Consider the following 57,671-nt stretch of genomic DNA (forward strand, 5'->3'; position numbering starts at 1 on the left):
CGCTGCTCCGGTTGTAATACTTTCAAGCACCCGAGAAGGATCTAAGCCAGCCTTTTTTGCGTAAACAATTGCTTCACAAACACCAATCATGTTTGAAGCAATTGTAATTTGATTGCAAAGCTTTGTATGCTGTCCAGCCCCAGCAGGTCCCTGATAAATGATGTTTTCTCCCATGATTTGGAAGATGGGCAGCAGCGCCTGAAAGGCTTTTTCTTCTCCACCGACCATGATAGCAAGGGTTCCGTTTTTAGCTCCAATATCTCCACCTGATACAGGTGCATCCAACGCATGAATGGCGTTATTTTGTGCTTTGGTAAAGATGGATTGCGCTAAAGCTGGTTTAGAAGTCGTCATATCAATAACAATTGATTCTGGTTTTGCATTTTCTAAGATTCCTGTTTCACCAAAGTAAACCTCTTCCACATCTTCTGGGTAGCCAACCATCGTAATAATAATAGTAGATGCTTTCGCTAGCTCTGCTACAGTAGGCATCCAAATGGCTCCATCGTTAATGAGATCTGTTGCTTTTTCCTTTGTGCGGGTGTATATATGTAACGGATAGCCCGCCTTTTGCAAATTAGTCGCCATACTTTTACCCATGACACCTGTACCAATAAAACCAATGGTTTGTTTGTTTAAGTCCATTTACGTATCTCACTTCCATTTCTTCCGGTATACTATTACTTATTCATTAATTTTTGTAGGCAAAACTGTCTATTTACGTTAGTTGTTCTTTAAATGTACCATAAAAACTTAATGAGAAAGTAATTTTTAGGAGTGATTTCATGAAATGGCATATAAAATCGTTTGCGGATTTAACAAACAATGAACTATACCATATTTTAAAAGCACGGGTTGATATTTTTGTTGTTGAGCAAGCGTGTCCTTATCCAGAATTAGATAACTATGATCAGCAATCGATCCATTATTATTTAACGGATGGCGAACAGTTAGTCGCATATGTGCGGATTTTACCAGCCGGATATAAGTATAAAGAAGCCTCCATAGGAAGAGTAATCGTCAATAAAAGCTATCGCGGCAAGGGAATTGGCAAGAAATTAATGCAAAATGCAGTTAACTATACTACTAATAACATGGGAGAAAAAACAATAAAAATTCAAGCACAATCTCACTTAGAGGCATTTTATAGCTCGCTCGGGTTTAGAAAAATTTCCGCAGTCTATTTAGATGATGGGATACCACATATTGACATGCGCTACGAGAAAAAATAAAGCATCATCTTTAAGCAACTACACATAGTATAAGTAGCACCTTTTTTATGGGAGGAGTGAAGTTGGATGATTACGATGGCGGAACAGGAGCAGTTGAAAGCAGGTTTGAAAGCGCGGCAATCGGAATTAATCGCTTCTATTCAAGATCATTTTGGTACGAAAATGGAGCTGAACAAAGAATCAATGAGTGAATTATCGAATTATGATAATCACCCAGGTGATCATGGCTCTGAGCTGTTTGAACGGGAAAAGGATATTGCCCTTAATGAGCATGCAGAGAAGGAACTGGAAGAAATAAATGCAGCACTTCATGCGATGGATGAAGGATCGTATGGAATATGCACAGCGTGTGGAGAGGATATTCCTTTTGAAAGGCTAGAAGCCATCCCAACTACAGATCGGTGCATTAACCATGCAGCAAATGATACATTTGAGCATAATCGTCCAATTGAAGAAAAAGTATTTAGTCCGAACATCAATCCAGACGAAGTGACAGATGAAAATCAGGTTGAATATGATGCAGAGGATGCTTGGCAAGAAGTGAGCCGGTATGGAACAAGTGAAACACCATCCGATTTTTATGGGGATCGCGATAATTATGATGAAATGTTTCCAAACAGTGATGGTTATGAGCAAATAGGAAGTGTAGAAGAGCTTGAAGGATTTTTAGCAGCAGACCGGGAAGGGAAATTTACTGGTGTCACCCCAAATCATAATAAGTACGAAGAAAAATTAGATGATGAAATTGATTAAGGAAGAGGCTATCTCGTGCGCGAGACAGCCTCTTTTTTCACCCTTGAAGATCTCGTTTTCGATAAAAAAGAAATCCCGCGATCATCATGATAATCGCGATAACAAATAAAGATAAGACCGGTGTTACACGCATATCTTCAACAGGCATTTGCGGAACATATCCAAATGGGGAAGCTTTCTTCATCCAAGTTGGAAACTGAAATAAATCCCCCATATATACGACAATAAAAGAATATGTGAGGTATAACCATATAAACCCTGTTTGCTTAGGGGTGGTACCAAGCAACACTATGGCAACGCCAACCATAACCCAGATTGCTGGTAGATAAACGATGTCTGACTTGATTAGTGTCATTAGCGAAAGTCCATTATCCAATACAGTATTACCGACAGACCAGAGGCCAAGCACTGCCAAAAGATTCATGAAGATACTTAGGAGCATGGCAATCATGAAATAACTTCCAAGCAGCTGATAGCGAGAAATCGGTAGTGCTAGCATACTTTCTAAACGATGCTTTGATTCTTCTCCTTTTAGCTTTAATAAGCTTAAAAGAACAGGGATGGTTCCTATCATTGCCATGATCGTGAGCAGCAAGGAGATGAACTGATCGGTTAGGGAAACACCTGGTATGGGGGCTAGAAAGTCCTGCATTACTTCATTGTCTGCGAAAAAAGTATCAAGATCTCCTAAGACAGATCCATAAGAAGCGCCAAGCACATACATGCCAATTGCCCAGGCGATAATTCCGGTACGTTGTAGCCTAATTGCTAAACCAGAGGGACTTTGCAGCCATCTCGATGCATGCACTCTTCCTGGCTTCGTTGGAAAAAAACCTGCTCCTAAATCGCGAATAGCGTGTAAATAAACGGCGCAAAGAGCGATTAAAACCGTAAGCATGCCAAGGATAGCTAATGGCCACCAATCATTCAGAACGAATACGTGTGTATCAAGTATAATACCCAATGGTGAGAAGGCTGAGAGGGTGTCATTGCTTACATCGCCAATCGCTCGGATTAGGTACGAAACAATTAAAAGCGTAAAGGAAAATCCGATGGTGCCTTTTGCATTATCTGAAAGCTGTGCGAATAATGTCGTGATCGCTGCAAAAAAGAATCCAGTTGCTCCTAATACTGCCCCATACAGGATTGAGCCATTCCAATCGATACTATCAATCTGAAGTAGAGGTAATCCAGCTCCAATGATAACCATGATTAGAGCATTCGAGATCAGTGCTACGGTTAAGACAGCAGTTAAATTAGAGAGACGTCCTGTTGGCAAGGAGCGAATCATTTCAATATTGCCTTCTTCCTCATCGGCACGAGTATGTCGTGTGATAAATAAAATATTCATAATTGCTACGGTAATCGCCGTAAATAGAAGCATTTGATGTGCAAGCATTGCTCCGAAAGTATAATTGTCTAAGCCTGTGCTAGGACCGACCATAGCAATCATTGCAGGATTGATCATTGTTTCTGCTAATAGCTGTCGTTCGTTTTCATTCACATATAGCCCAGAAAATGAACTAGCCGTACCCAGAGTAGTAGCCGTAATAGCAGCAATCCAAATGAAGAGTCGAATTCGATCACGACGCCAAATAAAATGAATTAACGTCCCTAATTTCTTGAACATTTGATTTGACATTAGGATAACTCTCCTCCCGGGCTAGATTGCTCGTAATGTCGCATAAATAAATCTTCTAACGTTGGAGGTGAACTTTTCAATTTAATGACCCCAAATGAGCTTGCAAGTTTGATTACCTCATCTAATTGATTTGTATCTACTTCGATGGAGAGACGATTCCCATTGGTTTCTACGATGTGGACACCACCTACATGTTCGAATGAAGGAATTGGTTGCTTTGTTTCAATGAACAAATGTGTTCTTGTTAAATGACGTAGATCATGTAATGTACCAGTTTCAATCATTTTTCCTTGGCGGATGATTCCAACGCGGTCACATAAACGTTCTACCTCCGAAAGAATATGACTAGAAAGCAATACACTTTTCCCTTCATTTTTTGCAGCTAGCACACATTCTTGAAAAACACGTTCCATTAATGGATCAAGCCCAGAGGTTGGCTCATCTAAAATAAATAAGTCAGCATCAGATGCGAATGCAGCAACAAGGGCAACCTTTTGCCTATTTCCTTTTGAATAAGCTCTACATTTTTTGCTCGGATCAAGGGAGAACTGTTCTAATAATTGATTTCGCTTTGTCATATTCGAATTACCCCGAAGCTTCATAAAAAGATCTATTACCTCGCCGCCGGTTAAATTTGGCCACAAATTCACATCACCAGGAACATAGGAAATACGTTTATGAATCGCAACAGCATCCTTCCAAACGTCCAATCCAAAAATGGATGCACTTCCTTCCGTCGCCTTGAGTATACCGAGTAGGATGCGAATGGTTGTTGATTTTCCTGCTCCGTTTGGACCAATAAAACCATAGATTTCTCCTGCATTAACCGTTAAGTCAATCCCGTCAAGCGCATTGAAATTACCAAATCGTTTTACAAGCTGCTCTATTTTTAAAATGCTCATCTAAATTCCTCCTCTATTTTAAAAGCCATGGAAGCCAATAATTTAATTATGAAATATTTAACCTTATATAGTTCATAATATAGAAAAACGAATTGTATATCAATATATTTATGAAATATATTTATTGTTTTAATACATAAATTTTATTAAACTAAATAAAAGAAGAAACAATAAATGGGAAGTGACATGAAATGAATGGCTTTGAACGAAGAAAGCATCGAAAAAAACAAGCAATATTAGAAGCGGCATTAGCTTTATTTAAGGAATCAGGCTTTCAAAGCGTTCCTGTTTCAACAGTTGCAAAGAAGGCTAATGTTTCGCAGGTGACGATATATAACTATTTTGGAAATAAAGATGAACTTATTGATGAAGTAATGAAGTACTATATTAATAATATGTGGCTTGAATATGATGCACTTTTTAAAAGTGATCTTACTTTTCCTGAAAAAGTAAAGCAAATCATTTTTGAAAAAAAAGAAACCGCAAATCAAATGAGTGCACGATTTTTTGAGGATTTCATGAAGCATTATGCGGGAAATGAAAGCTATTGGGAAAAGTTATATAAGGAAAAAGTTTTGCCACAAATGATGCAATTATTTGATGACGGAAAAGCACAGGGGTATGTAAACAGGCAAATATCTAATGAGGCAATTCTTGTTTATATGCAATTATTTAAAGAAGCTCTACAACGAGAAGAGCTTTCCGCTTCGCTTCTTCCGATTACAGAGGATTTAACAACCTTATTTTTTTATGGGATATCTGGCGGAAAATGATATGATGAATAAAGAGTGAAAATGAAATGAAGCGGGGGATAAAATGGATCATGAAAAAGGTTGTATAAAATGTGGGAGTACAGATGCCGAGCAAAAGGAAGTTGCCATGACAGGAACAGGATTATCTAAAATGTTTGATGTACAGCATAATCACTTTATTGTAGTCTATTGTAAGCAATGTGGATATTCAGAGTTTTATAATAAGCAGAGTTCATCAGGAAGCAATATTCTTGACCTGTTTTTCGGATAAACAAAAACGACGCTTTCGTTGACCACGGAAGAGTCGTTTTCATTAACAATGGCAAGGCGAAGGTTTAAAAGCCAAAGCCACCCATAAAGCCTCCTAAAAGTGCATCCATGATTGATCCTAAGAAAGAGCGGAGTAACAAAGAAAACACGAGAATGGAGACAAGATAAACACCAATTAAGATGAATATCCGATCAATTCCAACTGCATTCTTTTCAAAAAGAATCATCGTCGGAACCGCAATAATCGGACCTAATATACTAACCATAATTGCCAATATCCCGAAGGAGGTTAGGTTTACTAGTGCTAATAAAAATCCAATGATGAAAAGAAGCATGAATGGTACAAGATAGGCACCATATTTTGCAATTACGTCTTTGACTGTTACGGCTTGTGCGCAAAGCTTACTACCTGCGAAGGTAAGTAGTGCGACAGCTCCAAATAAGATAGCAAATTCCAAGAAAGGAAGTAAAAAGCTTTCTGCAAATGAAGGACCATAAGAACCAAAAGCGGAACGAATTAGGAGAAAGAATCCTAAAGAAATAACCAAAGAATAAAGAACTATGGCAATGATTCCTGAAATCATGGCATTCCCATCAACGCTTTGTGCCGTGCTTGGTCGCTTTACTAATTTGACGAAAAATTGACCAAATGCTGATCCGGCAGCTTTAACATTCTCAACCGATTGATTTGGATTAGACGCTTCCTCGTTAACGGAATTTTCCTGTAAGGGTGTTTCAGTCGGTACAGTGCCACCTATCGTAGGATCAGCAGCTGCAGCAAATTCTTCATTCGCTAATTTTGCACCACACTTCGTACAAAATTTTCCTTGTTCGGTCTCTTGACCGCAATTTGGACAAAACATGTTATGTTTTCCTCCTTATGTAATTTTTGATAACTATCATACATACATTCGACAAAAAAGCTAAAATTCCTTGTTTTACTGCAATTTTTTTCAAACTTTGTGAAAAGACTACTATAAAGTATATGGAACAAGCATCAAAAAAAGAAGAGGGAATTTCCTCTTCTTTTATACGTTACTATTCCGATCTGTTAGTTTTAACTTGATGATTTCTTTTTTGCCACCACGATATATTTCTATGTTAATTAGATCACCAACTGTAGTCTCAGCGTATAAATACTTGCGCAGCTCTAAAATGGTTGTAACGTTTTCACCGTTTATTTTCGTAATGACATCAAATTGTTGTAAGCCAGCTTCATCTGCTGGTGAACCAGGCTCTACATTTGCAATTACCATTCCACCTTCCACATTTTCTGGTACTTGGACATTTTGACGGTATTGAGGTGGAACCTGATTTAATGGCGCGGTACCAATTCCAATAAACGGTCGGATAACTTTACCGTCTGATTCAAGCTGCTCCATGATTGGTAGTGCTGCATCAACCGGGATAGCAAAGCCGATACCTTCCACTTCCTGACGTGCGATTTTCATTGAATTAATACCAATGACGTTTCCATTGCCATCAACTAATGCACCACCACTGTTTCCGGGATTAATGGCTGCATCTGTTTGAATAACCTCTGTAATCCAATCAGGCTGTCGATCTCCATTCGTATCAATGCTCACTGAGCGATTCATTCCGCTGACAATTCCTTTCGTAAGTGAATTAGCGAATTCCAACCCAAGTGGATTTCCGATGGCAAGCACAGTGTCTCCCACTTTAACATCCTTTGTGGAACCTAGACTCGCGACGGTATCAATCTTTTCTCCATCCGTTTGTAAAACGGCTAAATCAGACAGTTTATCAGAGCCAAGTACTTTTGCCTTTATCCGTTCGTCATTATGAAGGACAATTTCTACTTCCTGTGCGCCTTCTACGACGTGATGGTTCGTTACAATATAAGCTTTCCCATCTTTCTTTTTATAAATAATTCCAGAGCCTGATCCTGCCTCTTCACTAGGCGTCCAAATATCTTGCTGTTGTAGATTGATAACCCCAACAACTGCATGAGAGGCTTCTTCAATATTTGCCGCTGTTTCAGCGCCATCTGATGCCATTGTTTTAACGATCTCAGGAGAATCAGAAGATGTTGCACCGTTTCCACTATCTTTATTACCGTCCGCTCCAATCGGAATGATTTGGAAAGAAAATAACATGGCAACAATAATAGCAGAGCTAATCCCGCCTACAATTCCACCGATTAAACCAGATTTTCCTCCTCGTGTTTTGTTTGTTGGTGTGTAAGTCTCTGAAGCAGGCGCTGGTTCCTTTTTGTTTTCATCCTCGTTTACAGGAGGATGCTCCGTATGTTCTTCTGTTATCGCATTTTGCTCAGTTGGTTGTTGTTCATTTTGATCCATTTGTTTATCACCCTTTATTCTAAAGAATTTGTCATATGTATAATTTACCCATTGTCATTGGGAATGATTTGGGATATATGTGGCATAAATGTGTAAATCTTTTAAATCCCATACGATTGTGCAAAAATAGAGTAAAATGGACGATTATAGGGAGGGATGGCATGTGAACCATCATATTGCTGTTGTTGAAGATGATTCTAATATTCGAAATATCGTTTCAGCTTTCTTAAAAAAAGAGGGTTTTACAGTGACATTATTAGAAACAGCAGAAGAAGGACTTGCCTTATGGAATGCCAATCCACCAGATATGTGGATATTAGATATAATGCTTCCTGGAATGGATGGATATGAGTTTTGTAAAACGATACGTAATCAAAGCGAAGTCCCGATTATTATTATTTCTGCCAAGGATGAAGAGATAGATAAAATTCTTGGCATCGAGCTTGGAGGAGATGATTATTTAACGAAGCCGTTTAGTCCGCGCGAATTAGTTGCACGAGTGAAACGTCTTTTTAAACGATTGGATTCCCCTGCTCTCAATCGAGAAAAGGATCGACTGAAAATCGATGAATTAATGATTGATAAAAATGATCGGCGTGTATTTTGGAAGGAAGAAGAGCAAGAAGTAACGACGAAAGAGTTTGATATGCTTCTTTTGTTTGCGGAAAATGTGAATCGTGCCTTTTCTCGTGAAGAGCTATTAATAAAGGTGTGGGGCGACGATTATTATGGAAGTGATCGAGCGGTTGATGATTTAGTAAAGCGGATAAGAAAGAAATTTGCAGAGATGCCATTAGAAACGGTGTGGGGCTACGGGTATCGTTTGCGACGTAAAGAGGGGTAATCCATGAAACTTCAAGATCAGTTAAACCTTGCATTTACAACATTACTTCTCGTAATTATGACGGTAACAGGGTATGTTATTTATTCCCTAATTCTTGGCCTCTTGATTCAAGATGAGCAACGACAATTAGAGCAAAAAGGTGAGATCTTAGTCAATGTATTGAATGAGCAATTTGGGACTGAAGCCAACAGTCAGCAATTTAATGCATTTTTACAAGAACAGGATCTACAGCTGTTTTTATATAATCGTAAGCAGGATTATATTTTATACTCGACATTGCCAACAGACGTTGCGCGGGGTTTTTTTGTGAATAATAATTTTTCGGATACCGATAAAAATCTATGGGAGCTAGGGAAGGATAAGTACGTAACATCGAGAATAGTCGTTTATCCAGAAACGGTAGGCTTAGAGCTAATTTTATTAACGCCGATGAAAGATCTTCAGGCAGTTCAGCATAATTTTATTGTTCGTTTACTTATTGTGTTTTTAATTGGTGCGATGCTTGCTGTACTGTTAAGCTTTTTATTCACAAGAAAGCTTGTCACACCACTATCCCACTTGAAAGCACAACTGAAAAAAATTGAGCAGCGAAAATTTAATGAAGTCCAACCAATTAAGGCAACTGGGGAAATAAACGATGTAGCAAAGGGTGTATATGAAATGGCAGACGAGCTTCAGCGGTATATTAATACCCAGCAAACGTTCTTTCAAAATGCCAGTCATGAATTAAAGACACCGCTTATGACGATACAAGGTTATGCAGAGGGAATTAAAGAACGAGTCTTCGATGAAGCAGAGCAGGAAAAGGGCTTAGAAGTGATGATAACAGAAGTAGGTAGGCTAAAGAAAATTATTAATGAAATGATTTTACTAGCAAAGCTAGAAAGTGAGCAGACAGAATACCAACCAGAAGAAGTGACTGTTCGTAATCTGATGGAGCTTGTGCAGGATCGGGTATTACCTCTTGTTAATGAAAATCATATCTATCTCCAGCTAGAGATAAAGGATGACTTTCAATTACATGCAGATGAAGAAAAACTTCTCCGTGCACTATCGAATCTCGTTGTGAACGGAATTAGACATGCAGAACAGGTTGTTCGAATAACAGCTTTTCGGGATAAACAAACGATGTCTATTGTTGTAGAAGATGATGGAGAAGGGGTGCCAAAGGATTTAGTTCCTCATATTTTCCATCGTTTTGTAAAAGGTAAAGATGGGGAAACAGGTTTAGGCTTACCAATCGCCCGTGCCATTATTGAACAGTCTGGTGGAAGAATCACGCTTACTGCTTCAGAGCTAGGTGGAGCGAATTTTCATGTTTCTTTTCCCGCATCAATTACTAATTAGTAGAAATACCAATATTTATTCATGAAAAGTCCGAAGTTTCACTTTATCTACAAAGTGAATTGTGATATACTATTCTAGTTTGATTCATTCGTATGGAAAGAGGTGCATCACCTTTATGAAACATAGAGAAGATTTACGTAATATTGCTATTATCGCACACGTTGACCACGGGAAAACAACACTTGTTGATCAGTTGCTGAAATATTCGGGAACGTTTCGTGAGAATGAACAGGTGGACGAGCGTGCTATGGATTCCGGCGATATTGAAAGAGAGCGTGGAATTACGATTCTAGCTAAAAATACCGCAATTAAATATAACGATGCAACCATTAACATTCTGGATACACCAGGACATGCCGATTTTGGTGGAGAAGTAGAACGAATTATGAAAATGGTGGATGGGGTTATTTTAGTAGTAGATGCTTATGAAGGAACAATGCCGCAAACGCGTTTTGTATTAAAAAAGGCACTTGAGCAGAAGTTAACTCCGATCGTTGTTTTAAATAAAATTGACCGTCCAAATGCAAGACCAACTGAAGTTATCGATGAAGTACTCGATTTGTTTATCGATCTTGGCGCAGATGATGAACAATTAGAGTTTCCTGTCGTTTATGCTTCTGCATTAAATGGTACGTCTGGCTTGGAGCCTGATGAACAATTAGAAACAATGGATCCAATCTTTACAACGATTTTAAATCATCTTCCAGCACCAGTTGATTCCAGAGAAGAGCCACTGCAATTTCAAGTAACTTTGCTGGACTATAATGACTATGTTGGTAGAATTGGAGTTGGCCGTGTGTTTAGAGGGAAAATCCGAGTTGGCCAACAGGTAGTGCTGATGAGAAAAGACGGGTCATCTAAATCATTCCGCATTTCAAAACTGTTTGGTTTCTTAGGGTTAAAACGAATTGAGATTGAGGAAGCGTATGCTGGGGATATTGTTGCCGTTTCAGGAATGGATGATATTAATGTTGGGGAAACAATTTGCCCACAGGAGCATCCGGAGGCATTGCCTTTCTTACGAATCGATGAACCAACATTACAAATGACCTTTGTTGTCAATAATAGTCCATTTGCTGGAAAAGAAGGTAAATTCATCACATCTAGAAAGATTGAAGAACGTCTAATGAAACAGCTTGAAACAGACGTTAGTCTGCGTGTTGAACAAACGGATTCACCAGATGCGTGGGTTGTTTCTGGTCGTGGAGAGCTTCATTTATCAATTCTTGTTGAAAATATGCGACGAGAAGGCTATGAATTACAGCTTTCTAAGCCACAGGTTATTATTAAAGAGATTGATGGTGTGAAGTGTGAACCGGTTGAACGTGTACAGATTGATATTCCGGAAGAATATACGGGCCCTGTCATGGAATCATTAGGATCACGTAAAGGTGAAATGCTAGATATGGTGAACCAGGGAAATGGCCAAGTACGTATTGAGTTTAAAGTTCCGTCTCGAGGATTGCTAGGATATTCAACAGAATTCATGACACAAACACATGGCTATGGTATTTTAAACCATACATTTGAAGCCTATGAACCACTTATTAAAGGACAAGTAGGTGGACGTCGTGAAGGTGTGCTTGTTGCATTGGAAAATGGAAAAGCATCCACCTATGGGATTATGCAGCTTGAAGATCGTGGCGTGATTTTCGTAGAACCAGGTACGGAAGTATATGCCGGAATGATTGTCGGAGAGCACAATCGTGAAAACGATCTAACGGTTAATATTACAAAAGAAAAACATTTAACGAATGTTCGTTCTGCGACAAAAGATCAAACGGCAACAATTCGTAAAACAAGATCCATGTCTTTAGAGGAAGCAATTGAATATTTGGATGATGATGAGTACTGTGAAGTTACACCAGAATCCATTCGCTTACGTAAGAAGATATTAAATAAGGGTGAGCGTGAAAAAGCAGCAAAACGAAATAAATTAGGATAATACTTTTTTCATATCCCTTTATAACAGCGAGAAAAACATCGATTGTTTATCTTTCCGTTATAAAGGGATATTTTTTTATATTATTTACTAACATCACCTATGCTACTTATCTCATAATCGCCATTCGAAAGGGGAATATTGTAATGTTCCAGCGTATACAGCTTCTGTTCATGATGGTTATTGTTCTGCTATTATCTGCCTGTGCAAACGAAGAGGATATGGATCCCACTGATGAAAAGGAGGAACTTGTTGCACGTACAAAAGAAGATGTAAGTATTCCCAAGGTGATTGCTGAAAACCTACAAGAACCGTGGGAAATCGCTTTTGTCGGGGAACGAATTTTTGTTAGTGAACGAACAGGAAATATTGTAGAGATTCGGGAGGATAAAGTTCAGCGAAAGCCAGTCAGACTGAATAAGAACTTATCGAATCAACCGGAAGCAGGTTTATTAGGAATTGTCTTTCCCAAGGATTTTGAGAATGTCGCCTTTGCGTATTATTCGTATCAGCGAGATGGTACGTATTTTCAACGGGTAATAACGATTGAAGAAACTGAAAAGGAATGGGCAGAAAGCGAAATATTATTGGACCATATCCCTGGTGGGCAGTTTCACCAGGGAGGACGCCTGAAAATAGGTCCAGACGAAAAGCTCTATGTAACAACGGGAGATGCGACGAATCCTACACTTTCTCAAGATTTAGACAGCCTTGCTGGAAAAATACTTCGCATGAATGTGGATGGCACGATTCCAGATGATAATCCTTTTTCAAACAGTTATGTTTATTCCTATGGGCATCGGAATCCGCAGGGACTAGCGTGGGATTCAAATGGTAGGTTATTTGCTTCAGAGCATGGAGCGAATGCCCATGATGAAATAAATCAAATTAAAGCAGGTGCTAACTACGGCTGGCCTATTATCCAAGGAAGTGAAGAGAAGGATGGCATGATTTCACCAGTGACTCATTCTGGTGAAGAGACGTGGGCTCCATCTGGAATGGACTTTTTTTATGATTCCTTTTATTTCGCTTCTCTACGTGGAGAAGGTGTACGCAAATATGATCCGGAAACAGAAAGGGTGAATCTCGTTATTTCTGAAGTCGGAAGAATACGAGATGTGGATATAACAGAAGCGGGAATATATGTCATTACAAATAATACGGATGGACGAGGTGTGCCATCAGATATGGATGATCGACTCTTATTTTTTGAGTGGAATCCGGAATCATGATAGAAAGCCGAAAAAATGAATTGAAATTAACAACTTCCCTGTTTTGAGAATGTAACAGGGAGGTAGCACCGTTTTGCTCTTGACGATTATATTGATTTATAATGGAAAGCATGCCTAGAAGTAAGCATGCTTTTTTTGTCTTTAAAAATGAAGGGGCGTGTTCGCTGTTCTAATTGCACTGTTGCATGATAAAGCAATAGTCACAAATACTACTGGAAAATGAAAACCTTTACACTTATGTATATACAAGTTATAATAAAAATGAAACATGTATATACAAGATTCCACACATAAAATGGGAGGGATTCCAATGAAGAATAGCAAAAGTATGGAAAAAAGTGTTATCTATGCTCCATTAGATGGTGAAATAATCGGACTAGAGAAGGTACCAGATCCAACCTTTGCGGAGAAGATGATGGGGGATGGCATCGCCATTATTCCAAAAAGTGGCGAGGTTGTAGCTCCATTTGATGGAGAAGTCGTTCAGTTATTTCCTACCATGCATGCCATTGGCTTGCGTAATGCACAAGGTGTAGAGCTGTTAATTCATATCGGTCTGGAAACCGTTGCATTAAATGGGGAAGGCTTTACGAAGCATGTGAGCCAAGGAGATCAAGTGAAAAAGGGCGATTTACTATTATCATTTGACTTAGCTTTTATTAAGGAAAATGCCGCTAGTGATATTACGCCAATAATTTTAACGAATGGAAAGGATGCTGGAGAAACAGTCATAACCTGTGAAACGACAGTAACCGCTGGAACAACCGTATTATTCACGGTTGACAATGCGAATAAAAAAATAGAGCAAAAGGAAGAAAAGGATACAGCATACAGCAAAGAGGGATTGGACATTATTGCAGCTGTAGGTGGTGAAAACAACATTCATGCGGTCACACATTGTGTAACACGACTTCGCTTTGCATTAGCTGATGAGGAAAAAGTAGATAGAAAAGCCTTAGAAAACATGGACATTGTAAAAGGCTCATTTTCTGCAAATGGGCAATTCCAAGTTGTGATTGGTCAAGGAACAGTTGATAAGGTTTATGCTTCGATGCTTAAGAACAGTAGTTTAAATGAGGCATCGAAGGATGAAGTAAAAGCATTATCTGCGCAAAAACAAAATGTATTGCAGCGAGGAATAAAGATGCTAGCAGACATTTTCATTCCGATTTTGCCTGCAATTGTTACTGCGGGTTTGTTAATGGGGATAAACAACATCCTTTCTAATCCGGGTATTTTTTACGATGGAAAATCGTTTATTGAAGTTCATCAAAATTGGGCCGGACTTGCAGATATGATTAATATTATTGCAAATACTGCTTTTGTATTTTTACCTGGTTTAATTGGCTGGTCGGCAGTGAAACGTTTCGGTGGGAATCCATTGCTCGGAATTGTTTTAGGGCTTATGCTCGTTCATCCCGATTTACTCAATGCCTGGGCGTATGGATCAGCGCTAGAGGCTGGAGAAATACCAACCTGGAATTTGTTTGGCCTAGAAATTAATAAAATCGGCTATCAAGGTCAAGTGCTGCCAGTTCTTATTGCTTCATGGATTTTGGCGAAAACAGAGCTGTTTTTAAAAAGAAAGATTATCGATTCATTACAGTTGTTATTAGTAGCACCTATTGCCTTATTGCTTACCGGATTTTTAACCTTTATCATCATAGGACCTGTTACGTTTACAATTGGCAATTGGATTACGGAAGGACTTGTCTATGTGTTTGATCAATTTGCGATTATTGGTGGTCTTTTATATGGAGCAATCTATGCGCCATTAGTAATAACAGGGATGCATCATACATTTCTAGCTGTTGATTTACAATTGATTGGTAATATAGGTTCGACATTTTTATGGCCGATTTTGGCGCTTTCCAATATTGCACAAGGATCTGCTGCATTAGCCATGATGTTTGCGACGAAAAACGATAAGCTAAAAGGTTTGTCGTTCACCTCTTTTATATCGGCTTGGCTCGGTATTACAGAACCCGCAATGTTTGGTGTGAACCTGCGCTTTAAATATCCATTTATCGCAGCAATTATTGGGTCCGCTATTGCAGGTGCGTTTATAACAATGCAGCATGTGAAAGCAACCTCGATTGGTGTAGGAGGAATACCAGGCATTCTGTCTATTATTCCGGAGGGATGGGCAGCATTTGGAATTGGTATGGCTGTCGTTATTGTTATCCCGTTTGTAATTACGTATGTATATGCATTACGCAAAAAAGATTAGCAAAGAACCAATAAGAAAGCGAGGTGCTATCAAGATGGAGCCGTGGTGGAAGAAGGCAGTAGTCTATCAAATATATCCGAAAAGCTTTAACGATACGACGGGTAATGGAGTAGGAGATATACAAGGAATCATCGCCAAGCTGGATTATATAAAAAAACTTGGAGCAGATGTGATCTGGTTAACGCCAATCTACCAGTCCCCACAAAAAGACAATGGCTATGATATTAGTGACTATTATGCGATTGATCCCGCCTATGGAACAATGGCTGATTTTGAGCAATTGTTAGCAGAAGCGCATAGCCGCGGAATGAAGCTTATTATGGATCTAGTTATTAATCATACGTCTACTTCACATGAATGGTTTAAGCAAGCAGCGGCATCAAAGGATAATCCTTATCGGGACTTTTATATTTGGAAAGACGGAAAGAATGGCAGTGAACCGAACAATTGGCAATCGAAGTTTGGGGGCTCAGCCTGGCAATATGATGCGCGAACAGATCAATATTATTTACACTTATTTGATACAACTCAAGCAGATTTAAATTGGGAAAATAAAGACTTACGAAAAGAACTATACGATATGATGTATTTTTGGGCTGAAAAAGGGATCGATGGCTTTCGGCTAGATGTCATAAATTTAATTTCCAAGCAACAGGACTTTCCTGATGATTGGACTGGTGACGGACGGAAATATTATACAGATGGTCCGAGAATACATGCATTTTTACAAGAGATGAATAAAGAGGTGTTTGCACCAAATGGAATGATGACGGTTGGTGAAATGAGCTCGACGTCACTAGAAAACTGTATCCTTTATACGAATCCAGCTAGAAATGAGCTATCCATGACCTTCCAGTTCCATCATCTTAAAGTAGATTATCCAAATGGAGATAAATGGACAGATGCGCCGTTTGATTTTAAAGCATTAAAGGATATACTATCTCGATGGCAGGTTGGGATGCACGAAGGCAATGGCTGGAATGCGCTGTTTTGGTGTAACCATGATCAACCACGGGTTGTGTCCCGTTTCGGTAATGATGAGCTGTTTCACGAGAAATCAGCAAAAATGCTTGCGACAACATTGCACATGATGAAGGGGACACCATATATTTATCAAGGTGAAGAAATTGGGATGACGAACCCATACTTTGACACGATTGAGGATTATCGTGATGTAGAATCACTCAATGCTTATAAAAGCTTGAAGAAACAAGGGGTTGCTGAAGAAAAAATCATGCGGATTTTAGAGCGGAAATCACGTGATAACGCAAGAACGCCAATGCAATGGAACGAGAATAAAAATGCCGGCTTCTCTCAAAACGAGCCGTGGATTCCCGTAGCTCGTAACTATGAAGCAATTAATGCACAACGTCAGCTTGCAGAAAATGACTCTATCTTCCAGCATTATCGCAAATTAATCGACTTACGGAAAAAGTATGATATTATTACGGATGGAGACTATCAACAGTTGCTTAAAGATCATCCAAGCGTGTGGGCTTACGCTCGTAATTGGAAGGATCAATCACTGCTCGTTATTAGTAACTTTTATGATAAACCAGTGCAAATAACGATAGGTGATGGGGAAGCAGAGGTGCTATTATCAAATTACGCGGATTCTCCGAAAACCCTTGGTAGATTGAAGCTTCGACCGTATGAGTCAATTGTTTATTATAAAAATAGTGGGGAAGTCTAGAATGCAGCGGAAATATAATGAAATTTATGAGGATTTAGTTCGGCGAATTCAGGCAAATGAATGGCAAGAAGACAATATGCTTCCGTCTGAAAATGAGCTTTCTGAAATGTATCGTACGTCGAGAGAAACGATAAGAAAAGCCTTAAATTTACTTGTGCAAAACGGTTACATTCAAAAAATACGAGGTAAAGGCTCTGTCATTATTCAATCAAGTATGTTTGATTTTCCAGTGTCGGGAATCGCAAGCTTTAAGGAATTGTCGCAGCAGATGGATTTGCAGGCAACAACGGATGTACATGAATTATCCTTAATTACAGCTGACGAAGATGTTCAAAGAAAGCTGAATGTTACTCCAAAAGCACACGTATGGAAAGTAGTGAGGGTGAGAAACCTTGCTAGTGAGAAGGTGATTTTAGATAAGGACTATCTTGATGCTCGTTATGTCCCAGCGCTAACAAAGTCGATTTGTGAGGATTCGATTTATGATTATCTGGAAAAAGAACTTGGGCTAGTTATTAGTTTTGCTAAAAAAGAAATTATTGTGGAGACACCGACGAAAGAGGATCGAGCATTGCTTGATATGGACGGCTTCTCCAATGTAGTAGTCATACGAAGCTTCGTGTATTTGAATGATGCCAGCTTGTTTCAATATACGGAGTCACGTCATCGCCCAGATAAGTTTCGATTTGTTGATTTTGCCCGCAGAGGTAATCAGTAAAAATACCATCCTGCTACATGGTTATAGCAGGATGGTATTTTTTTATGTTAGCTAAGAAATTATTAATACTGCTTTCTTTCTGTTCTACTTTTTTCTTGCTTCTACTTGAAATATGCGAATAAAAAATATATGCTTATATAAGCATATTATTATATATAGAGGTGGTAAAGTGGTAACTAATCATGGGAATGTAACAGAAACTGCGGTCTTGATGAAATTATTAGGCGATCCTACAAGGCTTGCGATTGTTTCGCTATTGCAGTCAAAAACAAGGTGTGTGTGTGAGCTAGTTGGTGGCTTAGAAATGTCCCAGCCGGCGATTAGTCAGCATTTGCGCAAGCTACGTGATGCAAAGATTGTCAAGGAAGAGCGGCGTGGGCAGTGGAAATATTACAGCTTAAATCCGGATTATGAACAATTTTTATTATTGCAAAAAATTTTAACAGAGGTCTTTATTCCATTAGAAATTAGTGAAAAAATGGATAAGGCTCCAAGCTGCTAGCATATTTTAATGGAGGATTCAGCATGGAAATGACAACGATAGGAGCAAGTTTAATTTTTTTAGTAACCATCGTATTGGTTATTTGGCAACCGAAAAATCTAGGAATTGGTTATACTGCAATTGGTGGCGCTTTATTAGCACTATTACTTGGCGTTGTTTCTTTACAGGATGTGATTGATGTTACGCATATTGTTTGGAACGCAACGTTAGCTTTTGTGGCAATTATCATTATTTCATTAGTATTAGATAAAATTGGCTTCTTCGAATGGGCAGCATTGCATATGGCGCGGTTGGCAAATGGAAGCGGCTTAAAAATGTTTATTTACATTTCTTTCTTAGGTTCTCTCGTTGCAGCATTGTTTGCAAATGATGGAGCAGCACTTATTTTAACACCCATTGTTTTAGCAATGGTCCGAGCGCTTCGATTTAAAGATGTGTTTATCCTGCCGTTTATTATGGCAAGTGGATTTATTGCGGATACAACCTCTTTACCATTTATCGTTAGTAATCTGGTAAATATCGTATCAGCCGATTTTTTTGGGATCGGATTTATAGAATATGCGCGAAGGATGTTCATTCCAAATCTTTTTTCGTTAATATCAAGTATCGTCGTATTATGGTTGTTCTTTAGAAAAGATATCCCGCGCACGTTTGATATAACAGAACTTCCTGAACCGCAAACAGCAATTAAGGATAGAAAGATGTTTCGTATCGCCTGGTTTGTTTTGGGAGTATTATTAGTTGGCTATTTCACAAGTGAGTTTCTTCATATTCCGGTTTCATTTATTGCAGGAGCAGTTGCGCTTGTATTTCTTGTTATTGGAAGGAAAAGTGCGGTGATTTCTCCCGTGAAAATAGTCAAAGAGGCACCATGGGCGATTGTTTTCTTCTCTATTGGAATGTACGTCATTATTTATGGACTCAGGAATGTTGGGTTAACTAATTTGCTAGCAGATTTGATTGATCTTGCTGTAGATCAAGGCTTGTTTATAGCAACGATCTCCATGGGATTCATAGCGGCAATTCTTTCTTCTGTGATGAATAATATGCCAACGGTAATGATTGATGCATTAGCAATTGCCGATTCAAGTGCAACAGGAGTAATAAAAGAAAGTTTAATTTATGCGAATGTGATTGGAAGCGATCTTGGTCCAAAGATTACACCGATTGGATCATTAGCAACCTTACTTTGGTTATATGTATTGAAGACAAAAGGGGTTCACATTTCATGGGGCTATTATTTTAAAGTAGGGATAGTCTTAACGATACCAACATTGTTTATTACCTTAGTAGGGCTGTATTTGACATTGATATTTTAGAAAGGAGTTTTTCATGATGACTCATAAACCAATTCTTTATTTTTTATGCACGGGAAATTCGTGTCGGAGTCAGATTGCTGAAGGCTTTGGCAAGAAGTATCTTGGAGGTAAATGGGATGTTAGAAGTGCTGGAATTGAAGCACATGGCTTAAATAATTGGGCAGTGAAAGTGATGGACGAGGTAGGGATTGATATTTCAAAGCAAACCTCAAACATTATTGACACAGCCATCTTGGAACGCGCTACGTTAATTGTTACCTTGTGTGGGGATGCCAAAGACAACTGTCCGACTGTACCACAAACTGTTAACAAGCAGCATTGGGGATTTGAAGATCCTGCTAAAGCTAAAGGTACCGAAGAGGAGAGATGGCGCGTTTTTCAAAGGGTTCGCGATCAAATTAGTGCACGAATCATAGAGTTCGCTCATACAGGAAAATAACGAGAAATAGAAAACAGCAGTGAATAATCAAATCTTTATTCACTGCTGTTTCATTTTTTTAGGTTATTTTTCATTTGGAATATATTTTGTAAAATACGCTGCGAAAATTAGACTAATCACTGCTAAGCCCCAAGTGGCAATGCCACCCCATCGGAAATCAAGGCGAAGACCGACAAATAGGATAATTGCAGTTAGTAATAGAAAAATCGATGTTAAATAGCGTTTCATCATGACTGACACCTCTGAGGCGAAATTAATCGAATTTGAAAAGGGGATTGCTTTATTTATAACATAAAAAAGCGAATGTTAAAATAGGCTGCTTCCCCTTTTCTACGAGGGTGAGTTTACTAGTGTCCTGCTACATCTCTTTTCTTAAATACAATCCATGAAATCGCCATGAAAATAATGTAATATACAAGTAATACTGTAATGGAGAAGGAGAGTGTCATTCCTTCTATCCATGGTGTTCCGCTAGCATATTGCTTTAAATCCGTATTGGCGAACAAAATATACTTTGCCCAATCACGATCTGAGAAAAAGGCAACAATGGTATTACCAGACATCATGAGGAAAATGGCTACCCCGATTGCAAGTGCACTATTTCGGAAAACAACGGAAATCATGAATGCGAATGTTGTCATCATTACAAGATTTACGATGCTATATCCGTATGCTGAGAAAACTTCTGAAACCATCGAAACGTCTGTGAAGGCACTATTTTTTTCTATGACGATGGACGGGTTAATGCCCTCAAAGCCAAAGAAAACACCTCCGACTAGTAAGGAGACAACGTATACAAAAATCAATGTAAACAAAGCGAATAACAGCACAGATACATATTTTGATAGTAAAACGACTGAACGAGAAATAGGGCGAATGAGTAAAAGCTTAATTGTTCCCCATCTAAATTCATTTGCCACGATTCCAGCAGCAATGATGATTGTTAACAAGCTAACAACAGACAGGAGCATCGCGTTGTCTAATACAAACTGCCAAGCACCATAGCTATGTGGTTGGATATCGTTTTCTAAATAGTAGTTATTTTTTTCAATCTCCGTCATGTTAAATTGGAGGTAACTATCATCTTCCGTAACTTCCTGATCGTTTTCCTTCATCTCTTGCGTGTACGTATCATTATCCTGCTGCAAAAGTTTGTTTTCTTCTTCAAGCACTTCGCGCCAGTTATCATCGGTATACTTATTTGGTTCGTCAAACGAGTTTGTTAAGGCTGCATTTCCAATAATTAATCCCGCTAAAATAATGTACATAATCCAGGTTGATTTCCGTATATATATTTTAAATTGTTCATTAAATACTAGTTTAAAAAATCTACTCAATCGTATTCTCTCCAATCAAATTAAAGAATTTATCCTCCAGAGTCACTTTCGATACACCAACCTGATAGATTGCAATCTGATGCTTTACTAGTGTTTCAATAAGCTTTGGAATCGCTTCTTTGCTACTGCGGAAGGATATCATGTTATCGTTACGTACGGCCTCTATCTCATGATTTGTTCGAAGTAGATTTATTGCCTTATCGACCGGCGTAGCTTCTATTTGTACTTGCTCCAATGCTACCTCTTGATTGCTAGCTTCTACATTTTCACGAACAGCTTGAATGGCAATCAATTCTCCATTTTTAATAATTCCAATCCGGTCACACATTTGTTCAATTTCAGATAGAAGGTGACTGGATATTATAACAGCTACGTGTTCTTCTAGTGCTATTTTACGAATATACTCACGAATTTCACGAATACCTGCTGGATCCAATCCATTGGTGGGCTCATCTAAGATTAATACAGAAGGCTTATGTAATAGGGCTTGTGCAATGCCAAGTCGTTGGCGCATCCCTAATGAATATCTACCAACCTTTTCTTTGATTGGTTTTTCTAATCCAACAAGATGGATAACCTCTTTGACGCGTTCTTTCGTTATGCCGGGTGTCATCCGAGCGTAGTGCATTAAATTTTGCCAGCCTGTCATGAAGGGATACATTTCTGGATTTTCAACAATTGCTCCTACTTCACGAACAGCCTTACTAAAATCGGTTTTAATACTATTTCCAAGGATACGAACATCCCCATCGGTAATGCTCATTAATCCAACCATCATTCGAATAGTAGTCGTTTTTCCTGCACCATTTGGTCCGATAAAACCAAATACTTCTCCTTTCTGAATGGAGAAAGATAGTCCTTTGATGATCTCTTTGTTTCCGATTGTTTTCTTTAAATCAATTAGTTCCATTGCTGCTACCAAAATAATCCCCCCGATTTAGTTTGCTAGCTACTTATACGAAGGGACTAGCAGGAAGGTTTCATTGAATTGGAAAATGTGGAAATGAGCTGGATAGATGAAGGTGAGAGTTGTATACTGAAAATACAGAATATACATGAAGGAGTGGCGGGATGCGAGAGGTAGTTATTGTAGATGGATGCCGAACTGCTGTCGGTAGAAGAAAGGGTGTCTTCGCTAATTATCGGGCAGATGACCTTGCGGCTATTGTGATAGATGAATTAATGAGTCGAACAAAAGTAGAAAAATCAATCGTGGATGATGTCATTTTAGGCTGTGTGACGCAAGCAGAGGAACAAGCAGGGAACATTGCTAGAACAGCAGCATTAATTGCTGGTTTTCCTACTTATGTTCCGGGTGTAACAATCGATAGACAATGTGGTTCAAGCCAACAGGCAGTGCATTTTGGTGCACAAGCGATTGCTTCTGGAGATATGGAGGTTGTCGTAGCAGGTGGTGTTGAAAGCATGACAAGAGTACCGATGCTTTCGAATATGAAGCACACAAAACCAAGTTCAAAGCTTGTTGAAAAATATGATATTGTACATCAAGGGATCGCAGCAGAAAAAATAGCGCAGCATTGGGGTTTTACGCGTGCTCAATTAGATAACTATGCATTAAATAGCCATTATCGTGCACTTCAGGCACTTGAGGAAGGACGCTTTCAACAAGAAGTGCTGCCAATTTCTACGGAGAACGGCGAGGGAGAAACAATCGTTGTTGATCAGGATGAGGGGCCGAGGAAGGATACAACATTAGCTGCACTTGCCGCTTTATCGCCGGCATTTCAAGCCGGTGGTAAGATTACAGCAGGCAATTCAAGTCAGATGAGTGATGGAGCGAGTACCGTATTATTAATGTCACAGAATAAAGCAACAGAGCTACAGCTTAAACCAAAGGTGCGCATTGTGGCACGCGCCGTTGTCGGTTCTGATCCAACGTTGATGCTTACAGGTCCTATCGAAGCGACAAAAAAAGTGTTAAAAAAAGCCAGATTATCGATCGAACAAATGGATCGATATGAGGTGAATGAAGCTTTTGCTTCTGTTCCCCTTGCATGGTTACAAGAAACTGGTGCAGATCCAGAAAAGCTTAATGTAAACGGAGGAGCTATCGCATTAGGGCATCCATTAGGAGCAACAGGAACAAAGCTACTTCTTTCATTGATTTATGAGCTGGAACGTATAAATGGTCAGTATGGACTTTTAACGATTTGCGAAGGAATGGGGATGGCAAACGCAACGATTATTGAGCGTATTGCTTATTAATGTTAGGAGGAGAAGAAATCGAAGGGATATCGTACATTCGATTTGACTATTAGAATAATTAACGGTGTGTCATGCTTTGGTATGATATGATGAAGAAAAAAAGTGGGGAAAAGTATGCGGAACTGGGGAACGCTTATTATAATATGCTTGTTGATTGGATCGTTGCTAGTAGGCTGCTCATGGAACAATGACACAGCGAAAGAGAATAAAACAGTAAGCAATAACCAAGAAAAACCGGTGAATACGAGAGAGGAAAAGCAAGTGCCGGCTCAAGAAATCACGTTAGCTGCAATCGGTGACATGCTAATCCATGAAGCGGTTTATGTCGATGCAAAGCAGCAAAAAGGCTATGATTTTAAACCAATGCTTGCGAATGTAAAGCCTTTTTTAGCGGAAACGACTGTTAGTATAGCAAATCAAGAAACGATGATTGGTGGCGAAGCGATTGGGCTGTCAACCTATCCTTCATTTAATAGCCCTTATGAAGTAGGCGATGCGTTAAAGGATGCAGGAGTGGATGTTGTCTCCATTGCCAATAATCATACGCTTGACCGTGGCGAAAAAGCAATTCAAAATGCAATCAAGCATTGGGAAGCTATTGATATGATGTATACTGGCGCATATCGTAATAAAAAAGACCGGGACACCATTCGTGTATATGAAACAGAAGAAGGAATATCGCTAGCTTTTTTATCTTATACGTATGGAACAAATGGTATCCCTGTGCCAAACGGAAAGGATTATTTAGTTAATTTAATTCATCAGGACATGATTGCAAGTGAAATTACAGAAGCGAAGAAAAAAGCCGATGTAATTGTCCTTAGTCTGCATTTTGGAAATGAGTATGAAAGAATGCCAAGTGACGCACAAAAGCAAATTGTTCAATACGCAGCGGACCAAGGTGTCCATGTTGTAATTGGCCACCATCCACATGTCCTACAACCCATGGAGTGGGTGAAAGGAAAAGATGGTAACCGTACATTTGTCGCTTATTCGTTAGGAAACTTTTTATCAGGTCAAGACGAATTCTATCGCCGTATTGGAGGGATTGTTCAATTAACCATCACAAAAAAAGTGAACGGTACGAACGATGAAATTGAGCTTAGCCAGCCAACATTTATTCCGACCTTTGTTAAATTTGAGAATGACGCTAACTTTGAGGTGGTGCCGATGTATCAATTGCATAATGACGAGCTTGCAGGGGCAAAAAAGCATTATGCTGAAATTAAAAAGCATCTTTCACAATGGATGCCAGAGCTTGAATTTAAGGAAGAGTAAAAGGAGAATCGAAAAATAGGGTGGAAAGAGGGTTTGCAAGTACCCTCTTTCATCGCCATAAATCATTTGCATAAAATTCTTCAGATAACCCATTCATATCTGGCTTGCTACTAAGTTGGATATAGATTAGGTAATATTCTTTTAAAGGTCTGGTCTCCGTTAACCTGCTGTCTTAAGCGGTAAGGCGTTGTTTTTTGTTCCACATAAATGAAATGATATACAAGACTGCTCCGAGTATTGCTAATGATAAAACAGGAACAGAAATATTCTTTCCGAAGCTTGGTATAATGGTGGGTAAAAGTATAAACGCCCCAATAAATAGTGTGCAAATGATCCATATTTGGATAAATTCCACCCATTTTTTCAGCTGTTTTTTTCGAAACGACGTATACTTTAACCATGCAAATATAAGCCTAATAAATCCATACATAAGCAGTAACTCAATGGCAACGATAACGATAGCTGAGCCGAGAGAAAATGCAAATATGTTTGTACCAAGATCAAATAAGTGATACATGCCATAGCTTAAAAGACCGTACGTTAGACTGCCAATTGCTAAAAATTTCACGGCAATGTAAATGAAAAAGAGTACGGATTTCTTTGTTTGCTCCTGGGGTATTTCTCCAATAATTTCGTCACAGAAAGCTTTTGGATCCCTTCCAAAAACCTCTTCCGCAGTCCGTTTATTTTGTTGGGCTTCTAGTAAATGGTCCAATAGTTCAATTAGAATTTCCTCTGTTTGCTGTTCCGATTTATTTGAACTTAACCGAATGTATACAAGCATTTCCTCGTAATATTCAAGATTGCTGGCAGTTAACTGCTCGCGCTTCTCGTTATTTAGTATAATTAGATCCTTTGCATTCATTGTTCATTCCTCCCCTTTTCTATTATTGCTTCTACAGGTACTTTAATCGCTTCCCAGTGAAAAATAAATGCTTCTAATGCTGAATGTCCTGCTTCGGTAAGATGGTAATACTTTCGCTTTGGGCCAGCTTCTGACTTTTGTAAATTTCCTTCGATTAGTTTTTCTTTTTGTAGTCGAAGCAAAATAGGATAGATAGACCCTTCGCTCACATCAGGTAATCCAAATTGTTGCAATCGCATAGAAAGTTCATATCCATAGGTTGGCTTTTGTTTAATAATCGATAGAATGCACCCTTCTAATATTCCTTTCAGTAATTGACTTCGTAAAGACAACAGCTTTCACCTACCTTGTATAACAAGTTACCCAGTTGTAAATTAACTACCTTGCAATACAAAGTAGTTAATCTTATTATATAATTTTCTCTATAAAATACAAGCATTTTTTGATATGATATCGGTATGTTGTAAAATCGAGAGTTACATGAAGGAGTATAAAAGCATGGAATGGAAAAATATTTATCGCGGCTTGCTGATGGGAGCAAGCGATGTGATTCCCGGTGTAAGTGGTGGTACAATTGCATTGGTGCTTGGTATATATGATCGACTGATTGAAGCAATTAACGGGTTTTTTGGGAAAGCGTGGAAAAAACATCTTGGCTTTTTAATTCCGCTCGGATTAGGAGTAGGAATTGCTATCTTAACGTTGAGTAAGGCAATTGATTATTTATTGGAGCATTATCCTGGACCATTAAAGTTTTTCTTTCTTGGTTTAATACTCGGGGTCTTACCTTATTTGTTTCATCAAGCAGAGGCGCGAACAACTTTTAAGGTGAAACATGTAATTATTCTTCTTATTGGTGCTTTATTAATCGCATCGATTGCTTTTTTTGATTTACGTGAAGGCGCAGAAATGGAAAGGGGATTATCTACTTATATCGTTGTTTTCTTTTCAGGAATACTTGCCAGTGCCGCAATGATTTTACCTGGCATAAGTGGGTCGATGATTCTTCTTGTGATTGGAATGTATCATACGATTATTAATGCATTAAGCAATTTATATTTAGATATAATTGCTGTAACAGGCATCGGTGTTCTAATCGGGATTGTTTTGATGAGCAAAGTGATTAAATATTTTCTCGATCATTATCATACGGCAACGTTTGCTTGTGTAATTGGTTTTGTTATCGGTTCATTAGTAATTGTTTTTCCGGGTTGGCCTGAAAGCATGGGACGGCTGTTTGTTAGTATTGCAACCTTTGCAGGGGGGCTATTGGTCGCTTATATTCTTGGAAGAGTAGAGTACAAAGCATCATAATGAAAAAAGTAATAAACAACGAATAAAATGAGTAGGAAGGGGATATAAATGGAGTACATTCAAACGATCGAGCAATTTGATAAGGTTATTCAAAGTGAGGAACCAGTAATTATTAAGTTTTTTGCGAATTGGTGTCCAGATTGTAAACGAATGGACATGTTTATTGGCGATCTTTTAGAGGAATTCCAAAATTATCGTTGGTATGAAGTAAATACCGACGAGATAGAAGGAATTGCGCAAAAATATGAGGTAATGGGTATTCCGAGCATCTTGATTTTTCAAAATGGTGAAAAGATTGCCCACCAGCATAGTGCCTATACGAAAACACCAGAATCGGTTGCTGAATTCTTACATCAGCAGCTTGGATAATTTAAAAATAATCTCCATGCAATGGGGATTATTTTTTATGGATGAATTTATCCTTGTATTATGAAAGAAATCTAGTATAATAAAAAGAATTTAAGCTGGTCTAGAGAGAGGGAGAGGCGAAATGCAGCAACCGATATTAAAAGAGTTCCCACAGGAGTTTCATACAGAAAGACTTTATATTCGACTTCCGCTACCAGGGGATGGCGAGATCGTACATGAGGCGATTAGTGTGAGCAAGGAAGCGTTAAAAAAGTGGTTGCCATTTGCTCAAAAAGATCAAACGTTAGAAGAAACAGAAGCAAATATTAGAGAAGCGCATCTGGCATTTTTAAAGCGTGATGATTTGCGTCTTCATATATTTGCTCAGAATTCCGGAGCGTTTGTTGGAAGTACCGGCTTGCATCGTATTGACTGGTCCATACCTAAGTTTGAAATTGGCTATTGGCTTGATAGTAGACAAATAGGAAAAGGATATATGACAGAGGCAGTAGCTGGTCTCACAGCGTTTGCGTTCGAGCAATTAGCGGCACAGCGAGTGGAAGTTCGCTGTGATTCTAAGAATATAAAAAGCAGGGCAATAGCTGAACGACTTGGTTTTACGCTGGAAGGGATATTGAAAAAGGATTCCCTTGCAGTAGATAGTGAGGAGCTGCGCGATACATGTGTTTTTGCAAAGGTAAGATAATGGGAAAGAAAATATAATTTCGTTTAGTCTGGTTCATTATGCTAAGATATCTGCCCAAGCTTGATGTTAATCAAAGGCTTGGGCAGTTATATGTTTAACTTGCAAGAAGACCCTATTTTCTCTATTCTAATTCAAATGACAGCATTTCGTTATCTGTAAAAGTGATTTTTGAGTTTTGTAAGCTAAGTTGGTTTTTGATTAGTTTTCTTGGTTTTAATTGATAAATATGTCCAAAGGTATCTTTATCCATTCCGCCATACTTGATTCTTGTAATTGCTTGTGGGTTGAAAAGGCTCGATACGTCATTGGAGCTCTCCCATTCAATTAAGAAGGGAAGTACCTGCTCCTTATAATTATATTCTGGAAATAGCATACGCCATGATAATACAGTACTATCTGAACGGCGGCGTTTCCCATGAAATGGACCATGAAAAGGGATATTATGCTTATGAAAATGTTCGATATAGCTGTCTAATTGGTCTGTTCGTAATGCGAATTGAAAAGGACCTGGCTGTTGTTGATCGATAACGTAAACTAAATGCTTGATTAACGGATTATCGGAATGCTTGGCTTTCTCATAATTGCTTATTCCAAGCCATTCCAAATAGCTGTCATTAGAAAAATAAGCAAGGAAATTATATGTTCCCCAGCTTTCGTGTTCTCCGCCTTTCACAGCTTTAAAGGAAAATCGTCTTCCGTAATTAGCGCTTGCCTCTTGTGCATTTGTACCTGCAAAAACAATGTGGTCCAATGCTAACATTTCATCACTCCCGCAGTATTTACTTTTCGTTGGCTGTTTATTCTATGTATCTCTTTTAATAATATTGCCACTACAGTATGCTTATTGCAAAATATTTGATTGAAAATGAAAATTCTCAGCTATTTCTAATGAATCTTTGTTATATTAAACGAAAGAGGACGGTATAAACAAATAGTTATTAAGAAATGAGTGAAATCCTGTGTCTAAACCCAAAATATTAATTGTCGAAGACGAGCAAAAGCTTAGTAGGGTGCTTCAATTAGAATTGGAGTATGAAGATTATCTGACAACCGTAGCTGCGGATGGGAAAGAAGCGTTACGAAAAATCGAAGAGCAAGAATGGGATCTTGTTTTATTGGATATTATGCTTCCAAAGTTGAATGGTTTGGAGGTGTTGCGTCGTGTGCGTTTAAATGATGAGTCAACACCAATTATTTTACTAACAGCAAGAGATCAAGTGTTTGACAAGGTTAGTGGACTAGATCATGGGGCAAATGATTATATAACGAAGCCCTTTCAAATTGAAGAGCTATTGGCTAGAATTCGTGCACATTTACGTCAACGAAGAAAAAGAAAAGAACAGGTGGAAAATAAGCTTGAAGTTGATGATTTACGAGTTGACTTGAATCGACGAGAAGTGAAAAGAAGTGATCAAACACTTGAACTAACCCCACGTGAGTTTGATTTACTTGTATGTTTACTTCAAAACAAAAATATCGTGATGACAAGAGAACAACTCATAGAACAAGTGTGGGGATTTGATTACTTTGGTGATACGAATGTGGTCGATGTATATATTCGTTATGTAAGGAAAAAAATTGATAAAGATAAGCAAACGCCGACCATCCAAACTATTCGTGGTGTCGGCTATATAATAAAGGATTTGGATTCATGAAACTGCAAACGAAGCTACAAGTATATACGAGTGTGTTTATGCTTGTATTAATTCTGTTAATTAATACAGCTATTTATGCGCTCTTTTATCAAATTTCTGCCAATACGGAATTAGAGTGGCTTGAAGGAAATACGAATGATTTAACAACGGCGTTGAATGAGAACCAGCATGTTCCGACGAAGGATTTAATAAAAGCCTATTTACCAAGTCATGGAATGATTCAGGTGATTGCCAAAGATGGTTCAATCATAAATCAGAGTACGAAGGATGTCGCATATACAAAACTGAAGAAACAATTTTCGAATAAGGAAATGCAGACGATTGTAACTGGAAAAGAAATCGATATTGCTGTTATTACGAAACCGATAATTTGGCGTAATGGTGAAGTTGTTACGTTGCAGGTATCCCAGCATTTAATCGCATTAAAAGAAAATATGACCGTGCTCTTCTATGTACTAACTGTAGCGTCTTTATTAATTCTTATTCCTACCATTTTAGCCGCGCGAATTTTAAGCAGGTTTCTGTTGAAGCCGATTAAAGAATTAATTCAAGCGATGAAAGAGAATAAAGAGAATAAGAAGTGGCGAAAAATCAAGCAGAAAAATCGTTCAGGCGATGAATTACATGAAATGGAGCAAACCTTTAATGAAATGATCGATAAACTAGAAGAAAACTTTCGCAAACAAGAAACATTCGTATCGGACGCATCACATGAATTGAAAACACCGATTTCGATTGTAAAGAGCTATGCCCAGCTTTTAAAGCGAAGAGGAATGGAACGGCCAGAACTTTTTAATGAAGCGATAGAAGCAATTGATTCTGAGGCAGACCGAATGCAAAAGCTGGTGGAGCAAATGCTTGTATTAGCTAGAAGTGAGGGAACAATAGATAAAGAGCAGGTTAATATGGCGCAGCTTTGTCAAGAAGCAGTAAGAACCTTTGGTGGCGCATATAAACGAAAAATAGATTTTCGGGTCCAAACTACAAAAGCAATCGTTTATGGAAATAAATCACAGCTACAACAAGTTGTATATATTTTAGTTGATAATGCGTTGAAATATAGTGAGGATGAGGTCGTGCTTTCCTTAACGGAAGAGGCAGCATTTGTCGTGCTAACTGTTACGGATTCGGGTCAAGGAATTCCTGAGCATGAGCAGCAACGAATTTTTGATCGGTTTTATCGTGTCGACAAGGCTCGGAGTAGAATTACTGGTGGGACCGGATTAGGCTTGCCTATTGCGAAAACGATCGTGGAGACACACCAAGGAATGCTCTCTGTAGCAAGTAAAGTAGGAGAGGGTTCGACATTTAAATTAAGACTACCTAAAGAGATGTAATGAGCGTTCTCATCAATTTTTAATCTTTTTCTTAAGCTACTTTCATGTTAACTGGTTAAACTGAGGGTAAGAAAAGAAAGGAGGATAAAAACAATGAAGAAGAAAATGGGTATTACCATTGGTGTGCTTGCTGCAGTACTAGCTTTAGGAATAGGAATGTATCAGTCCGATGCATCAGCAGCTGAACCAAAATTATCTATGGAACAAATTGAGGCAATGGTTAAAGATCAATATCCTGGAACAATTACCGATGTGGAACTGGAAAAGGATTTAAATAAAGTCGTTTATGAAGTTGAAATTGAAGGGGAAGGCAAAAAGTATGATTTAACGCTCGATGGAAATACAGGAGAAGTATTAAAGCTTGAAGAAACGAAGCTGAATGTACAAAGCCCTACCAAGTCTCCAGTTACCGTGAAGGAAAAGGAACAAGATTCACAAGAAAATCCAGCAAATGATAAACAAGATGAGGATGATCAATCAGAACAAAAAGAAACAGAGAACGGGGTGACTCCTCGCATTACGACCCAAGAAGCAATTGAGATTGCATTAAAGCAATTTGCTGGTAAGGTAACGAGTGCGAAGCTAGATGAAGACGATAATCAATATTTTTATGAAATAGAGATTGAAGCAGCAGATGGCAGTGAAGCGGAATTCGAGATTGATGCACTAACAGGAGAAACTATCGTGATAGATATGGATTATGAAACAGATTCTCAACAAGAAAATTAAAAACAAACGATTGTTTTAAAATCTCCGAGTGTTTATTTGCTTAAACTTATCTGATATTTATAGAAGTTAAACAACGAGGGTATCGTTCATTTTTGTTAAAATGAATGATACCCTGTTTATTGTTTATCTCAGTCACGCCGCTCCAATCCCTCTGTTTTTAAGCGGCGCTTTACGCTTTTGTTTCTAAGAAGTGACTTTAAAATTTGGTGTGATGGTAGCTGGAACGATTGGATGCTTTTCAAAATAGGCTTGAATAAGCTCAACGGCATCCTGCTGAATTTCTTTTATAATCGGCTTTTCCTTAAACATATCGAAATCACCACCACCACTCGCACGGTAATTGTTTAGCACGACTTGATAGGTTTTTTCTTTATTTAAGGGCTCTCCATGGTAAGTAACCTGCTCAATGCGCTTGCCAATTGGCTTTGCTAAATTGATGGTATATTCAATTCCCTCCCACATATCATAGTTATAATGCTGTGGCTTGGGGCTCTCATAGGAAGGATTTACACCAATATTACCTTGTTGGTCGAGAATAAAGTAGGACGCGCTTTTTTCTAAAGCAGCACAGATATCTTCTCCCGTTAATTCAAGAACTGCGAACGTATTTGGATATATATAATTTGATACAATATCACGCATCGTAACAACGGATGAAAAGCCTTTTGCATCGTTGTTTAGCAGCGAGGTCACAGAGATGTCAACACCAGCAGCGTCCATCTGCACATGTTGAATAAATTCAATGAATGGATGCTTAGCGACTCTTGCTTGAAAAGGATCATCAATTTCCATATTGCCGTCAATTTGACCAATAGGTTGATCTAACCATTGCTGTGTAGAAACTTCAATTTGTTCCATATAATGCAGGCTTTCACGGTCTGATTCTACGCCCTTGAGAGAGACTACTTCAGCCTCTTTTTTCAGAATCTTCCAGCCTTTTTCTGATTGATCGAATGTAATAGTTATTTCGCCATACATTTTCCCATTGTTTCCAGGCTGGATAACAAGGCAGTCGTTAATCATTCCTGTAAAGACGCGGTGCTGATGTCCTGTTAAGAGTACATCGATTCCTTGTATTTCTGCTGCCATGGCATAGCCTTGATTTTCTCCGGTCAACTGTTCTGTAGGCTCTCCTGAAATAAGATCTCTTTCGATTCCACCGTGATAGGATGCAATAACAAGATCAGGTTTTTCCACGAGATGGATATGATCTACCCATTTTTGTAGTGTTGCCTTTGCATCAGCAAACTGGATTCCGGCGATATGCGCCGGCTTTTCCCAATTCGGTATATAGTGTGTTGTAACCCCAATAATGGCGACCGTTAAATCATTAGGAAATCGCTTTATCTTATATGGCGTTCCAAAATAAGGTTGTCCTGTTTTTTGATCAAGAATGTTAGCAGCTAACCATGGGAAGCTTGATTGTTGAACTGCATCCTCTAAGATTTGTCTGCCAAAATTAAATTCGTGATTTCCAATTACTGCTGCATCGATGCCGATTTGATTCATTATTCCAATCATCGGATTTTCTTTATCCGCCTGTGCTTTCACATAATGTGTCATTAAAGGTGTTCCTTGTATTAAATCCCCATTGTCCAACAAAAGTACATTTTCATAGTGTGCTTTTTTATGTTTGGCAACGGTGGCGTACTTTACAAGTCCAAGATCTGCTTCCTCGTTCGTTCCATAAATGATTGGCATCGCGTTTCCGTGAATATCACTCGTGTACAAAATATGTAATGTTGTCAATGTAGGCCCATCCTTCCATATGTAAAGAAAACGAAATTAAAACAGAGGCTCTGCTTTAATTCCGCTTTATATTAGACAATTTTACGACGAATCCGTGCAGATAAGAAATCAATAACCGTTACTACAATAATAATAGCAAGTAAGATTAATCCCATCTCATTCCAATTTCGATTGTTTGCTGCAAAAATAATCATTGTCCCAATTCCACCTGCACCAACGATTCCTAGAATAGAGGATGCCCGAATATCGATTTCAAAGCGGTAGATCGCATAGGACAAAAATTCAGGAATAATTTGTGGCATATAGCCATAGAAAAGAATTTGTATTTTATTTGCTCCACTTGCTTCCATTGCTTCGATCACATTCATGTCAATCGATTCAATTACTTCCGAGTAGAGCTTTCCTAGCATCCCAGTCGATCCGATAGCAATTGCTAATACCCCAGCAAATGCGTTTGGTCCAACTGCTACTACGAATAAAATAGCTAATATTAAATCCGGGAAGGCACGGACACCAGATAAAATCCATTTCCCAATTCCTGCAATAAATCGGTTTCCTGACATGTTTTGTGCTGCAAGAAATCCAAGTGGAATTGCCAGAATCGCAGCCATAAAGGAACCTGCAAAGGCAATAAAGATTGTTTCTAATATTTTCATACTAACTTCACCAACAGCAGACCAATCCGGACTGAAAAGCTTTGGAATAACGATGCCAAAATTACGGATAACTCGTTCCATGGCTCTTCCCCAGTCAATTTCAATTCCTCTAAAGGTCCACACATAAAGTGCGATAACTGCAAGTATAATAAGCCCAGCTTTTAATTTTTTCCATACAGATTTAACCGGTTTCGGAGGTAGATTATATGTAGCCATTAAATAAGTGCCTCCCTGATTTTATTACTTACATATTCAATTGCAATCACAACAACAAAAATAACAATAATAATCGTCATTGCATTTGGATAATTATAAAAGCCAAGCTGTTGATCAAGTACAAGTCCAATTCCACCAGCACCTACAAGACCTAATACAACAGAGGCACGAATGTTAATTTCAAAGACGTATAGTACAAAGGATGTGAACTGTGGTAGCACCTGTGGAACTAATCCGTAAAAAATCATTTGTAGTGTATTTGCACCGGATGCCCGCATTGCTTCTAATGGATTCATATCCACTGCTTCAATTGTTTCACTGATCAGCTTTGCTAAAATACCCAATGAAAAAATGATAAGTGCTAAAATACCTGGGAATACGCCAATACCAAATAGTCCAACAAAGATAACCGCAAGAACAAGGTCTGGAATGGTACGTAAAATATTTAAAAACGTTCGTGTAACATAATACAATGGCTTAAATGTTGTAACATTTTGCGCAGATAGTAGTGCAAGAGGAACAGTTAAAATAGCAGCGACTGTTGTCGCGATAATTGCCATTTGGATGGTCGTCGCCATCGCTGGCCAAATCGCTCCGACTACTTGAAAGTTTGGCGGAAAGAATTTTTCCATGACACGCCACATATCCGAAAGTGCATTTCCAAAACCTCCGACCATTTCCGCTTGTGTCCGAATCATACTGTATAAGTAAAATCCGATGACAGCAAAGAAAATAATCGTAATCTGTGCTTTTGTTTTGGCAGGGTAAATAGCGGGCGTTTGTGCGTGCTTTCCAGCATTGCTATTCGTTGTCACGATTCATCTGCCCCCCCACGCAAGTCATCCTCACGTATTGTCCGACCATAAATTTCTTCAAATGTTTTTTCGGTTACTTCAGAAGCAGGACCGTCAAAAACAACTTCTCCTGCTCGCATGCCGATAATACGATCCGCGTATTCCATGGCCATATCAATAAAGTGGAGATTAACAATCGTTGTAATGTTATCTTCCTTGTTTATCTTTTTTAAATAAGTCATTACTTGGTGAGAGGTCGGTGGATCAAGCGATGCCACTGGTTCGTCCGCTAAAATATAAGATGGTTTTTGGGTTAACACCCTCGCAATACTAACCCGTTGTTGCTGACCACCACTAAGCTCATCTGCACGATTATGTATTTTTTCTGCTATGTTAACACGTTGTAAACTCTCGTAAGCAAGTGCGACATCTTCTTTTTTATACATGCTAAAAATAGAACGCAATGTTCCTGTATGTCCGAGTCTCCCAGCAAGCACGTTTTTAAGTACATTTGAGCGTTTAACAAGATTGTAATTTTGAAAAATCATGCCGATCTTTGTTCGAAGCTTTCGTAGGTTTGCACCTCGATATGTAAGAATATCTTCATTATCTACAAGAAGTTCACCAGAAGTTGGGGTTACTAAACGATTAATACTTCGAATAAATGTCGATTTTCCTGCTCCAGATAAGCCAACAATAACAACAAACTCCCCATCTTTAATCGTGACATTTACGTTTTTTAAACCTTCTGTTCCATTCGGGTAAACTAATCCGACATTTTTAAATTCAATCATATTATTCCTCCATTGCAGGCTATATAGTATTTAAAAAATAGTTTGATGATAAAATGTTTCTTAATATTCAATCAAGCCTTACCATTTTAGTATAAGCTATCGATGAAAACTATGAAAGCCCTTTTTTACATAAGAAAAGGGAAGATTAGAAACCTTCCCTTTCCGTTTTTTATTGGTTAAAGATTATAGACTAATATCATCCTTGAACTTCTGATATGTTTCTTTTACAACGTCATACTCAGAATCAGTTGCTTCATCGATTGCATCCCAGTTATAAACTTCATTCATGATTTTGATCATTTCATCATCATCATTGAAGGATAGGAATACGTCCTTGATTTTTTGAACAAGCTCATCATCAAGTTCTTTTGTAACGGAGATCGTATCATTCGGAATTTCATCCGTATAATCGATAACTTTCAACTCTTCTTTGATTTTTGGATAATCTCCTTCAAGTGTGTCACGCACATCATCGAAGGTAGTAGCAACATCTGCTTCGCCATTCATAACTGCAAGTGCTGCATTGTCATGACCACCAGCAGCAGTAATATTAGAGAAGAAGTCACTTTCTAATTCAGCAGATGATTTATAGCCGAATTTCTCCATTAATTGACTTGCAGGGAAAAGGTATCCAGATGTAGATCCTTTATCGCCGAATGCCCAGATTTTACCCTCTAAATCTTCTAAGCTCTCAATTCCTGAATCAGAACGTACAAGATATTGTGCTTTATATGTACCAGATCCGTGACGGATGGATTTAAGAATAACTTCTACATCATATTGTTCATTCGCAAGTACGTAACCAAATGCAGGAATGAAACCGATATGCACTTGATTCGATCCCATTGCTTCTACTAATGCATTATAGTTCGTCATTACTTTCCCTTGAACTTCAACACCGATTTCCTCTGATAAACGGTTTGCTAAAGGCTCGACTGTATCAGCAATTGTGTCAGAGTCCTGTGAAGGAACAAATCCCATAACAAGCGTTTCTGGTGTATTCGATTCTTTATCTTTTCCATCAGCATTTTTGTCGCCATTGGAATCATCAGACCCACAGGCAGCTAATCCAATAGCTAATGCCAACACAAGTATTAGACCAAAAATTTTTTTCATTTTGACCCTCCTATTTGTTTTTAAAATGAAATGTTTGTCTCTTTTATTAAATAACATTTAAGTTAAAAATGCTAGACTATTTCCTAAAAAAATACGATTATTTTACAATTTCTTAAAAAAGTCTTTTATTAGTATAACATAAATGTGTATTGTGTTATACTGTTTGTCTTTTAGATGGAGAGAATATCTAGGCTTAACTTCAATAAACTAGGGTATTAAAAAGAGAAGGAGGTGGATGCATGAAATGGAAAGAAGCATTATTTCTTTTTCATAGCAAGGCTGGTAATGCGCGTTTGGACGAGCAATTAGCAGCTGTGCTGCCAAGCTTAGTGCAAGCTTTTGACGTATTCAATACAAGAAAAACAACGACGATAGATGAGCTTCGATTAGTCTGTTTACAAGAAGCAAAGCAAGTGGATGTACTTATTGTATTCGGGGGAGATGGCACATTACATGAAGTAGTCAATGTAATGGTACCGTTACAAGTAAGGCCAGTAATCATGGTGCTTCCTGGAGGAACATGTAATGATTTTAGTAGGACGCTTAACGTTCCACAACGACTTGAAGAAGCGGTGGGAAACCTTGAACAGGCAGAGATTACATCAGTTGATATAGGTAAAGCGGGAGAGCAATACTTTTTAAATTTTTGGGGAATTGGACTTGTTGCAGAAACATCGATGAATATTAATGAGGCAGAAAAGGATCATTTAGGTGTCTTGAGCTATTTTTTAAGTACGTTACGGACACTGAGTCAAACCGCACAATTTGAATATACGATAGAAGTAGATGGCGAACAGCTCAGTGGAGAAGCGGTTTTAGTAATGGTTTTTAACGGGAAATATATTGGAACAAGAGAGCTTCCGTTAACAGCTATCTCACCAAGTGATGGAAAGTTAGATCTGCTAATTTTAAAAAGCTCTAATTTAGCAGCATTTCGTGAGCTACTTATGATGAATCGTTCTGATCGTGTATTAGAAGATGTGAGGCACGTTGAACATCTTCAAGCGTCCTCCATTCATATTAAGACGAATACAGGAAAAAAGGTTGATATGGACGGTGAAATCTATTCAGAAACCCCTGCTCAAATCACCGTATTACCAAAACAGCTACAAATGGTGCGATTTCCACAGGATATATAAAAAGTGTGATAAGTGTCATAGAATGTGACTGGGAAAATCGATAAGATGGAGTGGGGATTAGGGATGTCCCTGCTCTTATGCAGGACAGTGCAGGTTTGATACAAGCCTGTGCTGTTCTTATTTTTATGTATAACGAAACCAATCTGTAATAACTTTGTAATCTTTTTTCAATAATTGAGTTTAAACTGAAAAACTTATGGGTATTTAGTTTAGAGAATGCGCGAAATACAAAAATGCCAAGGAGGTAGTTTGTCATGGCAGAACGAGAAATCGTTGTTTATATAAGTAATCATTGTAGCCAATGTGACGCACTTACCGACCAATTAGATGATTGGGGTGTGGCGTATACAACTAAAAATGTAACAGAAAACAATCATTATAGAAAAGAAATGCAAGAAAACGGTATTTATGGAACCCCTGCAACTTTTATAGAAGGGAATCAAAAAGCCATATTAGGATTTCAGAAAGAAAGATTACAAATTGAATTGGGATGCCTTTAAACAGGTACATTGTTTGCTGCCATACACACGTTTTTGCCTATTCGCATAATTTATAGCAATAAAGTATGCTGAAAAGGGTGTGTATCGGTTATGCGAAATATGCGTAATATGCCTTATGGCACTCCGAACCAATTTGTTTACTCTAATAATTTTCCTTCACAAGAGCCATACTATCCATATTATCCATCTTATCAATCGGGTTCCTATTCACCTTCTTTTTCATCTCCTTTTCTTCAATATGCAAAGCCACCACAGCCGGTTAATTGGTATCAATCTCAAACACAAGCCGGTGATGGAACAGCGACTATCCAACAACCTCAATCGAATGGAATATTTAGTTATTTTCAAGATGAGAAAGGGCAAGTAGATCTTGACAAAATGCTTACAACAGTAGGAAAGCTTGCGAATACGTATCAGCAGGTTAGTCCAATGGTACAGCAATTTGGCTCTTTCATAAAAGGCTTCAGATAACAGGAAATACAAATGGTTTCTATTCGTACAGCAAAGTAAAGTGAGGCTCGAATAGTAAATATCGTTTAGGATTAGAAAGGTTTAAAAAGGGAATGTAGGAATGGAGGAGGTAGCACAAGCATGATTGGCTGTTTAATTATCCATGGATATACAGGTGGACCACATGAGCTCGAGCCCTTGTCTCGTTATTTGCAAGAAAAAACAAATTGGCATGTAGAGGTTCCAACTTTGCCAGGACACGGAAAGAAGCTTTCTTTAAATAATGTTTCTTATAAAAAATGGATTGCCACAGCAGAGAAAACCATCACCCAACTTCAAGAGAAATACGATGAAATTTACGTGATTGGGTTTTCCATGGGAGGCATGATTGCAGCTTATTTAGCTTCAAAGTATAAGGTGGATAAATTAGTACTGTTAGCGACAGCAGGGAAATTTATTTCCTTCAAACAAATGCTAGTCGATATTGGAGGAGTAATAAGAGATGGTTGGCACCGTAATCTAAAGCAAAATAAGTTTTACTTACATTATCGAAAAAAACTTGGAGAAGTTCCATTTAAGGCGAATATTGAGTTTCTGAAGCTCGTTCGATTAACGAGGAAGCATTTAAAAGATGTGAAAGCTCCTGTGCTTATTGCTCAGGGCCAGCTAGATGGCATGGTGCCGTATAAGACAGCTTATTACTTAGACAAAGAAATTCCTTCTGAACGGAAAGAGGTTGTATTCTTTGAACGATCTCGCCACCTAATCTGTCTCGGAAATGATAAGGATACGTTAAACAATATGGTATATGAATTTTTAGTTCGTAAGCCTGAGGAGGAAAAAAATAAGGATGCCTCACACTAATAGAAGTGTATGCATCCTTATTTTTAATTTTTGTCTTTAAAAAATGAAATAACTAATGCACCTTTACCGCCATATGTAGAAATGAGCGGTCCTGTTTCAGATAGAAAAGCGTCTTTAAAAGGGTACTTTTTTAAGATTTCATCTAGTACTTTTTTCGCTCTTTCCTCTTCGTTACAGTGTGTCATTGTTATAATTTTGTCTTCAAAGGTTTTGGTATATTCGCCTATTTGCTCAATAAAGCGACGAATTGATTTTTTATCGCCACGTATTTTCTCAGTAACCTCAATTGTACCTTCATCTTCACTTGCTTTCATTAAAAGCTTGATGTTTAATGTTTTTGCGATTGCGCCTTTTACTTTGTCAAGACGTCCACCAAGAACGAGATTTTCTAATGTTTTTAGGACGAACAAGGTTGTTGCTTGCTCGACACGTACATGAAGATGCTCGACGATTTCTTCAAATGAAAGCTGTTCTTCTATTTTTTGATGTGCTTCATGAAGCAGTAATGCCTGGCCACAGGAAGCAGTTTTCGAGTTTATCACGGCAATTTTACGATCGGGTTCTTCCTCAAGTAGCATGTTCATCCCTGCAACTGCATGTTCATATGTACTACTTAATCCTTTTGTTAGGCTTATCATAATAATTGCTTTACTTGGATCGACTTCTTTATAGGCTTCATAAAAGTCATTCGGGCTAGGAGCGGATGATCGCGGTAGCTCGTTTGTCTCTTTGATACGTTTGTAAAGAGTAGGTAAATCAATGGTTACCCCTGTTTTATATTGTTTTTCGTCACTAAAATGCAAATATAGGGGAACAATTTTAATATCGATATGATCGCTCATGCGTTCGGCAATATCTGCTCCACCATCTGACATTAATTGGATTTCCATAACTCCACCTGCTTTTTTCTTAGTTAATTATTGATAGTATATCAGTTTCTATCTCAATTAGCATATAAAATTTTAACGGTTTCGTGAAAAGGGTAACATTTTAACTGTTTTTCCGGGCAATCGTTACCTTTGATTTTCGAGAAGTACTCATAATGAATAAAAATAAGCCGAAAATAACAATAGTACCGCCGAGCCATTGCGACCAAGTTATTTTTTCTCCAAGGATCAAATAGGCAAGAACGGATGCACCAATTGGCTCGAAGACAATTCCCATCGTGATTGTTGATGTGCTTAACCACTTTAATGCCCAGTTAAACAACGTATGGCCAAGAAATGTCGGGAAAATTGCCAAGGCTATGAAAATCCACCAATGGTCAATCGGGTACCCAGTAAATGAATTGTCTAAGGCAACATTATATATGAATAAAGTAATGGAGCTTATTCCATACACAACAAACGTATAGGTTATTAAGGATAATCTTTTTCGTACATGCTGTCCTAATAAAAAATAACCGGTAATGGTAATAGCCCCAAGTAAAGCAAGCATATCGCCAAATAATGCAATCCCACTAATTTGGAAGTCGCCCCAGCTGATGATGAAGCTTCCGAACAAGACAATTACCATACTAATAATTGCGCCTGCCGTGAAGCGTTCCTTAAAAAAGAAAAAGGTTCCTAAAAATGCAAAAATGGGCTGTAAGGTTACTAATACAACAGAACTTGCCACAGAGGTATAATTTAACGATTCAAACCAGAGAATAAAATGAAACGCAAGAAAAATTCCAGATAGCGTTGATAAAAACCAATCACGTTTTGTTATCAGACGAAATTCACTTCGATACTTGGAATATACAATTGGTGCCATTAGCACGACGGCAATGAGCAGACGGTAATTAGCAATGATTGCCGCTGGTGCTTGATCTGCTAATTTTACAAGTACGGCTGAAGTCGAAACAGAGAGAACGCCGATAACAACCGCGATATATGGATTAAAAGGAGGAAACCTCAAAAGACACACGCTCCTTGAAAAAACGTTTAAAAAACAAGTAAGCACTTGCTTCAATTCGTCTCTTTGCGTAAAGAAACATCTCATAGATGAATATAATTTACCATGCCATAAATAGAAATGAATAGCAACTAGTAGATATCCTGTAGTAGAATATGTTATTATTAATTAACTGTTCTTATATGTATGGGATTCAGGGGCTCTTTCCATAATGGTAAAGCCTTTTTTCATGTTAGGTAAGTTTTTTGATGAACGATTGATCTTACCAGTTGATTTATGGAGCGAGCTAAAAATAAATAAAATTATAATCAACGAAGGAGTAGAGTAACAACGTGACAACATTTAACGAACTAGGTGTATCGCAGCCTGTCTTACGGGCATTAGAAAAAATGGGCTTTGAAGAAGCCACCCCAATTCAGGCGGAAACGATACCACTCGCATTGCAAGGAAATGATGTTATCGGACAAGCACAAACAGGTACGGGAAAAACAACAGCTTTTGGAATTCCGATGATTGAAAAAATAGATCCAAAAGAAAGAAAAATCCAAGGGCTAGTAGTTGCACCTACAAGAGAATTAGCGATTCAAGTCGCAGAAGAAATTAATCGCTTAGCACGGTTTAAAGGAATTCGCGCATTACCAGTCTACGGTGGTCAGCATATGGATAGACAAATCCGTTCTTTAAAGGATAAACCGCAAATTGTTGTAGCTACACCAGGACGTTTACTTGACCATTTGCGTCGTAAAACAATTCGTACGGATCAAGTTACTACAACGGTTTTGGATGAGGCTGACGAAATGCTAAACATGGGCTTCATTGATGATATTCGCGAAATTTTAAAGAGCATTCCAGAAGAACGTCAAACATTACTGTTTTCTGCTACAATGCCGAAGGAAATTCGTGATATCGCAACGAATCTAATGAAGAATCCAAAGGAAATTAAAGTGAAAGCAAAGGAAATGACAGTAGAAAATATTGATCAATCCTTTATTGAAGTGCCGGAACGATACAAATTTGATACACTTACCAATCATTTAGATATTAACGATCCGGATTTAGCGATTATTTTTAGTAGAACAAAAAAACGGGTAGATGAAATATCTGAAGGATTACAGTCAAGAGGCTTTCGTGCCGAAGGAATTCATGGAGACCTTACACAAGGAAAGCGGATGTCCGTCTTAAATAAATTTAAACAAGGCCGTTTAGATGTGTTAGTAGCAACAGATGTTGCTGCGCGCGGGCTGGATATTTCTGGTGTAACACACGTGTATAACTTTGATATACCACAAGATCCGGAAAGCTATGTTCACCGTATTGGACGAACAGGAAGAGCGGGCAGAACAGGTGCAGCGATCTCATTTGTAACCCCAAGAGAAATTGCTCATCTACGTTTGATTGAGCAAGTGACGAAGAGTAAAATGAAGCGGATCATGCCACCAACAAACCAAGAAGCATTACGTGGGCAACAGCAAACAACTGTGGAAAAGATTTTAAAAACGATTGATAAAAGTGATTTGAAATCCTATCACGAAACTGCCAATGAATTGTTACAGGATCATGATTCGATCACTGTCATCTCTGCAGCGCTTAAGATGCTTACAAAGGAAAGAAAGGATATTCCTGTAAGTATTTCTTCTATCGCACCAGTAAGTGTGAAGAAGGCAATGAATTCAAACAACAATAAAAGAAGATCCAATAATAATAAACGTCCTTATGGTAAGCGTGATGGAAATAGATCCCAAGGTGGTCGAAACCGAAAAGGTAATTTCCAGCGTCGCAGAAATCGTGACTAATATGGTGGAAAGAGGAGCTCTTATGAGAGAGCTTCTCTTTTTTTGTGCGTTGATCTAACTAATATTGAATCTTTATGTTAGGCTAATCGTACAACATAGTACTAGAAAGAAGAATCGGGGGATTTATGATGCGGCTACCACCAAGAAATTCAATAGCGCGTGATGCGGTAAAAGTGTGGAAGATAATGGAAACTATTTATGTTGGTTTTTTCTGGCTCTTCATCATTGCGGGAGGAATTAGTGTCTTTTGGTTTGATTTTCCGCGCTGGCCACTTGTTGTAGCGGTGATCGTTGGCGTAATTATGTCCTATTTCGTGATTTTTCAAATACCTGAGCTCCGCTGGCGAAGATGGCGATACGAAGTGTTTGAACAAGAAGTATACATACAACACGGTATTTTAATCCAAACGCGGACACTCGTTCCAATGATTCGCGTACAGCACGTGGATACGAAGCAAGGTCCAATCTTAAAAAAGTACCAATTAGCAAGTGTAACGATTTCAACTGCTGCAACAACACATGAAATCCCAGCATTAACAGAGGAAGATGCTGCAGCCCTTCGTGATCGTATCTCTAACCTAGCGAGAGTAGATGATGATGATGTATAAACCACGTCGTATGCATCCAGCAGCAGTTATCTTTAATTTTTTACGTTTCATGAAGGAGTTAACCTTTGCCATTGTTGCAGGTTTTCTAGCATTTAAGGGCACATCATTTGGATATTTCATAGCAGCTGTCATTGCAGTTGTTGTACTCGCACTTGTTTTTAGCTTTCTTTCCTGGTATCGATATACCTATCGAATGGAAGGAGACGAGTTACGAATTGAATATGGCATATTCATTCGAAAGAAACGGTATATTTCAAAGCATCGTATTCAATCCATTGATTTAACAGCTGGGGTGATTCACCGAATGCTAAACCTTGTCAAGGTACAAGTCGAAACAGCAGGGAGTGGCATTGATTCAGAAGCCTCTTTGAAAGCAGTAAGACGAGAGGATGGAGAAGCGCTTCGGACAATGCTTAAGCGTATGGGGGAGCAGCCTGAAGATACAGAGCAAATTATCAGTGATAAATCGGCGAATCCGGTGAAAAAAATAACAGCAAAGCGACTTTTTATTGCTGGTTCTACATCAGGAAGTATCGGGGTACTTGCTGCACTATTCGCATTTGTTTTTTCGGAACTAGAGCAATTTATTCCTGATCATTTTTTTGAAGCATCATATGCTTGGCTTATCGGTCTTGGCATAACGATAATTATCGGATTAGCAGTTGTTGTCCTTTTCCTTTTATGGGTGCTGGGGATAGCAGGAACAATGATAAAGTATGGCAATTTTACGATTGCCAAGCAAGGTGAGGAGCTGTTTATCACAAGAGGTCTTTTAGAGAAAAAGCAGCTTACTATCCCATTACAGCGAATTCAAGCGGTTGGAATAGAAGAAAGCATGATTCGACAGCCTTTTGGATTTGCAACAGTTTATGCAGAAATAGCTGGAGGGTCGTTGGAAAATGGGAATGAATATTCCGCTGTTTTATTTCCGATTTTGAAAAAGGATGAGGTAGCCTCTTTTTTGGAAACGTTTCTACCTGCCTACGTGCCTGAAGAAAGGCGCCTTGTGCCAATACCAGGAAAAGCCCGTAAATTTTATGTGCTTCGATCCATGCTTCCGGTTCTTTTAGTTGCTGCGAGTATTATGTATTTTTTTCCGCAGTTAAATTGGGTTTCTGCCGTACTTTTCATCATAAGTGGAGTCTTTGGTTGGTTGCGTTATCAGGATGGAGGCTTTTTAATCAAAGGGGATAGGATGACCATTTGTTATCGGGTGTGGAATAAACGTACGGTTCATTTGTTTCACCGACGAATCCAAGCATTTGAAATGATGCAGCATCCATTGCAAAGAAATCAAGGGCTTGCAACGTTAAAGCTATCTATTGTTGGAATGTTAGGCGCAGGAAAACATTTTAAGCTGAAGGATTTAGAAGAACGTGTAGTCGATCGATTGTTTGATTGGTATTCTTATCAAAAAAAAGAGCGATAACATGAAAAAAAGAAAAGGGGCTTCCTATCCTGTTTGAATGGATGAGAAACCTCTTTTTTAATTTTATAGAAAGCCGATCCGACTAAGTAAGCCAAGCAATACGAATGCTGCAATAATAATCCAGAGCAAATTTTTGCGTATGCTTCGTGGGATTAGCCGTTTTTTATTCCAGCGATTCGGATCGAATTGAATCGTATCATCATCCGAATAGCGCTGCCGATTGCGCCAAGGCGAAAAAGGATGAACATTACTTAAAAGAAGTGGTGCCAATGCAAAGCCCCCAATTAATCCGAAAATATGTGCTTCTTGGTTAATACCTGGGCGCAAGAAGGTCATGATGAGTCCGATTATAAAAATGGTCAGAACAATTTGAGCATTTGCTTGATCAATTAATGTTTTTCGGAAGAACACCATAAATAAATATATTCCAAATAAGCCAAAGATGGCGCCTGATGCACCAAGGTGAAAAAAGAAGGCATCGGGATTCATGAGATAAGTGCCGAGGTTTCCAGCAAATCCGCTACCAATGTAGGCAACGAGAAATTTACCTTTACCAAGCATTTGCTCTAATGCTGGACCAAATAATACGAGTGAAAAGGAATTAAAAAGCATATGCATAACATCACCATGAAGAAAGATAGGGGTGAAGAGTCTCCAATATTCTCCTTCAGCGATAAAATAGTTATTACCGATTCCCCATTGCTCGATTTGAATGCCAATTGGTAGCTGAAGTAAATCGATTATGAGCCACAACACAATGTGAATGATCACAAGTGTAGAAACAATCGGGTAAAAGTGGATAAACTCCTTTATACTTCGTTCTGTTCGAATAAACATATGTGTCCCCCTATAATTAACCTGCTTTTTTCGGTATTATTAGTGTAATAACAAAAGATTGATTTATGACATCTTTAGATTACTAAAATATAGAAACAGATGGAAATGAAAACAATTGATTAGTGAGGGAATAATGAATGATAATCGGAACAGGAATAGATATCATTGAATTAAAACGAATAAAACAAACGATGGAACAACAGTCTCGTTTTGTATCGCGTGTACTAACAGAAAGAGAAAGAGCGTATTACCTTCAAATAACAAGTCAACGTAGAAAAGTAGAATTTCTTGCTGGCCGCTTTGCTGCCAAGGAAGCTTTTGCCAAAGCTGCTGGTACAGGGATTGGATCACTTGGATTTCAGGATATGGAGGTTTTAGCAGATGAACAAGGTGCCCCAATAATGACTGTGACAGGATATGAAAGCTATTCCATTTTCGTCTCGATAAGTCATAGTGAAGCGTATGCTATTGCTCAAGCAATCATTGAAGGGAAAGAATAGAATATCACTCATGATTTAGTTGGTTTGCATAATTAGAAAGGTTGTCTCATATATTTTAGTGCGGGTAGGAGGGAACAAGTTGTATATTGTTACCGCAAAAGAAATGTACGAAATCGATCATTACACAATGCATGAGATAGGATACGGAAATCTATTGATGGAAAATGCAGGAAGAGCTGTTGCAGAACGAATCATATTGAAGGTGAAGAAGACGGATTCGATTGGGGTCTTGGTAGGCGGAGGAAACAATGGCGGAGATGGCTTTGTAATTGCTCGAACACTTCATAATAGTGGCTATCATGTAAAGGTAATGCAAGTCGTCCCAGACGAAAAAATGGCGGAAGCAACGAAAACTCATCGGCGCTTATTTGTACGTTGCGGTGGTTTAATTGAGCAAGCGGACAAGCGAACAAATTGGCAGCATTTTTTTGAGGAATGGAATATTGTCGTAGATGCAATGGTTGGAATTGGGGTGAAAGATCCACTACGCGATCCAATTTCCATGTATGCTTCGATGATAAATGAACGAGCACAGGTTGTTATTTCAGTAGACATTCCATCTGGTCTGCCAGCCGATGAAGGGGTATCCGAGTTTCTAGCTGTTCAAGCAGATTACACTATTGTAGTTGGGGCGGTAAAAGTGAGTGCCTATATTCAGCACACGGCACCATATTATGGACAATGGGAAGTTGTATCGATTGGACATCCGCAGCAAGCCTATACACGTTCTACCAATCGCTTGGAAGTGACGAAAGAGTCGTTTTGTTCCACGATGCCAAAACGAAAAAAAGATGCACATAAGGGAAATCATGGCAAAGGTCTTATTATTGGCGGGAGTGATGATATGCCAGGAGCGCTAGCATTATCGGTTCGAGCGGCTTTGCGATCAGGAACAGGGCTGTTAACGGCTGCATCTACTGAAAAAGCAATTGACCGTATTGCTAGTTATACCGTAGAGGCCATGTACAAAACACTCCCCTCTCAAAATGGCTCTTTAATAAACAATCGAGTGCTTTCCTTCGAGCCTTATGACGCATTGGCAATCGGAATTGGTATGGGTAGACAAAAAGAAACAGAAGCACTTGTCGAACAAGCTATTCGAGAAGCTGCTTGTCCTATAATCGTAGATGGAGATGGAATCTTTCATCTGAAAGGTGTTTTATCCGATGTAAAGCATCGTACCTATCCAACGATCATCACGCCGCATCCTGGTGAAATGGCTAGACTCCTGGATCTGTCAATACAGGAACTATTGCTTCAACCGTTTCGCTATTCCGTCGAGCTTGCCAAAGCGTATCATATGTTTGTTGTTTTAAAAGCCCCTTACACTATCATTACAGCTCCAGATGGAAGGCAGGCTGTCAATACAACAGGAAATCCTGGCTTGGCAAAAGGCGGAAGTGGAGATGTATTAACAGGGATTCTTTTAGCAATGGTGATGCAGCAGCAGGGCATTTTTCAAGCATTGTGTAATGCATGCTTCGTGCACGGCATGTCGGCTGATCTACAAATGATCAATAACCATTCCACACACGATCTACTTGCGTCAGATGTAGTGGAAGGGATTGCCAACGTTTATCGTACATTTTCTTGTTAGTTATGTGGTGCAGTTCCCTTTGTCCTAGTCTAGAACTACACCTTGAATAGCTACGAAGCGCTATTCTAGGAAATGGTAACCACGATTGTTACCATGGTCGACAGCAAAGGAGACAAGGGAGATATGTCCATGTTTAGAAAATCGAGTATCATATTGGTAGCCTTGCTAGGCTTGGTTTTTTTACTGACAGCCTGTGGTGAAAAATCACAGGAAGCGGTTGTTAAGAAATTAGAGAACAAGCTTGGGGAAATGAACGGGTATAAAGTAAAAGCGGAAATGAATATGAATACTGGTGAAAAAGAACAATCCTACAATATTGATGTATGGCATAAGAAAAAAGAATTCTATCGTGTGGCCCTTTCTAGTAAGCAGGATGAAAAAGGAAACCAAATTATTTTAAAAAATGAGGACGGTGTCTTTGTTTTAACTCCTGCACTGAACAAGAGCTTTAAATTTCAAACAGAATGGCCAGAAAATAGTAGTCAACCTTATTTATTTCAATCGCTTGTCCATGACATCGTAAAGGACAAGGATGCATCATTTAAAGTAACGGATTCACATTATGTGTTTCAAACAAAAACAAATTATCAAAGCAACAACAATTTGCCATACCAAGAAATTTATATTGATAAGAAAAGCTATACCCCTGTACTTGTAAAGGTAAAGGATAAGGATAAAAATGCCTTGGTGGAAGTGAAATTTTCCAATTTTGATATGAATCCAAGCTTTAAGGAAAAGGATTTTGTCCTTGAAGATAACATGACAAATAGTGTTGCCGACCTTCCAGTATCGAGTAGTGTTGATGAACAGCCATTTTCGGTCGTCCTGCCGTCATTTACAGCTGGAGCGGAATTAAAGGAAAAGAAGGAAATCGACTTAGAAAACGGAAAACGCGTTATTATGTCTTTTGCTGGTGAGAAAAACTTCACGATATTACAAGAAAAAATGGATGTAATGCCAACCTTATCCTCTCCACAAGAAGTAAAGGGAGATATCGTGAATTTAGGCTATGCGGTTGGTGCAATGACCAATAATACGATTGAGTGGCAACATAATGGAATGAATTTTTATTTAGCAAGTGAAGAATTGACGAAGGAAGAATTGATCGAAGTAGCACAATCGGTTGCGGCTAAAGAAGTGAAATAAATGACGAACAAGAAGAAAAGCAGATTCTTAACAAGATAAGAGTCTGCTTTTCAGTTCGTTTACACTACTTTTAGAACGCGTCTTTCAGCTGGCCTTCCCATAATATTCATTTGACACCCGTATAGCGAAGAGAAATAATAAGGTGTATAGATGGAACGTTTGAGTAAGATCGATAGTGGGAGGAGCTAGTCACAATTGGCACAATTATTTTATCGTCCAACATGGGCCGAAGTAGATCTATCGGCAATTGCATTTAATATACAACAAATAAAGAAAAAGCTTCCAAGCGAAAGTAAAATTATTGCAGTCGTAAAAGCAAATGGGTATGGGCATGGCAGTGTACAGGTTGCCCGTAAAGCGCTCGAAGCAGGAGCCTATGGACTAGCAGTAGCATTGTTAGAGGAAGCGATTGTGCTTCGTGAAGCCAATATTGAAGCTCCGATCCTCGTGTTAGGTTGGGTTTCCCCAGAAGGGGCGGTAATTGCAGCAGAAAAAAACATTACATTAACCTTTTTTCAAAAAGAGTGGTTAGAAGCTGTTCAAACGATTGCATTGCCAAAAATATTGCACGTTCATATGAAATGGGACACGGGAATGGGGAGAATTGGTATTCGGAGTGAGCAAGAATTAGTAGAAATAACGGCAGAGCTAGCCAAAAGTAAGGACATAAACCTTACAGGAGTTTTCACCCATTTTGCAACAGCGGATGATTCTGAACTTACTTATTATGAGGAGCAACAAAAACAATTTGAATCCTTATTGGCAAGCTTCCAACGATTGTGGACAAAGCCAGTTGCTGTTCATATCGGAAATAGTGCAGCAGCCATCCGTTTTCCGAGTCAGATGCATAATTGCATCCGTTTTGGCATATCCATGTATGGGCTGTATCCTTCCATTTATATGAAAGCAGCTCAGCAAATTACGTTAAAAGCCGCATTTTCCTTGCATAGTAAATTAGTCCATGTAAAGCAAGTAGAACCTGGTGCGTCAATAAGCTATGGAAAAACGTACACAGCGAAAGACAAAGAATGGATAGGAACGATTCCATTTGGTTATGGTGATGGCTGGAGTCGAAAGCTTCAAGGGACGGATGTGTTAATCGACGGCAAACGGATGCCAATTGTAGGAAGAATCTGTATGGATCAAATGATGATTAAGTTGGATCAGCCATATGCTATAGGTACGAAGGTGACCTTAATAGGTGAGCAGGACGATAGTCGGATTGATATAGATGAAATCGCAGCACATTTAGACACCATTAATTATGAAGTCCCTTGTATGATTAACGAAAGAGTGCCACGCTTATTTCATAATTAAAAGGCGATGAAAAAGAAAGACATTAGCATGTATTTACCACAAATTGGTTAGACTAAAACCGAAAAAGCGATTTTTTTAGTGAAAATTGCAAAGAACCCTTTGCAATTAAGTCTTTAGAATGATATTATTATATTGAATTTCCATGAGGTCGTGATTAACTAGCGGATAGTCGTTCAACTTTGGTGGAGGTGCATGGTTTTGTCAGAGGGCTTACAAGAGATTTTGGTACGGCTACCAAAAAACCTGTTAAATGAGGTGGATGGCATAATGAAGTATGAAAATAGAGATCTAAGTGATTTCATCTGTCAGGCTACAAAGAACTATTTGGATAAGAAGAAACAGGAACACGTAAAGAACTTTTATGAATCCATGCAGCGCGGATACGAAGAAATGGCAGGAATCAATCTCTCCATTGCTTCAGAGGCTTTTCAAGCTGAAGAGGAGGCTGAAATCACCTTAGAGCGTACTGTGATCGGGGTGTAGCATATTGATCGTACAAAGAGGCGAGGTGTATTTCGCTGACCTTTCCCCTGTCGTTGGATCAGAGCAGGGGGGCATTCGCCCAGTATTGATCCTACAAAATGATATCGGAAACCGTTTTAGTCCTACTGTTATTGTTGCTGCAATTACTGCGCAAATCCAGAAGGCCAAATTACCTACTCACGTAGAAATTGATGCGAAGCGATACGGCTTTGATCGCGATTCTGTCATTTTGCTTGAACAAATAAGGACACTGGATAAGCAACGATTAACCGATAAAATCACCAAACTTGATAACGAAATGATGAAAAAAATTAACCATGCACTTGAAATCAGTCTTGGTCTGAAGGAAATGTATGGTCATTAAAGAATCCCCTTAGGTGTATAAACTTTGGGGATTTTTTGAATTGGTTTGTTAAATTTTTTTGATATTTATTTAGTTGTAACTATAAGGCGTACATTATTATATGGTAAAATGATAGAGAAACAAAATTTTTCAATTTGTATGAAAGATGAAAAATCAGGGCGGATAGTTGCATGAACGAAAACGGTATGCAAGAATATTTGTAACATGAATGAAGATTATTTGGAGGGAAGTAAATGGACAAACATATCAAGCAAATCGCTTTACAACATAGTGATGAAATTGTACAAATGTGGCTAAATGAAATTCATTCATTAAAAAATGAAAATTATACAGCGACTATTTCTGGTGATCTGTTTGAGAGTACGAATCGTGAATTTGTTAATGTCATCTTTGATAGTATAAAAAATCATGGCTCCATGGAATCACTCGAACAATTCTCGGAGAAGATTATTCACCTTGGATGGCCGTTAAGCTATATCACGGACGGACTACAGGTTTTTCGACGTGTGACGATTGAATTTATGTTAACACAAACGGATAAAGTAGATTCTGCTTATTTTGCGAATGTGATGACAAGTGTTGATTTATGGATAGAGCCTATTATTCGTCAGCTCGTAAATGAATATTCGGGAAGCTGGGAAAATATAGTCTCATTGCAACGGTTAGCATTGCAAGAGCTTTCTGCACCATTAATTCCTGTACTTGATGATATTACCGTCATGCCTTTAATAGGTACGATAGATACAGAGCGTGCAAAGCTCATTATGGAAAATCTATTAGATGGTGTTATTCGCCATAACTCAGAAGTAGTATTAATTGATATAACAGGTGTTCCTGTTGTAGACACGATGGTGGCACATCATATTATTCAAGCAGCAGAAGCAGTACGTTTAGTTGGAGCGACATGTATACTCGTAGGAATTCGACCAGAAATCGCCCAAACGATTGTTAACTTAGGGATCAACCTAGATAAATTCCCAACGAAAAGCTCATTAAAGAAAGGTTTTATGAGTGCGCTTGAATTAACAAATCGACGAATTGAAGAACTTGATTCTAAATCAGCGAATATTGAAAGCTTGATAGATTCCATAAGAGGGGAGTGAGGGATTTTGCGAATTCCAATACTCAAGCTACATAACTATCTACTTATTTCGATTCAGACGGAAATAGATGATAACACAGCGATTCAATTTCAAGAAGATCTCTTGAACAAAATCCATGAAACAGGTGCAATCGGGGTTGTTATTGATTTAACGTCAGTGGAAATCATTGACTCTTTTATCGCCAAGGTGCTAGGAGATGTCGTGACCATGTCCGATTTAATGGGAGCGAAGGTAGTTCTAACAGGTATTCAACCAGCAGTAGCGGTGACCTTAATTGACCTAGGCATTCATTTGCGAAACGTGCCAACGGCATTAGACTTAGAACAAGGTTTGATGAAACTTCATCAGGAATTGGGGGAATAATTATGAGCCTCCAATCCTGTGTGACCATTCAAAAAGAGTGGGATATTGTTGGGGCAAGACAGGTTGGACGCGACATTGCCAAGAAAATCGGATTTGGCACCGTTGATCAAGCCAGGATTGCTACAGCAATATCAGAATTAGCTCGAAACATATACTTGTATGCTGGGAATGGGAAAATTTGTTTTGAAGTAATTGACAACTTAGATCAAAAAGGCATGTGTATTAAAGCAATTGACACAGGACCTGGAATACAGGATATTGGTCTTGTCATGGAGGATGGTTTTTCTACTTCTGGCGGACTTGGTGCTGGACTTCCAGGCGTAAAGCGATTGATGGATGAGTTTAGTATCACCTCAGATAAGGATAAAGGAACAAACATAACAACGATAAAGTGGGTACGATAAAGGAATTAAAAGCGAGATTTCACTTGCTGAAATGGTAGTGTTAAGGCAGGAATCTTTCCTGCCTTTTCTTATACCTTAACTAATATTTACTGTTTGAATATTAGGAGGTTCAATTTTCGTCCTCTTTTTCAGTGCAGGAGGTATATCTGTGGACAATATTAAATTGGATGCAGTTAATTATAAAGAATTATTAAAGCTATTTATCGAAACGCAGGATGAAAAAGCGTTGTATGGTGCTGAACAAATTACGAAATCCTTTATTAAGCAAAATATCTTGCCGGAAGAGATTGTAAATCTACATATTCAAGCACTTGCTGAATTGTACCCGAATGTATATGAAGAGGTTCAACGGGCGATGAACTTTCTCGTAGAAACAATGATTTCGTATGGACTTGCAATGCAGGAATATCAAACATTACGAGAAAAGCAGCTTGAGCTCCAATCAGAGATATCTGTTGCAGCCAATATGCAAAAAACATTATTAGCTACAACCACACCAAAAGTAGAAGGACTAGAAATTGGTGTAATTAGTGTTCCTGCGCATCAAATGAATGGGGATTACTATCATTTTATCCGTTGTAAGGATGGCTCTATTGGTGTTGCGCTAGCAGATATTATCGGGAAAGGCATTCCTGCTGCATTGTCCATGTCCATGATTAAGTATTCAATGGATAGTTTTCCAGAGCAATCAATGGAGCCGAAAAGTATATTAAAAAGTTTAAACCGTGTTGTTGAGCGTAATGTAGACCCAAGCATGTTTATCACGATGTTTTACGGACAATATGTTCCTCATGAAAGTATGTTTCATTTTTCCTCGGCAGGACATGAGCCTGGGTTTTATTTTAGTGCAAAGGAAAAGCGTTTTTATGAAATAGAAACAAAGGGTCTTGTTCTTGGTGTATCACCCGATTCAGAATACCCGCAATACAAACAGAAAATCGATAAAGGAGATATGATCGTTCTCCTTACAGATGGTGTAACAGAGTGTAGAAAAGATGACCGCTTTATTGAGCGAGAGGAAGTGCTACAAATTATCGAGCAACATATGCATTTGCCTGCTCAAGAAATGGTTCAACAAGTATATAAGTATTTTGAACAGCTACAAGATTTTCAATTAAGAGATGATTTTACGCTCATTATTATGCGCAAGGAAGTTTAAGGGTGCGTAGAAAAGGGTAAAAGTTTTTTACTAAGCTATTTCTTATTGTTTGCAGGTATTAAAAACGTAGGATTACCTTTTTGAAAAACGTACGTTTATAAACTTTAATAGTAGGAGGATGTAAATGAATTTATCGATAGATGTAGTGGAAATTGCGGAAGGTTCCGTCGTTAATTTGGTTGGAGAGATTGATGCGTACACAGCCCCTAATTTAAAAAATGCGCTGTTGCCATTAACAAAAAAGGAGAATAACCTCGTTCAGGTCGATATGGAACAAGTAAGCTATATGGACAGTACGGGACTTGGTGTGTTTGTTAATGTCTTAAAATCATCGAAAGAGCATGGAAGTAAGCTGCAGCTTGTAAATCTACAAGAACGGGTATTTCGTTTATTTAAGATCACAGGTCTACATGAAATTATGGATATTAATGCGGTGATTCGAGGTGGAAAAGGATAATGGAGACATTTGATTTTATTGAAATGAGAATTCCTGCCAAAGCGGAATATGTTGGAGTGGTACGTCTAAGCATTTCTGGTATTGCAAATCGGATGGGCTTCTCCTACGAGGATATTGAAGATTTAAAGGTGGCGATATCCGAGGCAATTACGAATGCGGTATCGCATGCATATACTGCAGAAGACAATGGAGAGGTTACAATTGGTTTTGGAGTTTATTCAAATCGTTTAGAAATTATGGTTGCTGACCATGGTGGCAGCTTTGACTTAAAGGATATAAAGGACGGCACTGGTCCATATGAGCAAAATGAATCGGTGGAAAATCTTCGCGAGGGTGGATTTGGTTTATTTCTTATCAAGGCATTGATGGATAAGGTAGAAATTAACAACAATTACGGGGTTATCGTCTTAATGACAAAATACCTGAGCGAAGCAGAGGTGGACCTTGATGGCGACCAAGTCTCAGCCACACAATAGAGGAAGAGATGAGGTATATAAATGGATTGAAGAAGCCCAGCGAGATCCATCAAATGAACAGGTGAAAGAGCAAATCGTCCTTAACTATAAAGACCTTGTTGAATCCATTGCTAGAAAATACTCCAAAAATAGTATTATTCATGAAGACTTAGTCCAGGTGGGAATGATTGGTCTATTAGCAGCAGTAAGCCGTTTTGATGTTACAATTGGTAAGTCCTTTGAAACGTTTGCTATTCCAACCATTATTGGCGAAATCAAACGATTTATTCGTGATAAAACGTGGAGTGTTCATGTGCCACGAAGAATTAAGGAACTTGGTCCGAAGATAAAACGAACGGTGGATGAATTGACGACCGCAAATCAGGCATCTCCAACCGTAAAAGAAATTGCAGCACATTTAGAGGTAACCGAAGAAGAAGTGCTAGAAACAATGGAAATGAGTAAAAGCTATAAAGCGTTATCTGTCGATCGTAAGGTAGAGGCGGATTCGGATGGTAGTACGGTAGCTATTCTTGACTTGATCGGAAATAACGAAGATGGTTACCATCAGACAGATTTAAAAATGTTGCTCGAAAAAATGCTACCACTTTTAACAGAACGAGAGCAGCTTATCCTGCAATATACGTATTTTGAAAATAGAAGCCAAAAAGAAACTGGAGAATTACTTGATATATCCCAAATGCATGTATCTAGACTGCAGCGCCGCGCATTAAAAAAACTTCGTGAGGCCATACAAAGTGATCGTACGGAGGTATTGGATTGAAAAGCCCAAATAAAGTAGATGTAGCAGTATACCAACAACCGAAACACGGCTATCGATCATGTGGTGACAGCTATTATTATATTGAGAAAGAAAATGAATTTGTTTGTGCGTTGGCAGACGGTTTAGGAAGCGGAGAATTTGCAAGAGAATCCTCGCAGGTAGTGGTAGATATTATTCGGGATCATATTGACGCATCCGTTGAAGAACTATTGACGATATGCACCAAGCAGCTACTTGGGAAGCGGGGCGCAGTATTAGGGATATTAAAGATAGATTTTAAAGCAAAAACCTATACATATTCCTCTATTGGCAATATAGGAATAATGACGATAACAGAAGATAAAAAGAAAAAGCGGAATATTCCAAATGCCGGGTACTTGACTGGATATTCACGTCCGTTTAAAGTAATGCAGGGAAAATTGGAGGAGAGCATGAATTTCATTATGTTCTCCGATGGTGTATCGGATACGGATTTGATGTACCCCTTTTTGTTAAATATGGATGTGCATGATGTCATTCATTCCTATGAAAAAGCAGTTCGACTGCCGAGAAAAGATGATACGACCTTAATTGCAATGCGATATGAAGCGTAAAACCGACGAAAAGTCGGTTTTTTGTTTGGGAAAAAATCAAGAAGCGTATATTTCTGATAAAGAAATGGCTGACAGGTGATAGAGAATCGGATTGCCATCTTGAAATGAGCTAGGAGGTCTGCTAGGAAACTGCTTCATTCTTTGATAAAATAATGAATGTATATGAAGGAGG

At 38.5% G+C, this 57,671-nt stretch carries 62 protein-coding genes (1 of these 62 cut by a window edge); 43 read left to right on the forward strand and 19 right to left on the reverse strand.

What is annotated here, in order from left to right:
• Nucleotides 1–645, reverse strand: the 5' portion of a protein-coding gene (locus tag SPK86_RS11205) for an NAD(P)-dependent oxidoreductase (protein ID WP_330949378.1). Its footprint begins 231 nt before the window's first position; 645 of the gene's 876 nt are visible here — the first part of the coding sequence; its start codon is at nt 643–645; the stop codon falls past the left edge of the window.
• 140 nt (nt 646–785) lie between these two features.
• On the opposite strand from SPK86_RS11205, the gene SPK86_RS11210 reads away from it, so the two are divergent.
• Nucleotides 786–1,232, forward strand: a complete 447-nt coding sequence (locus SPK86_RS11210; protein ID WP_284141680.1) for a GNAT family N-acetyltransferase — start codon at nt 786–788, stop codon at nt 1,230–1,232.
• A gap of 66 nt (nt 1,233–1,298) precedes the next feature.
• Nucleotides 1,299–1,985, forward strand: a complete 687-nt coding sequence (locus tag SPK86_RS11215) for a TraR/DksA C4-type zinc finger protein (protein WP_284141681.1) — start codon at nt 1,299–1,301, stop codon at nt 1,983–1,985.
• Nucleotides 1,986–2,022: 37 nt separating this feature from the next.
• Here SPK86_RS11215 and SPK86_RS11220 read toward each other — a convergent pair whose 3' ends face one another.
• Complete coding sequence (locus tag SPK86_RS11220) at nt 2,023–3,627, reverse strand: ABC transporter permease (RefSeq protein WP_330949379.1); 1,605 nt, start codon at nt 3,625–3,627, stop codon at nt 2,023–2,025.
• Nucleotides 3,627–4,529 (reverse strand): ABC transporter ATP-binding protein, encoded by a 903-nt coding sequence (locus SPK86_RS11225; RefSeq protein ID WP_330949380.1) that lies wholly within the window; start codon nt 4,527–4,529, stop codon nt 3,627–3,629. The genes SPK86_RS11220 and SPK86_RS11225 overlap by 1 nt, the downstream gene beginning before the upstream one ends.
• 191 nt (nt 4,530–4,720) lie before the next feature.
• On the opposite strand from SPK86_RS11225, the gene SPK86_RS11230 reads away from it, so the two are divergent.
• The gene (locus SPK86_RS11230; RefSeq protein WP_284141684.1) at nt 4,721–5,302 is read left to right on the forward strand and encodes a TetR/AcrR family transcriptional regulator; all 582 of its coding nucleotides are present in this window, start codon (nt 4,721–4,723) and stop codon (nt 5,300–5,302) included.
• A gap of 43 nt (nt 5,303–5,345) precedes the next feature.
• Nucleotides 5,346–5,552 carry a zinc ribbon domain-containing protein gene (locus SPK86_RS11235; protein ID WP_284141685.1) on the forward strand — a complete coding sequence of 69 codons (207 nt, stop codon included), beginning with the start codon at nt 5,346–5,348 and terminating at the stop codon, nt 5,550–5,552.
• A 64-nt stretch (nt 5,553–5,616) separates the two neighbouring features.
• On the opposite strand, the gene SPK86_RS11240 is transcribed toward SPK86_RS11235, so the two are convergent.
• Together SPK86_RS11240 and SPK86_RS11245 are read right to left on the reverse strand one after the other, a co-directional pair.
• Complete coding sequence (locus tag SPK86_RS11240) at nt 5,617–6,414, reverse strand: zinc ribbon domain-containing protein (RefSeq protein WP_284141686.1); 798 nt, start codon at nt 6,412–6,414, stop codon at nt 5,617–5,619.
• Between the two features lie 165 nt (nt 6,415–6,579).
• Entirely contained in the window at nt 6,580–7,872 is a 1,293-nt protein-coding gene (locus SPK86_RS11245) for a S1C family serine protease (protein WP_330949381.1), read from the reverse strand.
• Between the two features lie 163 nt (nt 7,873–8,035).
• Here SPK86_RS11245 and SPK86_RS11250 point away from each other — a divergent pair, with 163 nt between their 5' ends.
• The 10 genes from SPK86_RS11250 to arsC all read left to right on the forward strand — a co-directional run bounded on the left by SPK86_RS11250 (nt 8,036) and on the right by arsC (nt 20,138).
• Nucleotides 8,036–8,716 carry a response regulator transcription factor gene (locus tag SPK86_RS11250; RefSeq protein WP_284141688.1) on the forward strand — a complete coding sequence of 227 codons (681 nt, stop codon included), beginning with the start codon at nt 8,036–8,038 and terminating at the stop codon, nt 8,714–8,716.
• A gap of 3 nt (nt 8,717–8,719) precedes the next feature.
• The gene (locus tag SPK86_RS11255) at nt 8,720–10,063 is read left to right on the forward strand and encodes a sensor histidine kinase (RefSeq protein WP_330949382.1); all 1,344 of its coding nucleotides are present in this window, start codon (nt 8,720–8,722) and stop codon (nt 10,061–10,063) included.
• A 115-nt stretch (nt 10,064–10,178) separates the two neighbouring features.
• The gene (gene typA, locus SPK86_RS11260; RefSeq protein WP_330949383.1) at nt 10,179–12,008 is read left to right on the forward strand and encodes a translational GTPase TypA; all 1,830 of its coding nucleotides are present in this window, start codon (nt 10,179–10,181) and stop codon (nt 12,006–12,008) included.
• A 143-nt stretch (nt 12,009–12,151) separates the two neighbouring features.
• A complete protein-coding gene (locus SPK86_RS11265) occupies nt 12,152–13,237 on the forward strand; it encodes a PQQ-dependent sugar dehydrogenase (protein WP_330949384.1) in 1,086 nt (361 codons plus the stop codon).
• 310 nt (nt 13,238–13,547) lie between these two features.
• The gene (treP, locus tag SPK86_RS11270) at nt 13,548–15,467 is read left to right on the forward strand and encodes a PTS system trehalose-specific EIIBC component (RefSeq protein ID WP_330949385.1); all 1,920 of its coding nucleotides are present in this window, start codon (nt 13,548–13,550) and stop codon (nt 15,465–15,467) included.
• Between the two features lie 34 nt (nt 15,468–15,501).
• Nucleotides 15,502–17,160 carry an alpha,alpha-phosphotrehalase gene (treC, locus tag SPK86_RS11275; protein ID WP_284141693.1) on the forward strand — a complete coding sequence of 553 codons (1,659 nt, stop codon included), beginning with the start codon at nt 15,502–15,504 and terminating at the stop codon, nt 17,158–17,160.
• 1 nt (nt 17,161) lies between these two features.
• The gene (treR, locus tag SPK86_RS11280) at nt 17,162–17,878 is read left to right on the forward strand and encodes a trehalose operon repressor (RefSeq protein ID WP_284141694.1); all 717 of its coding nucleotides are present in this window, start codon (nt 17,162–17,164) and stop codon (nt 17,876–17,878) included.
• Between the two features lie 169 nt (nt 17,879–18,047).
• On the forward strand, nt 18,048–18,380 hold the full coding sequence (locus tag SPK86_RS11285) for an ArsR/SmtB family transcription factor (RefSeq protein WP_284141695.1): 333 nt from the start codon (nt 18,048–18,050) through the stop codon (nt 18,378–18,380).
• Between the two features lie 23 nt (nt 18,381–18,403).
• The gene (locus SPK86_RS11290; protein ID WP_443089775.1) at nt 18,404–19,699 is read left to right on the forward strand and encodes an arsenic transporter; all 1,296 of its coding nucleotides are present in this window, start codon (nt 18,404–18,406) and stop codon (nt 19,697–19,699) included.
• A 16-nt stretch (nt 19,700–19,715) separates the two neighbouring features.
• A complete protein-coding gene (gene arsC, locus SPK86_RS11295) occupies nt 19,716–20,138 on the forward strand; it encodes an arsenate reductase (thioredoxin) (protein WP_330949409.1) in 423 nt (140 codons plus the stop codon).
• Between the two features lie 63 nt (nt 20,139–20,201).
• Here arsC and SPK86_RS11300 read toward each other — a convergent pair whose 3' ends face one another.
• The 3 genes from SPK86_RS11300 to SPK86_RS11310 form a co-directional block, all read right to left on the reverse strand.
• Nucleotides 20,202–20,369: a hypothetical protein gene (locus SPK86_RS11300; protein WP_330949386.1), complete on the reverse strand. Its 168-nt coding sequence runs from the start codon at nt 20,367–20,369 to the stop codon at nt 20,202–20,204.
• A 116-nt stretch (nt 20,370–20,485) separates the two neighbouring features.
• Nucleotides 20,486–21,475, reverse strand: a complete 990-nt coding sequence (locus SPK86_RS11305) for a DUF2705 family protein (protein ID WP_284141697.1) — start codon at nt 21,473–21,475, stop codon at nt 20,486–20,488.
• The gene (locus SPK86_RS11310) at nt 21,468–22,400 is read right to left on the reverse strand and encodes an ABC transporter ATP-binding protein (RefSeq protein WP_284141702.1); all 933 of its coding nucleotides are present in this window, start codon (nt 22,398–22,400) and stop codon (nt 21,468–21,470) included. Before SPK86_RS11310 ends, SPK86_RS11305 begins: the two co-directional genes overlap by 8 nt.
• Nucleotides 22,401–22,546: 146 nt before the next feature.
• On the opposite strand from SPK86_RS11310, the gene SPK86_RS11315 reads away from it, so the two are divergent.
• Complete coding sequence (locus tag SPK86_RS11315) at nt 22,547–23,701, forward strand: thiolase family protein (protein ID WP_330949387.1); 1,155 nt, start codon at nt 22,547–22,549, stop codon at nt 23,699–23,701.
• Nucleotides 23,702–23,815: 114 nt separating this feature from the next.
• Nucleotides 23,816–24,979 (forward strand): CapA family protein, encoded by a 1,164-nt coding sequence (locus SPK86_RS11320; protein WP_330949388.1) that lies wholly within the window; start codon nt 23,816–23,818, stop codon nt 24,977–24,979.
• Nucleotides 24,980–25,151: 172 nt separating this feature from the next.
• Here the strand turns inward: SPK86_RS11320 and SPK86_RS11325 are convergent, their stop codons facing one another.
• The gene (locus SPK86_RS11325; protein ID WP_284141734.1) at nt 25,152–25,844 is read right to left on the reverse strand and encodes a DUF1129 family protein; all 693 of its coding nucleotides are present in this window, start codon (nt 25,842–25,844) and stop codon (nt 25,152–25,154) included.
• Nucleotides 25,841–26,176 (reverse strand): PadR family transcriptional regulator, encoded by a 336-nt coding sequence (locus SPK86_RS11330; protein WP_284141735.1) that lies wholly within the window; start codon nt 26,174–26,176, stop codon nt 25,841–25,843. Before SPK86_RS11330 ends, SPK86_RS11325 begins: the two co-directional genes overlap by 4 nt.
• A 166-nt stretch (nt 26,177–26,342) precedes the next feature.
• Here SPK86_RS11330 and SPK86_RS11335 point away from each other — a divergent pair, with 166 nt between their 5' ends.
• The 3 genes from SPK86_RS11335 to SPK86_RS11345 all read left to right on the forward strand — a co-directional run bounded on the left by SPK86_RS11335 (nt 26,343) and on the right by SPK86_RS11345 (nt 28,212).
• Nucleotides 26,343–27,158, forward strand: coding sequence for a DUF368 domain-containing protein (locus tag SPK86_RS11335; RefSeq protein ID WP_330949389.1), 816 nt, complete (start codon nt 26,343–26,345; stop codon nt 27,156–27,158).
• A 48-nt stretch (nt 27,159–27,206) separates the two neighbouring features.
• Nucleotides 27,207–27,527 (forward strand): thioredoxin family protein, encoded by a 321-nt coding sequence (locus SPK86_RS11340; RefSeq protein WP_284141737.1) that lies wholly within the window; start codon nt 27,207–27,209, stop codon nt 27,525–27,527.
• A 121-nt stretch (nt 27,528–27,648) separates the two neighbouring features.
• The gene (locus tag SPK86_RS11345; RefSeq protein ID WP_284141738.1) at nt 27,649–28,212 is read left to right on the forward strand and encodes a GNAT family N-acetyltransferase; all 564 of its coding nucleotides are present in this window, start codon (nt 27,649–27,651) and stop codon (nt 28,210–28,212) included.
• A 121-nt stretch (nt 28,213–28,333) separates the two neighbouring features.
• Here the strand turns inward: SPK86_RS11345 and SPK86_RS11350 are convergent, their stop codons facing one another.
• A complete protein-coding gene (locus SPK86_RS11350) occupies nt 28,334–28,972 on the reverse strand; it encodes a VOC family protein (protein WP_330949390.1) in 639 nt (212 codons plus the stop codon).
• Between the two features lie 199 nt (nt 28,973–29,171).
• Here SPK86_RS11350 and SPK86_RS11355 point away from each other — a divergent pair, with 199 nt between their 5' ends.
• The 3 genes from SPK86_RS11355 (at nt 29,172) to SPK86_RS11365 (ending at nt 31,933) form a co-directional block, all read left to right on the forward strand.
• A complete protein-coding gene (locus SPK86_RS11355; RefSeq protein ID WP_284141740.1) occupies nt 29,172–29,867 on the forward strand; it encodes a response regulator transcription factor in 696 nt (231 codons plus the stop codon).
• A complete protein-coding gene (locus SPK86_RS11360; protein ID WP_330949391.1) occupies nt 29,864–31,204 on the forward strand; it encodes a HAMP domain-containing sensor histidine kinase in 1,341 nt (446 codons plus the stop codon). Before SPK86_RS11355 ends, SPK86_RS11360 begins: the two co-directional genes overlap by 4 nt.
• A 93-nt stretch (nt 31,205–31,297) precedes the next feature.
• Nucleotides 31,298–31,933 carry a PepSY domain-containing protein gene (locus SPK86_RS11365; RefSeq protein WP_284141742.1) on the forward strand — a complete coding sequence of 212 codons (636 nt, stop codon included), beginning with the start codon at nt 31,298–31,300 and terminating at the stop codon, nt 31,931–31,933.
• A 183-nt stretch (nt 31,934–32,116) separates the two neighbouring features.
• On the opposite strand, the gene SPK86_RS11370 is transcribed toward SPK86_RS11365, so the two are convergent.
• The 5 genes from SPK86_RS11370 to phnD all read right to left on the reverse strand — a co-directional run bounded on the left by SPK86_RS11370 (nt 32,117) and on the right by phnD (nt 37,258).
• Entirely contained in the window at nt 32,117–33,682 is a 1,566-nt protein-coding gene (locus SPK86_RS11370) for a bifunctional metallophosphatase/5'-nucleotidase (RefSeq protein WP_330949392.1), read from the reverse strand.
• Between the two features lie 71 nt (nt 33,683–33,753).
• Nucleotides 33,754–34,554, reverse strand: coding sequence for a phosphonate ABC transporter, permease protein PhnE (gene phnE / locus SPK86_RS11375; protein WP_284141744.1), 801 nt, complete (start codon nt 34,552–34,554; stop codon nt 33,754–33,756).
• The gene (gene phnE, locus SPK86_RS11380; protein ID WP_284141745.1) at nt 34,554–35,369 is read right to left on the reverse strand and encodes a phosphonate ABC transporter, permease protein PhnE; all 816 of its coding nucleotides are present in this window, start codon (nt 35,367–35,369) and stop codon (nt 34,554–34,556) included. The genes phnE (SPK86_RS11375) and phnE (SPK86_RS11380) overlap by 1 nt, the downstream gene beginning before the upstream one ends.
• On the reverse strand, nt 35,366–36,142 hold the full coding sequence (gene phnC / locus SPK86_RS11385; RefSeq protein WP_284141746.1) for a phosphonate ABC transporter ATP-binding protein: 777 nt from the start codon (nt 36,140–36,142) through the stop codon (nt 35,366–35,368). Before phnC ends, phnE (SPK86_RS11380) begins: the two co-directional genes overlap by 4 nt.
• 183 nt (nt 36,143–36,325) lie before the next feature.
• Nucleotides 36,326–37,258, reverse strand: a complete 933-nt coding sequence (phnD, locus tag SPK86_RS11390) for a phosphate/phosphite/phosphonate ABC transporter substrate-binding protein (RefSeq protein ID WP_330949393.1) — start codon at nt 37,256–37,258, stop codon at nt 36,326–36,328.
• 239 nt (nt 37,259–37,497) lie between these two features.
• On the opposite strand from phnD, the gene SPK86_RS11395 reads away from it, so the two are divergent.
• From SPK86_RS11395 to SPK86_RS11410, 4 genes are all read left to right on the forward strand, one after another.
• Nucleotides 37,498–38,397 (forward strand): YegS/Rv2252/BmrU family lipid kinase, encoded by a 900-nt coding sequence (locus tag SPK86_RS11395; RefSeq protein WP_284141748.1) that lies wholly within the window; start codon nt 37,498–37,500, stop codon nt 38,395–38,397.
• Between the two features lie 254 nt (nt 38,398–38,651).
• A complete protein-coding gene (locus tag SPK86_RS11400; RefSeq protein WP_284141749.1) occupies nt 38,652–38,897 on the forward strand; it encodes a glutaredoxin family protein in 246 nt (81 codons plus the stop codon).
• Between the two features lie 90 nt (nt 38,898–38,987).
• Nucleotides 38,988–39,368, forward strand: coding sequence for a YppG family protein (locus SPK86_RS11405; protein ID WP_284141750.1), 381 nt, complete (start codon nt 38,988–38,990; stop codon nt 39,366–39,368).
• A 120-nt stretch (nt 39,369–39,488) separates the two neighbouring features.
• A complete protein-coding gene (locus SPK86_RS11410) occupies nt 39,489–40,211 on the forward strand; it encodes an alpha/beta hydrolase (protein ID WP_330949394.1) in 723 nt (240 codons plus the stop codon).
• 23 nt (nt 40,212–40,234) lie between these two features.
• On the opposite strand, the gene SPK86_RS11415 is transcribed toward SPK86_RS11410, so the two are convergent.
• Nucleotides 40,235–41,101: a DegV family protein gene (locus SPK86_RS11415; RefSeq protein WP_330949395.1), complete on the reverse strand. Its 867-nt coding sequence runs from the start codon at nt 41,099–41,101 to the stop codon at nt 40,235–40,237.
• A 100-nt stretch (nt 41,102–41,201) separates the two neighbouring features.
• Entirely contained in the window at nt 41,202–42,110 is a 909-nt protein-coding gene (locus tag SPK86_RS11420) for a DMT family transporter (protein ID WP_284141753.1), read from the reverse strand.
• 329 nt (nt 42,111–42,439) lie between these two features.
• On the opposite strand from SPK86_RS11420, the gene SPK86_RS11425 reads away from it, so the two are divergent.
• The 3 genes from SPK86_RS11425 to SPK86_RS11435 all read left to right on the forward strand — a co-directional run bounded on the left by SPK86_RS11425 (nt 42,440) and on the right by SPK86_RS11435 (nt 45,937).
• Complete coding sequence (locus tag SPK86_RS11425) at nt 42,440–43,900, forward strand: DEAD/DEAH box helicase (protein ID WP_284141754.1); 1,461 nt, start codon at nt 42,440–42,442, stop codon at nt 43,898–43,900.
• A 128-nt stretch (nt 43,901–44,028) separates the two neighbouring features.
• On the forward strand, nt 44,029–44,508 hold the full coding sequence (locus SPK86_RS11430; RefSeq protein ID WP_284141756.1) for a PH domain-containing protein: 480 nt from the start codon (nt 44,029–44,031) through the stop codon (nt 44,506–44,508).
• Nucleotides 44,498–45,937, forward strand: a complete 1,440-nt coding sequence (locus SPK86_RS11435) for a PH domain-containing protein (protein WP_330949397.1) — start codon at nt 44,498–44,500, stop codon at nt 45,935–45,937. The genes SPK86_RS11430 and SPK86_RS11435 overlap by 11 nt, the downstream gene beginning before the upstream one ends.
• Before the next feature lie 63 nt (nt 45,938–46,000).
• Here the strand turns inward: SPK86_RS11435 and SPK86_RS11440 are convergent, their stop codons facing one another.
• Nucleotides 46,001–46,774, reverse strand: coding sequence for a rhomboid family intramembrane serine protease (locus SPK86_RS11440; RefSeq protein ID WP_330949398.1), 774 nt, complete (start codon nt 46,772–46,774; stop codon nt 46,001–46,003).
• A gap of 137 nt (nt 46,775–46,911) precedes the next feature.
• On the opposite strand from SPK86_RS11440, the gene acpS reads away from it, so the two are divergent.
• The 14 genes from acpS to SPK86_RS11510 all read left to right on the forward strand — a co-directional run bounded on the left by acpS (nt 46,912) and on the right by SPK86_RS11510 (nt 57,499).
• Nucleotides 46,912–47,274 (forward strand): holo-ACP synthase, encoded by a 363-nt coding sequence (gene acpS / locus SPK86_RS11445; protein WP_330949399.1) that lies wholly within the window; start codon nt 46,912–46,914, stop codon nt 47,272–47,274.
• A 79-nt stretch (nt 47,275–47,353) separates the two neighbouring features.
• A complete protein-coding gene (locus SPK86_RS11450) occupies nt 47,354–48,871 on the forward strand; it encodes an NAD(P)H-hydrate dehydratase (protein ID WP_330949400.1) in 1,518 nt (505 codons plus the stop codon).
• Nucleotides 48,872–49,000: 129 nt separating this feature from the next.
• Nucleotides 49,001–50,017, forward strand: coding sequence for a LolA family protein (locus SPK86_RS11455; RefSeq protein ID WP_284141774.1), 1,017 nt, complete (start codon nt 49,001–49,003; stop codon nt 50,015–50,017).
• Between the two features lie 195 nt (nt 50,018–50,212).
• On the forward strand, nt 50,213–51,334 hold the full coding sequence (gene alr / locus SPK86_RS11460; RefSeq protein WP_330949401.1) for an alanine racemase: 1,122 nt from the start codon (nt 50,213–50,215) through the stop codon (nt 51,332–51,334).
• Between the two features lie 198 nt (nt 51,335–51,532).
• On the forward strand, nt 51,533–51,817 hold the full coding sequence (locus SPK86_RS11465; protein ID WP_284141776.1) for a CopG family ribbon-helix-helix protein: 285 nt from the start codon (nt 51,533–51,535) through the stop codon (nt 51,815–51,817).
• Nucleotides 51,818–51,821: 4 nt separating this feature from the next.
• Nucleotides 51,822–52,181, forward strand: coding sequence for a type II toxin-antitoxin system PemK/MazF family toxin (locus tag SPK86_RS11470; protein WP_284141777.1), 360 nt, complete (start codon nt 51,822–51,824; stop codon nt 52,179–52,181).
• Between the two features lie 233 nt (nt 52,182–52,414).
• Nucleotides 52,415–53,284, forward strand: coding sequence for an RsbT co-antagonist protein RsbRA (locus SPK86_RS11475; RefSeq protein ID WP_284141778.1), 870 nt, complete (start codon nt 52,415–52,417; stop codon nt 53,282–53,284).
• A gap of 6 nt (nt 53,285–53,290) precedes the next feature.
• Nucleotides 53,291–53,647, forward strand: coding sequence for an STAS domain-containing protein (locus SPK86_RS11480; RefSeq protein WP_284141779.1), 357 nt, complete (start codon nt 53,291–53,293; stop codon nt 53,645–53,647).
• Nucleotides 53,648–53,649: 2 nt separating this feature from the next.
• Nucleotides 53,650–54,051 (forward strand): anti-sigma regulatory factor, encoded by a 402-nt coding sequence (locus SPK86_RS11485; RefSeq protein ID WP_284141780.1) that lies wholly within the window; start codon nt 53,650–53,652, stop codon nt 54,049–54,051.
• A 148-nt stretch (nt 54,052–54,199) separates the two neighbouring features.
• The gene (locus tag SPK86_RS11490) at nt 54,200–55,210 is read left to right on the forward strand and encodes a PP2C family protein-serine/threonine phosphatase (RefSeq protein WP_284141781.1); all 1,011 of its coding nucleotides are present in this window, start codon (nt 54,200–54,202) and stop codon (nt 55,208–55,210) included.
• Between the two features lie 124 nt (nt 55,211–55,334).
• Nucleotides 55,335–55,667, forward strand: a complete 333-nt coding sequence (locus SPK86_RS11495) for an STAS domain-containing protein (protein ID WP_284141782.1) — start codon at nt 55,335–55,337, stop codon at nt 55,665–55,667.
• A complete protein-coding gene (gene rsbW / locus SPK86_RS11500; protein WP_284141783.1) occupies nt 55,667–56,143 on the forward strand; it encodes an anti-sigma B factor RsbW in 477 nt (158 codons plus the stop codon). The genes SPK86_RS11495 and rsbW overlap by 1 nt, the downstream gene beginning before the upstream one ends.
• The gene (gene sigB / locus SPK86_RS11505; RefSeq protein ID WP_330949402.1) at nt 56,115–56,906 is read left to right on the forward strand and encodes an RNA polymerase sigma factor SigB; all 792 of its coding nucleotides are present in this window, start codon (nt 56,115–56,117) and stop codon (nt 56,904–56,906) included. The genes rsbW and sigB overlap by 29 nt, the downstream gene beginning before the upstream one ends.
• Nucleotides 56,903–57,499, forward strand: coding sequence for a SpoIIE family protein phosphatase (locus SPK86_RS11510; RefSeq protein WP_284141785.1), 597 nt, complete (start codon nt 56,903–56,905; stop codon nt 57,497–57,499). Before sigB ends, SPK86_RS11510 begins: the two co-directional genes overlap by 4 nt.
• Nucleotides 57,500–57,671: the final 172 nt, after the last annotated feature.

It is taken from the genome of Virgibacillus sp. MG-45 (assembly GCF_036409425.1).
GTDB lineage: Bacteria > Bacillota > Bacilli > Bacillales > Amphibacillaceae > LDC-1.

What these genes read in the sequence shown, in the direction of transcription:
- SPK86_RS11410 (WP_330949394.1), top strand. Translation starts at nt 39,489, where the DNA reads ATGATTGGCTGTTTAATTATCCATGGATATACAGGTGGACCACATGAG.
- SPK86_RS11495 (WP_284141782.1), top strand. Translation starts at nt 55,335, where the DNA reads ATGAATTTATCGATAGATGTAGTGGAAATTGCGGAAGGTTCCGTCGTT.
- treC (WP_284141693.1), top strand. Translation starts at nt 15,502, where the DNA reads ATGGAGCCGTGGTGGAAGAAGGCAGTAGTCTATCAAATATATCCGAAA.
- phnD (WP_330949393.1), bottom strand. Translation starts at nt 37,258, where the DNA reads ATGAAAAAAATTTTTGGTCTAATACTTGTGTTGGCATTAGCTATTGGA.
- arsC (WP_330949409.1), top strand. Translation starts at nt 19,716, where the DNA reads ATGACTCATAAACCAATTCTTTATTTTTTATGCACGGGAAATTCGTGT.
- SPK86_RS11325 (WP_284141734.1), bottom strand. Translation starts at nt 25,844, where the DNA reads ATGAATGCAAAGGATCTAATTATACTAAATAACGAGAAGCGCGAGCAG.
- sigB (WP_330949402.1), top strand. Translation starts at nt 56,115, where the DNA reads ATGGCGACCAAGTCTCAGCCACACAATAGAGGAAGAGATGAGGTATAT.
- SPK86_RS11290 (WP_443089775.1), top strand. Translation starts at nt 18,404, where the DNA reads ATGGAAATGACAACGATAGGAGCAAGTTTAATTTTTTTAGTAACCATC.
- phnE (WP_284141744.1), bottom strand. Translation starts at nt 34,554, where the DNA reads ATGGCTACATATAATCTACCTCCGAAACCGGTTAAATCTGTATGGAAA.
- phnC (WP_284141746.1), bottom strand. Translation starts at nt 36,142, where the DNA reads ATGATTGAATTTAAAAATGTCGGATTAGTTTACCCGAATGGAACAGAA.
- SPK86_RS11485 (WP_284141780.1), top strand. Translation starts at nt 53,650, where the DNA reads ATGAGCCTCCAATCCTGTGTGACCATTCAAAAAGAGTGGGATATTGTT.
- treP (WP_330949385.1), top strand. Translation starts at nt 13,548, where the DNA reads ATGAAGAATAGCAAAAGTATGGAAAAAAGTGTTATCTATGCTCCATTA.
- SPK86_RS11210 (WP_284141680.1), top strand. Translation starts at nt 786, where the DNA reads ATGAAATGGCATATAAAATCGTTTGCGGATTTAACAAACAATGAACTA.
- SPK86_RS11360 (WP_330949391.1), top strand. Translation starts at nt 29,864, where the DNA reads ATGAAACTGCAAACGAAGCTACAAGTATATACGAGTGTGTTTATGCTT.
- SPK86_RS11455 (WP_284141774.1), top strand. Translation starts at nt 49,001, where the DNA reads ATGTTTAGAAAATCGAGTATCATATTGGTAGCCTTGCTAGGCTTGGTT.
- SPK86_RS11440 (WP_330949398.1), bottom strand. Translation starts at nt 46,774, where the DNA reads ATGTTTATTCGAACAGAACGAAGTATAAAGGAGTTTATCCACTTTTAC.
- rsbW (WP_284141783.1), top strand. Translation starts at nt 55,667, where the DNA reads ATGGAGACATTTGATTTTATTGAAATGAGAATTCCTGCCAAAGCGGAA.
- SPK86_RS11265 (WP_330949384.1), top strand. Translation starts at nt 12,152, where the DNA reads ATGTTCCAGCGTATACAGCTTCTGTTCATGATGGTTATTGTTCTGCTA.
- SPK86_RS11255 (WP_330949382.1), top strand. Translation starts at nt 8,720, where the DNA reads ATGAAACTTCAAGATCAGTTAAACCTTGCATTTACAACATTACTTCTC.
- SPK86_RS11235 (WP_284141685.1), top strand. Translation starts at nt 5,346, where the DNA reads ATGGATCATGAAAAAGGTTGTATAAAATGTGGGAGTACAGATGCCGAG.
- SPK86_RS11395 (WP_284141748.1), top strand. Translation starts at nt 37,498, where the DNA reads ATGAAATGGAAAGAAGCATTATTTCTTTTTCATAGCAAGGCTGGTAAT.
- SPK86_RS11300 (WP_330949386.1), bottom strand. Translation starts at nt 20,369, where the DNA reads ATGATGAAACGCTATTTAACATCGATTTTTCTATTACTAACTGCAATT.
- SPK86_RS11365 (WP_284141742.1), top strand. Translation starts at nt 31,298, where the DNA reads ATGAAGAAGAAAATGGGTATTACCATTGGTGTGCTTGCTGCAGTACTA.
- SPK86_RS11225 (WP_330949380.1), bottom strand. Translation starts at nt 4,529, where the DNA reads ATGAGCATTTTAAAAATAGAGCAGCTTGTAAAACGATTTGGTAATTTC.
- SPK86_RS11335 (WP_330949389.1), top strand. Translation starts at nt 26,343, where the DNA reads ATGGAATGGAAAAATATTTATCGCGGCTTGCTGATGGGAGCAAGCGAT.
- SPK86_RS11220 (WP_330949379.1), bottom strand. Translation starts at nt 3,627, where the DNA reads ATGTCAAATCAAATGTTCAAGAAATTAGGGACGTTAATTCATTTTATT.
- SPK86_RS11345 (WP_284141738.1), top strand. Translation starts at nt 27,649, where the DNA reads ATGCAGCAACCGATATTAAAAGAGTTCCCACAGGAGTTTCATACAGAA.
- SPK86_RS11415 (WP_330949395.1), bottom strand. Translation starts at nt 41,101, where the DNA reads ATGGAAATCCAATTAATGTCAGATGGTGGAGCAGATATTGCCGAACGC.
- SPK86_RS11475 (WP_284141778.1), top strand. Translation starts at nt 52,415, where the DNA reads ATGGACAAACATATCAAGCAAATCGCTTTACAACATAGTGATGAAATT.
- SPK86_RS11350 (WP_330949390.1), bottom strand. Translation starts at nt 28,972, where the DNA reads ATGTTAGCATTGGACCACATTGTTTTTGCAGGTACAAATGCACAAGAG.
- SPK86_RS11245 (WP_330949381.1), bottom strand. Translation starts at nt 7,872, where the DNA reads ATGGATCAAAATGAACAACAACCAACTGAGCAAAATGCGATAACAGAA.
- SPK86_RS11340 (WP_284141737.1), top strand. Translation starts at nt 27,207, where the DNA reads ATGGAGTACATTCAAACGATCGAGCAATTTGATAAGGTTATTCAAAGT.
- treR (WP_284141694.1), top strand. Translation starts at nt 17,162, where the DNA reads ATGCAGCGGAAATATAATGAAATTTATGAGGATTTAGTTCGGCGAATT.
- acpS (WP_330949399.1), top strand. Translation starts at nt 46,912, where the DNA reads ATGATAATCGGAACAGGAATAGATATCATTGAATTAAAACGAATAAAA.
- SPK86_RS11405 (WP_284141750.1), top strand. Translation starts at nt 38,988, where the DNA reads ATGCGAAATATGCGTAATATGCCTTATGGCACTCCGAACCAATTTGTT.
- SPK86_RS11315 (WP_330949387.1), top strand. Translation starts at nt 22,547, where the DNA reads ATGCGAGAGGTAGTTATTGTAGATGGATGCCGAACTGCTGTCGGTAGA.
- SPK86_RS11430 (WP_284141756.1), top strand. Translation starts at nt 44,029, where the DNA reads ATGCGGCTACCACCAAGAAATTCAATAGCGCGTGATGCGGTAAAAGTG.
- SPK86_RS11320 (WP_330949388.1), top strand. Translation starts at nt 23,816, where the DNA reads ATGCGGAACTGGGGAACGCTTATTATAATATGCTTGTTGATTGGATCG.
- SPK86_RS11215 (WP_284141681.1), top strand. Translation starts at nt 1,299, where the DNA reads ATGATTACGATGGCGGAACAGGAGCAGTTGAAAGCAGGTTTGAAAGCG.
- SPK86_RS11435 (WP_330949397.1), top strand. Translation starts at nt 44,498, where the DNA reads ATGATGTATAAACCACGTCGTATGCATCCAGCAGCAGTTATCTTTAAT.
- SPK86_RS11240 (WP_284141686.1), bottom strand. Translation starts at nt 6,414, where the DNA reads ATGTTTTGTCCAAATTGCGGTCAAGAGACCGAACAAGGAAAATTTTGT.
- typA (WP_330949383.1), top strand. Translation starts at nt 10,179, where the DNA reads ATGAAACATAGAGAAGATTTACGTAATATTGCTATTATCGCACACGTT.
- SPK86_RS11400 (WP_284141749.1), top strand. Translation starts at nt 38,652, where the DNA reads ATGGCAGAACGAGAAATCGTTGTTTATATAAGTAATCATTGTAGCCAA.
- SPK86_RS11230 (WP_284141684.1), top strand. Translation starts at nt 4,721, where the DNA reads ATGAATGGCTTTGAACGAAGAAAGCATCGAAAAAAACAAGCAATATTA.